Source organism: Peribacillus butanolivorans (assembly GCF_001273755.1).
GTDB lineage: Bacteria > Bacillota > Bacilli > Bacillales > DSM-1321 > Peribacillus > Peribacillus butanolivorans.
Genome location: NZ_LGYA01000001.1, coordinates 2,658,299 through 2,715,969 on the forward strand (window position 1 = coordinate 2,658,299; position 57,671 = coordinate 2,715,969).

General features: G+C 36.4%; 54 protein-coding genes and 3 pseudogenes (1 of these 57 cut by a window edge). 11 read left to right on the forward strand and 46 right to left on the reverse strand.

What is annotated here, in order from left to right:
- Window positions 1-199 precede the first annotated feature (199 nt).
- On the reverse strand, window positions 200-2,278 hold the full coding sequence (locus tag AKG34_RS12115) for a helix-turn-helix domain-containing protein (RefSeq protein WP_053346294.1): 2,079 nt from the start codon (window positions 2,276-2,278) through the stop codon (window positions 200-202).
- Between the two features lie 557 nt (window positions 2,279-2,835).
- Between AKG34_RS12115 and rocF the strand changes: the two genes are divergently transcribed.
- The 3 genes from rocF to AKG34_RS12125 all read left to right on the forward strand — a co-directional run bounded on the left by rocF (window position 2,836) and on the right by AKG34_RS12125 (window position 5,622).
- Window positions 2,836-3,789 (forward strand): arginase, encoded by a 954-nt coding sequence (rocF, locus tag AKG34_RS12120; protein WP_053346295.1) that lies wholly within the window; start codon window positions 2,836-2,838, stop codon window positions 3,787-3,789.
- Between the two features lie 137 nt (window positions 3,790-3,926).
- Window positions 3,927-4,079: a hypothetical protein gene (locus tag AKG34_RS27970; protein WP_161804929.1), complete on the forward strand. Its 153-nt coding sequence runs from the start codon at window positions 3,927-3,929 to the stop codon at window positions 4,077-4,079.
- Window positions 4,080-4,185: 106 nt separating this feature from the next.
- A complete protein-coding gene (locus AKG34_RS12125) occupies window positions 4,186-5,622 on the forward strand; it encodes an amino acid permease (RefSeq protein ID WP_053346296.1) in 1,437 nt (478 codons plus the stop codon).
- 482 nt (window positions 5,623-6,104) lie between these two features.
- Here AKG34_RS12125 and AKG34_RS27975 read toward each other — a convergent pair whose 3' ends face one another.
- Window positions 6,105-6,248, reverse strand: a complete 144-nt coding sequence (locus tag AKG34_RS27975) for a hypothetical protein (protein WP_161804930.1) — start codon at window positions 6,246-6,248, stop codon at window positions 6,105-6,107.
- A gap of 333 nt (window positions 6,249-6,581) precedes the next feature.
- On the opposite strand from AKG34_RS27975, the gene AKG34_RS12130 reads away from it, so the two are divergent.
- The gene (locus AKG34_RS12130; protein WP_083450773.1) at window positions 6,582-7,943 is read left to right on the forward strand and encodes a C40 family peptidase; all 1,362 of its coding nucleotides are present in this window, start codon (window positions 6,582-6,584) and stop codon (window positions 7,941-7,943) included.
- 385 nt (window positions 7,944-8,328) lie between these two features.
- Here AKG34_RS12130 and AKG34_RS12135 read toward each other — a convergent pair whose 3' ends face one another.
- Complete coding sequence (locus AKG34_RS12135; protein WP_053346297.1) at window positions 8,329-8,595, reverse strand: hypothetical protein; 267 nt, start codon at window positions 8,593-8,595, stop codon at window positions 8,329-8,331.
- 292 nt (window positions 8,596-8,887) lie between these two features.
- Here AKG34_RS12135 and AKG34_RS12140 point away from each other — a divergent pair.
- From AKG34_RS12140 to AKG34_RS12150, 3 genes and pseudogenes are all read left to right on the forward strand, one after another.
- Window positions 8,888-9,269, forward strand: a pseudogene (locus tag AKG34_RS12140) (GNAT family N-acetyltransferase).
- Between the two features lie 481 nt (window positions 9,270-9,750).
- On the forward strand, window positions 9,751-11,082 hold the full coding sequence (locus AKG34_RS12145; protein ID WP_053346298.1) for an oligosaccharide flippase family protein: 1,332 nt from the start codon (window positions 9,751-9,753) through the stop codon (window positions 11,080-11,082).
- 542 nt (window positions 11,083-11,624) lie between these two features.
- Window positions 11,625-11,816, forward strand: a complete 192-nt coding sequence (locus AKG34_RS12150) for a DUF3934 family protein (protein WP_053346299.1) — start codon at window positions 11,625-11,627, stop codon at window positions 11,814-11,816.
- Window positions 11,817-12,296: 480 nt separating this feature from the next.
- Here AKG34_RS12150 and AKG34_RS12155 read toward each other — a convergent pair whose 3' ends face one another.
- The 4 genes from AKG34_RS12155 to AKG34_RS12175 form a co-directional block, all read right to left on the reverse strand.
- The gene (locus AKG34_RS12155) at window positions 12,297-13,220 is read right to left on the reverse strand and encodes a Gfo/Idh/MocA family protein (protein WP_053346300.1); all 924 of its coding nucleotides are present in this window, start codon (window positions 13,218-13,220) and stop codon (window positions 12,297-12,299) included.
- A 343-nt stretch (window positions 13,221-13,563) separates the two neighbouring features.
- Window positions 13,564-14,190 carry a metal-dependent hydrolase gene (locus AKG34_RS12160; RefSeq protein ID WP_053346301.1) on the reverse strand — a complete coding sequence of 209 codons (627 nt, stop codon included), beginning with the start codon at window positions 14,188-14,190 and terminating at the stop codon, window positions 13,564-13,566.
- 840 nt (window positions 14,191-15,030) lie between these two features.
- Window positions 15,031-15,948 (reverse strand): hypothetical protein, encoded by a 918-nt coding sequence (locus tag AKG34_RS12170; RefSeq protein ID WP_053346303.1) that lies wholly within the window; start codon window positions 15,946-15,948, stop codon window positions 15,031-15,033.
- A 465-nt stretch (window positions 15,949-16,413) separates the two neighbouring features.
- On the reverse strand, window positions 16,414-17,307 hold the full coding sequence (locus tag AKG34_RS12175; protein WP_053346304.1) for a selenium metabolism-associated LysR family transcriptional regulator: 894 nt from the start codon (window positions 17,305-17,307) through the stop codon (window positions 16,414-16,416).
- Between the two features lie 126 nt (window positions 17,308-17,433).
- On the opposite strand from AKG34_RS12175, the gene AKG34_RS12180 reads away from it, so the two are divergent.
- Window positions 17,434-18,459, forward strand: a complete 1,026-nt coding sequence (locus tag AKG34_RS12180; protein ID WP_053346305.1) for a YeiH family protein — start codon at window positions 17,434-17,436, stop codon at window positions 18,457-18,459.
- Between the two features lie 22 nt (window positions 18,460-18,481).
- On the opposite strand, the gene speD is transcribed toward AKG34_RS12180, so the two are convergent.
- From speD to AKG34_RS12215, 7 genes are all read right to left on the reverse strand, one after another.
- Window positions 18,482-19,318, reverse strand: a complete 837-nt coding sequence (gene speD / locus AKG34_RS12185) for an adenosylmethionine decarboxylase (protein WP_053346306.1) — start codon at window positions 19,316-19,318, stop codon at window positions 18,482-18,484.
- Between the two features lie 140 nt (window positions 19,319-19,458).
- The gene (locus AKG34_RS12190) at window positions 19,459-20,130 is read right to left on the reverse strand and encodes an ABC transporter permease (RefSeq protein WP_053346307.1); all 672 of its coding nucleotides are present in this window, start codon (window positions 20,128-20,130) and stop codon (window positions 19,459-19,461) included.
- A 17-nt stretch (window positions 20,131-20,147) separates the two neighbouring features.
- The gene (locus AKG34_RS12195) at window positions 20,148-21,065 is read right to left on the reverse strand and encodes an osmoprotectant ABC transporter substrate-binding protein (protein WP_053346308.1); all 918 of its coding nucleotides are present in this window, start codon (window positions 21,063-21,065) and stop codon (window positions 20,148-20,150) included.
- 11 nt (window positions 21,066-21,076) lie between these two features.
- On the reverse strand, window positions 21,077-21,730 hold the full coding sequence (locus AKG34_RS12200) for an ABC transporter permease (protein ID WP_053346309.1): 654 nt from the start codon (window positions 21,728-21,730) through the stop codon (window positions 21,077-21,079).
- 12 nt (window positions 21,731-21,742) lie between these two features.
- Complete coding sequence (locus tag AKG34_RS12205; RefSeq protein ID WP_053346310.1) at window positions 21,743-22,897, reverse strand: betaine/proline/choline family ABC transporter ATP-binding protein; 1,155 nt, start codon at window positions 22,895-22,897, stop codon at window positions 21,743-21,745.
- Between the two features lie 209 nt (window positions 22,898-23,106).
- Window positions 23,107-24,282 (reverse strand): acyl-CoA dehydrogenase family protein, encoded by a 1,176-nt coding sequence (locus AKG34_RS12210; RefSeq protein ID WP_053346311.1) that lies wholly within the window; start codon window positions 24,280-24,282, stop codon window positions 23,107-23,109.
- 1,208 nt (window positions 24,283-25,490) lie between these two features.
- A complete protein-coding gene (locus AKG34_RS12215) occupies window positions 25,491-25,916 on the reverse strand; it encodes a VOC family protein (protein WP_053346312.1) in 426 nt (141 codons plus the stop codon).
- 173 nt (window positions 25,917-26,089) lie between these two features.
- On the opposite strand from AKG34_RS12215, the pseudogene AKG34_RS26985 reads away from it, so the two are divergent.
- Window positions 26,090-26,209, forward strand: a pseudogene (locus AKG34_RS26985) (IS3 family transposase); the annotation flags it as partial.
- 124 nt (window positions 26,210-26,333) lie between these two features.
- Here AKG34_RS26985 and AKG34_RS12220 read toward each other — a convergent pair.
- From AKG34_RS12220 to AKG34_RS12250, 7 genes are all read right to left on the reverse strand, one after another.
- Window positions 26,334-26,762, reverse strand: coding sequence for a DoxX family protein (locus AKG34_RS12220; protein WP_053346313.1), 429 nt, complete (start codon window positions 26,760-26,762; stop codon window positions 26,334-26,336).
- A 70-nt stretch (window positions 26,763-26,832) separates the two neighbouring features.
- Window positions 26,833-27,687, reverse strand: coding sequence for a M56 family metallopeptidase (locus AKG34_RS12225; protein WP_053346314.1), 855 nt, complete (start codon window positions 27,685-27,687; stop codon window positions 26,833-26,835).
- On the reverse strand, window positions 27,687-28,103 hold the full coding sequence (locus AKG34_RS12230) for a BlaI/MecI/CopY family transcriptional regulator (protein ID WP_053346315.1): 417 nt from the start codon (window positions 28,101-28,103) through the stop codon (window positions 27,687-27,689). Before AKG34_RS12230 ends, AKG34_RS12225 begins: the two co-directional genes overlap by 1 nt.
- A gap of 45 nt (window positions 28,104-28,148) precedes the next feature.
- A complete protein-coding gene (locus tag AKG34_RS27580) occupies window positions 28,149-28,571 on the reverse strand; it encodes a hypothetical protein (RefSeq protein WP_152952283.1) in 423 nt (140 codons plus the stop codon).
- Between the two features lie 87 nt (window positions 28,572-28,658).
- Window positions 28,659-29,327: an NAD-dependent epimerase/dehydratase family protein gene (locus AKG34_RS12240; RefSeq protein WP_053346317.1), complete on the reverse strand. Its 669-nt coding sequence runs from the start codon at window positions 29,325-29,327 to the stop codon at window positions 28,659-28,661.
- A 92-nt stretch (window positions 29,328-29,419) separates the two neighbouring features.
- Window positions 29,420-29,989 (reverse strand): histidine phosphatase family protein, encoded by a 570-nt coding sequence (locus tag AKG34_RS12245; protein WP_053348092.1) that lies wholly within the window; start codon window positions 29,987-29,989, stop codon window positions 29,420-29,422.
- Window positions 29,990-30,017: 28 nt separating this feature from the next.
- Complete coding sequence (locus AKG34_RS12250) at window positions 30,018-30,362, reverse strand: avidin-fold protein (RefSeq protein WP_053346318.1); 345 nt, start codon at window positions 30,360-30,362, stop codon at window positions 30,018-30,020.
- A gap of 248 nt (window positions 30,363-30,610) precedes the next feature.
- Between AKG34_RS12250 and AKG34_RS12255 the strand changes: the two genes are divergently transcribed.
- A complete protein-coding gene (locus AKG34_RS12255; RefSeq protein ID WP_053346319.1) occupies window positions 30,611-31,132 on the forward strand; it encodes a DUF2179 domain-containing protein in 522 nt (173 codons plus the stop codon).
- Between the two features lie 199 nt (window positions 31,133-31,331).
- On the opposite strand, the gene AKG34_RS12260 is transcribed toward AKG34_RS12255, so the two are convergent.
- The 13 genes from AKG34_RS12260 to AKG34_RS12320 all read right to left on the reverse strand — a co-directional run bounded on the left by AKG34_RS12260 (window position 31,332) and on the right by AKG34_RS12320 (window position 46,031).
- Complete coding sequence (locus AKG34_RS12260; protein ID WP_053346320.1) at window positions 31,332-31,733, reverse strand: hypothetical protein; 402 nt, start codon at window positions 31,731-31,733, stop codon at window positions 31,332-31,334.
- Between the two features lie 65 nt (window positions 31,734-31,798).
- The gene (locus tag AKG34_RS12265; protein WP_053346321.1) at window positions 31,799-32,554 is read right to left on the reverse strand and encodes an exodeoxyribonuclease III; all 756 of its coding nucleotides are present in this window, start codon (window positions 32,552-32,554) and stop codon (window positions 31,799-31,801) included.
- A gap of 74 nt (window positions 32,555-32,628) precedes the next feature.
- Window positions 32,629-34,134 (reverse strand): cardiolipin synthase, encoded by a 1,506-nt coding sequence (cls, locus tag AKG34_RS12270; protein WP_053346322.1) that lies wholly within the window; start codon window positions 34,132-34,134, stop codon window positions 32,629-32,631.
- Between the two features lie 115 nt (window positions 34,135-34,249).
- Complete coding sequence (gene glgA, locus AKG34_RS12275) at window positions 34,250-35,689, reverse strand: glycogen synthase GlgA (protein ID WP_053346323.1); 1,440 nt, start codon at window positions 35,687-35,689, stop codon at window positions 34,250-34,252.
- A 16-nt stretch (window positions 35,690-35,705) separates the two neighbouring features.
- Window positions 35,706-36,812, reverse strand: coding sequence for a glucose-1-phosphate adenylyltransferase subunit GlgD (gene glgD / locus AKG34_RS12280; RefSeq protein WP_053346324.1), 1,107 nt, complete (start codon window positions 36,810-36,812; stop codon window positions 35,706-35,708).
- A gap of 17 nt (window positions 36,813-36,829) precedes the next feature.
- Window positions 36,830-37,996 carry a glucose-1-phosphate adenylyltransferase gene (locus AKG34_RS12285; RefSeq protein WP_053346325.1) on the reverse strand — a complete coding sequence of 389 codons (1,167 nt, stop codon included), beginning with the start codon at window positions 37,994-37,996 and terminating at the stop codon, window positions 36,830-36,832.
- A complete protein-coding gene (gene glgB, locus AKG34_RS12290) occupies window positions 37,996-39,936 on the reverse strand; it encodes a 1,4-alpha-glucan branching protein GlgB (protein WP_053346326.1) in 1,941 nt (646 codons plus the stop codon). Before glgB ends, AKG34_RS12285 begins: the two co-directional genes overlap by 1 nt.
- 242 nt (window positions 39,937-40,178) lie before the next feature.
- On the reverse strand, window positions 40,179-41,192 hold the full coding sequence (locus tag AKG34_RS12295; RefSeq protein WP_053346327.1) for a glycoside hydrolase family 15 protein: 1,014 nt from the start codon (window positions 41,190-41,192) through the stop codon (window positions 40,179-40,181).
- Window positions 41,193-41,526: 334 nt separating this feature from the next.
- A complete protein-coding gene (locus AKG34_RS12300; protein ID WP_053346328.1) occupies window positions 41,527-41,853 on the reverse strand; it encodes an AzlD domain-containing protein in 327 nt (108 codons plus the stop codon).
- The gene (locus tag AKG34_RS12305) at window positions 41,844-42,584 is read right to left on the reverse strand and encodes an AzlC family ABC transporter permease (protein ID WP_053346329.1); all 741 of its coding nucleotides are present in this window, start codon (window positions 42,582-42,584) and stop codon (window positions 41,844-41,846) included. Before AKG34_RS12305 ends, AKG34_RS12300 begins: the two co-directional genes overlap by 10 nt.
- Before the next feature lie 32 nt (window positions 42,585-42,616).
- On the reverse strand, window positions 42,617-43,135 hold the full coding sequence (locus AKG34_RS12310) for a mismatch-specific DNA-glycosylase (RefSeq protein ID WP_053346330.1): 519 nt from the start codon (window positions 43,133-43,135) through the stop codon (window positions 42,617-42,619).
- 291 nt (window positions 43,136-43,426) lie between these two features.
- On the reverse strand, window positions 43,427-44,593 hold the full coding sequence (locus AKG34_RS12315; protein ID WP_053346331.1) for a MalY/PatB family protein: 1,167 nt from the start codon (window positions 44,591-44,593) through the stop codon (window positions 43,427-43,429).
- A gap of 763 nt (window positions 44,594-45,356) precedes the next feature.
- The gene (locus AKG34_RS12320; protein ID WP_053346332.1) at window positions 45,357-46,031 is read right to left on the reverse strand and encodes a C40 family peptidase; all 675 of its coding nucleotides are present in this window, start codon (window positions 46,029-46,031) and stop codon (window positions 45,357-45,359) included.
- Window positions 46,032-46,519: 488 nt separating this feature from the next.
- Here AKG34_RS12320 and AKG34_RS29675 point away from each other — a divergent pair, with 488 nt between their 5' ends.
- Window positions 46,520-46,678 (forward strand): helix-turn-helix domain-containing protein, encoded by a 159-nt coding sequence (locus tag AKG34_RS29675; protein WP_083450916.1) that lies wholly within the window; start codon window positions 46,520-46,522, stop codon window positions 46,676-46,678.
- A gap of 497 nt (window positions 46,679-47,175) precedes the next feature.
- Here AKG34_RS29675 and AKG34_RS29680 read toward each other — a convergent pair.
- The 12 genes and pseudogenes from AKG34_RS29680 to hpaE all read right to left on the reverse strand — a co-directional run.
- Window positions 47,176-47,283: pseudogene (locus AKG34_RS29680) on the reverse strand (DUF6526 family protein); the annotation flags it as partial.
- A 126-nt stretch (window positions 47,284-47,409) separates the two neighbouring features.
- Complete coding sequence (locus AKG34_RS12325) at window positions 47,410-47,799, reverse strand: 5-carboxymethyl-2-hydroxymuconate Delta-isomerase (protein WP_053346333.1); 390 nt, start codon at window positions 47,797-47,799, stop codon at window positions 47,410-47,412.
- Between the two features lie 13 nt (window positions 47,800-47,812).
- Window positions 47,813-48,598, reverse strand: coding sequence for a fumarylacetoacetate hydrolase family protein (locus tag AKG34_RS12330; RefSeq protein WP_053346334.1), 786 nt, complete (start codon window positions 48,596-48,598; stop codon window positions 47,813-47,815).
- A complete protein-coding gene (locus tag AKG34_RS12335; protein WP_053348093.1) occupies window positions 48,595-49,323 on the reverse strand; it encodes a fumarylacetoacetate hydrolase family protein in 729 nt (242 codons plus the stop codon). Before AKG34_RS12335 ends, AKG34_RS12330 begins: the two co-directional genes overlap by 4 nt.
- A gap of 46 nt (window positions 49,324-49,369) precedes the next feature.
- A complete protein-coding gene (locus AKG34_RS12340) occupies window positions 49,370-50,920 on the reverse strand; it encodes a solute symporter family protein (protein ID WP_053346335.1) in 1,551 nt (516 codons plus the stop codon).
- 4 nt (window positions 50,921-50,924) lie between these two features.
- A complete protein-coding gene (locus AKG34_RS12345) occupies window positions 50,925-51,263 on the reverse strand; it encodes a DUF485 domain-containing protein (RefSeq protein ID WP_053346336.1) in 339 nt (112 codons plus the stop codon).
- Window positions 51,264-51,312: 49 nt separating this feature from the next.
- The gene (locus tag AKG34_RS12350; protein ID WP_407946255.1) at window positions 51,313-52,722 is read right to left on the reverse strand and encodes an aldehyde dehydrogenase family protein; all 1,410 of its coding nucleotides are present in this window, start codon (window positions 52,720-52,722) and stop codon (window positions 51,313-51,315) included.
- 69 nt (window positions 52,723-52,791) lie between these two features.
- On the reverse strand, window positions 52,792-53,688 hold the full coding sequence (locus AKG34_RS12355; protein WP_053346338.1) for an FAD synthetase family protein: 897 nt from the start codon (window positions 53,686-53,688) through the stop codon (window positions 52,792-52,794).
- Window positions 53,689-53,713: 25 nt separating this feature from the next.
- Window positions 53,714-54,187: a flavin reductase family protein gene (locus AKG34_RS12360; RefSeq protein WP_053346339.1), complete on the reverse strand. Its 474-nt coding sequence runs from the start codon at window positions 54,185-54,187 to the stop codon at window positions 53,714-53,716.
- A gap of 41 nt (window positions 54,188-54,228) precedes the next feature.
- Entirely contained in the window at window positions 54,229-55,212 is a 984-nt protein-coding gene (hpaD, locus tag AKG34_RS12365) for a 3,4-dihydroxyphenylacetate 2,3-dioxygenase (RefSeq protein WP_053346340.1), read from the reverse strand.
- Window positions 55,213-55,228: 16 nt separating this feature from the next.
- Window positions 55,229-56,707, reverse strand: a complete 1,479-nt coding sequence (hpaB, locus tag AKG34_RS12370; protein WP_053346341.1) for a 4-hydroxyphenylacetate 3-monooxygenase, oxygenase component — start codon at window positions 56,705-56,707, stop codon at window positions 55,229-55,231.
- A gap of 26 nt (window positions 56,708-56,733) precedes the next feature.
- Window positions 56,734-57,671: the 3' portion of a 5-carboxymethyl-2-hydroxymuconate semialdehyde dehydrogenase gene (gene hpaE / locus AKG34_RS12375; RefSeq protein WP_053346342.1), read on the reverse strand. Its footprint extends 580 nt past the window's final position; 938 of the gene's 1,518 nt are visible here — the last part of the coding sequence; its start codon lies off the right edge, out of view — the gene reads right to left on this strand; the stop codon is at window positions 56,734-56,736.

The window sequence follows — 57,671 nt, forward strand, 5'->3', positions numbered from 1 at the left end:
GCGTGTCTAAGGGAGACCCCACAGGCGCAAAGGCGCCGAGGAGGCTCCCTGACCGCCCGCGGAAAGCGAGTGCCTGGAGTGGAAATCAACGTTCGAATTTTTACAACCCCTCAAAAAAACTGTAGACAAACTCGATTTTCATCGAGTTTGTCTACAGTCTGAAACCTCTTCCATATAGATGAAGAGGTTTAGTATAATGCTATGATTTATTTTTATTTTCCTGTTTTTCCAGCCATTTTATCATTTTCGTTCGAATTTTATGTGATGGCCTTTTGATTCCTCTCTCAATGTTACTCACGTAAGGAGCAGATATTTCTAGTTCTTCTGCTAATTGATATAAAGAAAGATTAAGAATTTTTCTAGTGATTCTTATTTGCTCACCAATATTTTCACTTCTCTTTTGACTACTAGAATCCTGTAGTGAATGCCGAATGTCACTTCGAACTTTTTGTTTTTTTTCAATTGAACGATATTGGTCCTTAATAATCTCCGGTGGCTCTATTAAAATCATAGAATTCAACCAAATACTAGCCCATCCTTTATAATCCGCAATAGATTCATCCCATTTTTCATAATGCCATGACGCGATGACACCATCTTCTAGTAATGTATCCATAGCTTTTTCAAACCGCTCTCTAGTACGAGAAGGTGTGCGATTATTCATTTTTTCGCCGATTGACTCCAATAGTGTACTTGTTTTATTTGGCTGTAAAAAGTCTCCTTTTCTAGCTTGGGTCCTCCAACGCCAGCTTAAATACCTTGTAAGTCTTTTCTCCCAAATTTGTCTATAAGGATTATATTGCAATGCCTTAATTGAAAGAAGAGCAACTTGCCTTGCAGAACCATTTAGATACTTAGCAAACACTTTATCAATTGTAAACGTTATCTTTTTTCTACATGTTTCTTCTGAAATACCATATTCTTCTCCCGTATAATCTTTAAAAATGAACGTCCGCCCCTGGAGTGCTGTCTGAACAGGTTTACCTTTTTCATAGATGACAGCTTTGTTAATATTAATCCATATGCTTTGAATATTTGTAAGCGATTTCAAAATTTGTTCGCGTTGTCTTGCTTCATATCCACCTCGACGCCCGTCTCCTCCAAGTTTAGGCTTTAACCCTCTAATTGATAGTAGGTCATTCAAATAGATTTCTACTATTTCTTCATTATGCCTTGCCTTGGATAAAAAAAGGCTGCAAAGTGCATCAAATACATCTACATCTACATCAGACAATAATTGTACTCGGTTCCATGCTTCTTTAACAATTGCATGCTCAATAATTGATGTGTGATTGTACTCTATAGGGATAATTTGTATAAAACCTTCTGTATTACCCTTTTGAATAGGTGTTGCAGGCCAGGGGATATCCCCATCATTTCCGAAATTTTTTTTATAGATGGCGTCTCTAACTGATTGGTACGGGGCACTATTCATCACAAGCAAATGGTCTTGAATAGTAAAGTTGAAAGAAAAATCTCTTATTGTGGATAATAATAAATCTGATGTTTGAAAAGAATCTTTTTTAAAACAAAGAAGATTTTCTATTTTTTCAATCGTACTGGTTTCTAAATTAAATTCAAAAATAATTTTATCAACCCACTCTTGGGTATACCCATTTACTATATATGTTATTTTCGAAACAAATTCTTTGTTTTCAGCAAAATTTTTAGTGAGAAAATGATAAAATAATTTATTCAATTCTTGAACATCAAGTCTTTCCATTTCATTAAAGCCAATTGATATGGCTATTTCTTCAAGGATACATTCTTTTATTTGAAGTCTAAACCAGCTATTGAATTCATCCCAAACAGGTTTTTCAGCCAAAAATGTATCCTTTTTCAAAATTTTCTCCATTTGATATATTGAATCTTCTATTAACTGTTTTTCTTTTAAAATAGCATGACTTTTAGAAGAAATTCTTTCATATTCACATAAAAGGTAAAACACAACATTTTGAGCTATTTGTGATATCGTTTCGTTTCTCGCCGTTAGCCTCAACTTGGCAAACAGTTCTTCATTTTCTTTATATGCATTCTCCCAAATAACAAAGCTTTTATTATTTAATCCATATTTAAACGTTAGAAAACCTGTCGAACCCTCCAGCTTATGTGATTTGAATACCTTATTGAAATCATGATATTGATTGTTTTGTTCATAAATGCAGAGTACCAAAAAATTATTAATTTTACTTGACCAACGATTCGATAGATACTCAATACTATCATTCGCTTCGCTACGATCCATTGTTTCACTGTGTTTATGATTACTTTTCTGCATAAATACCTCCTAGACAATACCTAAATCGATATACAAAAACACTCAATGTTTTAGATGATATATATGTAGTGAAATATGATTATTTTAACTATGTGAAATAAAAATCAGAATAATATACTATTAGAAATTTTTCTTATGCTGAAAAAAACTGTCTACCTAATATATTCAATATGAAGATATAAAATCCTTCCTTGGTTTATATTAGTAACTGCTCTAATTCCTGCTTGTATATTGATTTGCTTAAGGTATTTATAACTCCAGAAATCAATTATCTCTTCACTAGGAAGTCTAATTTGAAAGAACTACCCCCTCTCATTAATGAGGTTTGCAGCTCTTTAAGCATCGTGATTATGTACTAATTTAAAACACTGTATTTAAACATAACATATAACCTCGTTAGGAAGGTTTTGTATAATTCACGGATTGTCAATAGGCGTTTTTTACCATGCCTTTCTCTCTATTCTCAATCGTATAAATATTCAAAAAAATGTCGAGTTGAGTCATCTATCCTTTTACCCTTATACTAGGGAAGAAAAATTAAAGGGGGAGAATTATACATGAAGAAAGAAATTTCAATTATTGGTGTTCCAATGGATCTTGGTCAAACTAGAAGAGGAGTAGATATGGGTCCAAGTGCTATCAGATATGCAGGTTTGAGTGAAAGACTTGAAAACATTGGCTATACTGTCCATGATGAAGGTGATATTAAAGTAGAGATACGAGAGAGAGCACAAAGTGATACAGATACTAATTTAAAGAATTTACAGGATGTAGCAGAAGGCAATGAAAAATTAAGTCAAAAAGTTGCTGAAGTCACTCAATTAAATCGATTTCCTTTAGTTTTAGGTGGAGATCATAGTATAGCTATCGGAACATTATCAGGTTTAGCACAGCATTCTGAGAACTTAGGGGTAATTTGGTATGATGCGCATGGCGATTTAAACACAGCCGAAACTTCTCCTTCAGGAAATATACATGGTATGTCTCTAGCGGTAAGTTTGGGACTTGGCCACCCTGCACTGACTAACATTGGTGGATATACACCAAAAATCAAACCAGAGAATATTGTTATTATTGGTGCCCGTTCCTTGGACCAAGGTGAGAAAGAGTTAATTAGAGAAAAGGGTATTAAAGTATATACAATGCATGAGATTGATAGATTGGGAATGACAAGAGTAATGGATGAATCGATTGCCTATCTTAAAGAACGTACAGATCTTGTTCATTTATCCCTTGACCTTGATGGCCTTGATCCAGACGATGCACCGGGAGTAGGAACGCCTGTCATGGGAGGTATTAGTTACCGTGAGAGCCATCTTGCCATGGAAATGCTAGCTGAAGCCAATATCATTACATCCGCAGAGTTTGTAGAGATAAATCCAATATTGGACGAACATAATAAAACAGCTGAAGTTGCTGTCGCATTAATGGGCTCTTTGCTTGGAGAAAAATTACTTTATGGAGCGGACGATCACCTTATCACTCCTCATTTACTGGCTGATGTTAAATAGTCGAACTTTTTTGAGATAACTGTTATTGATAGAAATATAGAGCGATTTTATTAATCTCAAATTTTTAAAAAGATGGTCCATTGAAAAAAGCCCATATTGTCATCTGCGGGCTTCTTCCCCATTGACGGATGGCCCACATGAATCAATTTATATCCATAGCTTCCAGACGTTTGGCTTCTTTTTCTTTCTTAAGCGGCGTCATCGAAATTATTTTTGCATTGGTACCTATGTTAACTCCTGTTTCTCTACATGCAGAAGCAATCTCTTATTCGAGGGATACTATCACCTAAGATTGAAATCAAAGCATAAAACTTGTGAATGGAGAAACATTAATTCCCTAAAAACGTCCTAACATAAATGAAACCGTTTGCACCCATCAGGTAAAGGAGTTTTTCAATGAAAACAATAGAAAATCAACCAAATGAATTAAAACGGAGCATGAAAGCAAGACATTTATTTATGATTTCAATAGGGGGATGTATTGGTACAGGCTTTTTCATTGGTTCAGGCTACACCATTCATGAAGCAGGGGCCATCGGTGCTATTCTCTCTTACATAGTTGGCGGTTTTATCATGTATTTAACGATGCTTTGTCTCGGTGAACTATCGGTTGCCATGCCTGTTTCCGGTTCGTTTCAGACATATGCGACAAAATTCATTGGTCCTGGAACCGGCTTTGCCATAGGATGGCTATACTGGTTAGGTTGGGCAGTTACAGTTGCCTTAGAGTTTTTGGCAGCGGGACAACTTATGCAAAGATGGTTTCCTGAATCACCCGTTTGGATGTGGTGTGCAATCTTTGCTTTTCTCATCTTTTTACTAAACGCTTTATCAGCAAAGGCATTTGGTGAATCAGAGTTTGTGTTTTCAAGCATTAAAGTATTGGCCATTATACTGTTTATCGTAGTTGGCGGTGCTGCTATGTTTGGTATTATTGATATGAAAGGCGGACAGGAGGCACCGTTTTTCTCCAACTTTTTCAATGAAGGCCTCTTTCCGAACGGGATATCGGCCCTACTTATTACAATGATTACAGTGAACTTTTCATTCCAGGGCACAGAGTTAATCGGAATTGCAGCAGGAGAAAGTGAAAACCCAGAAAAGGTCATACCAAAATCTATCAAACAAACCGTTTGGCGAACTCTTTTCTTCTTTGTGCTTTCAGTCTCTGTACTCTCAGCATTGATTCCAAGGGAAAAAGCAGGAATCGCTGAAAGTCCATTCGTTGTTGTACTAGATAGCATAGGAGTGCCTTATGCGGCGGACATTATGAACTTTATCATTCTCACGGCTCTGCTGTCAGTTGCAAACTCCGGCCTTTATGCGGCGACACGAATGCTGTATTCTCTTTCTAGAGAAGGAATGGCAAGTCCAAAGCTCGGTATGGTAAATAAGAGAGGAATTCCACTAAATGCATTACTTATCACCCTTGCAATAGCCGGGTTGTCTTTACTTTCAAGTGTAGTAGCTGCAAAAACAGTGTTTGTTTTTCTTCTCTCCCTTGCAGGATTAGGAGCACAAATTGGCTGGATTGCCATCGCGGCCTCTCTTCTTGCTTTTAGAAGATCATATATCCGTAAGGGTGGAAAGGTAGAAAATTTAAAATTCAAAGTACCACTATATCCATTCATTCCCATTCTTGCCTTAATAGCAAACTGCATCGTCATGATTAGTCTAGCATTTGTTCATGAACAGCGGATGGCCCTTTATTGCGGCGGATCGTTCTTCCTTGGTTGTTATGCTGTTTATCACTTTAAGGTGAAGAAAAACAAGCAAGTAAATACACCTCAACAGGAAGTGGAATTAAATTCCGGTAAAAAAATGGTCATCTAATCTTTCCAGATTATCTAGAGAAGAAAGTAAAGTAATGAAAAGCAATCTTTGTTAAAAAGATTGCTTTTCATACTGGGCATTACATAAAATCAATGCGAGAGTATTTACATAAAGAAAAAATACTCTGGAGATATCTCATTTCCAGAGTATTTTTACACTAAACAACTATTAAACAGCTTCTTTTTTCCTTACCTGCTTTAAAAGCAGGGATTTTGAAAGCTACAATTTGTGGTTAAAATGTGAACCGATAATTCATACTACCTTTACTATGTTAACCCAGGTGTCTGAAAGATTGTCCTTTGCTGCAGTCATTACTGAGCGACTATAAATTCTCTTCGCCAAATTCTTTATATCCATAAACGAAATACATAACTACGGCGTATAACATGACTGTCCATGCAAAATTAAATCTGCAGATCTTTTCCTTCCTCGAATAACAAGAGACTTTCACCCCATAAGTGTCCTTCCGCAAAATAGAGTTTTTATCCCAGCTTTGCGGTTAGTGAAATCCCATCAGTTGCAGAGGCGGCTGAAAAAGTTATCCCCAGGGCCATTGTGAATACTACCAAACCAGTAAGTAATTTCTTCATTGTTCCACTTCCCTCTTTTTTGAGCATCCAAATCACCTTACTAGTTCCCCTCAGATTTTATATTCTCTATGCTCTATACCTCTTTTTAAAAAGGTATTATTATCAACTTTCTTTCTAAAACCCTTCAATAGGATCTATCTCTACCGAAAATTACTATATTATCAATAGAAGAAACCTATAGATAACTATCATTGATACACATCAATTGTCCTAAAACACGACATCTAGTAACGAAACTGTAACATTAGAGATTATTTTGTAATCTTCGAAACACTTTTTTATTCTATTTGTCATGGTTTTTATATATTTCATAGCCCTATAATATAAAGGTTAAATATTTTTTTACCACATCAGGAGGAACTTTCCTATATGAAGAATTCGAAAAACTCTTTTATTCTCGCGGGAACTATTATAGGTACCCTATTTGCCAGCACTTCTGCTTATGCTAGTTCTTATCAAGTTAAATCGGGTGACACCCTAGACGAAATTTCTAAAGCACATAATACAACTGTCCAAAAATTAAAATCTGAAAACAATTTGACTAGTAATCTTATTTTGCCAGGTCAAGTTTTAAAGATTAATGAATTCACTAAAAGTACTGTTACAACCGATAAATATGTAGTTAAACTTGGGGATTCTTTATCTACAATTGCTAAAAGATATAATCTTCCTCTTAGTGCATTAATTAAATTAAACCCTAGTATTTCTAATTCAGATCGTATTCATATTGGACAATCTATCCGTGTATCTGGTCAAGCCTCTACAACTAGTTCAACGGCTAAAAATAGTAGTTCAAGTGATACCTATACAGTCAAATCAGGTGACACCCTAGACAAAATTGCTAAAGCACATAAAACGACTGTCCAAAAATTAAAATCTAAAAACAAGTTGACTAATAATCTTATTTTGCCAGGACAAGTTTTGAAAATTAGTGAATTCAGCAAGTCTACGAATAACAGTACTAATACAACAGAAAAATATGTGGTTAAACTTGGGGATTCTTTATCTACAATTGCTAAAAGATATAATCTTTCTCTTAATGCATTAATTAAATTAAACCCTAATATTTCTAATTCAGATCGCATTCGTATTGGCCAATCCATCCGTGTATCTGGACAAGCCTCAACATCTAGTTCAACGGCTAGCAAAAGTAGTTCAAGTAAAACCTATAAAGTAAAATCAGGTGACACCCTAGACAAAATTGCTAAAGCACATAATACAACGGTAAATTCATTACTTTCTTTAAACCCAAGTATTTCAAATGCAAATACTATTCATGCTGGTCAATCTATTAAACTTTATGGAAAAGCTACATCATCTGCAGCTAAAAAAGAGTCCCTATCATCTAATCCAGCCCAAGCAAATCAAATATTAGCTGCTGGTGCGAAATATTTAGGAGCTAGGTATGTTTATGGTGCAAGCACATCACGTACAGACATATTTGATTGCTCTTCATTCACATTGAAAGCATTCCAAGCTGTAGGTATTTCCTTACCGCGAACTTCATCAGCTCAATCTCAGATTGGGAAACCTGTATCTTCGAACAGCCTGCAAAAAGGAGATTTAGTATTTTTTGATACCAATAAAGATGGAGTAATTAATCACGTAGGAATTTATGCCGGTAACGGTCAAATGCTTAACGCTTCAACTTCTAAAGGTGTATCTTATGCAAACATTAACAGTTCTTACTGGGAACCTCGCTTTGTAAAAGCAGTTCGTGTTCTTAACTAAAGTCATATATAACAAAAATAATTGTTTGCTACACTAAGTCCCCCTTTTTATTTTAAAGGGGGACTTAGTGTAAGATTCCAATTTAATTTGTAAGAGTCAATGGATGTTCGGAAACAGCTAGCCTTATCGAGTCAGTAAAGCAACAAGGCTGGTAGTATTGTCCAAAAGAAACAAACTCATAGTTTCAGATAAAAAATCTTCAAATCAGTAGCTAAAGGTTTAACTCGTTTACTAAAAGTTGAATTTCGTTTGCTTCCAGCGATTGTAGACTTTGCATTTAAACGGAATCCCTTTACCATTTCACCCCTCAAAACAACAGCAGCTTTTAATTTAGGATAACAAATATGTAATTTTTCCAAAAATAAAATCATCGATTAAGATGATTTTATTTTTTTGCATATTCTTTTAAGCGAGGCAGAATTGGTTCCAAAATTTCCTTTGCTATGTAATCTGTATCTAATCCAATAAACTGTTTGCCTTCTAATTCGACTGATCTAGCCTTTTCCGGATCATTGCAAAAAATAAACGAGATTATTCCGTTATCTTCTGTCATATCTACATATTTGAATGTAATATCATGTTGTGTTAAACAACTTTCAAACGCGATGCATAATTCATCTATGTTTGACTTATTAATAGATGTAAATTTCATTTTGATCATCTCCTCTGAATACAGAATAGCAAAATATATGCTGAATTACAAAGTGAATATATCCTCTAGTAGAAGGCCTTTACTATTTATCCGGCATTTCTAATCTAGGGGAAAATTGAAAAATCACTCAATTTTTTTAACTAAGTTCATCTGGTTTAGCCAAAACTTTTAATAATAAAACAAAGGTCACTTTAAGAGTGGCCATCATGAGAATGAATTAATCAGCAATATATTAGAAGGGAATAAAGTGGTTACTTTAAAACCTATTAACTAAGAGGATTTTAAGCAATATATTATTAATACAATTGGAGACTATGCAAAAGACAAAGTGAAGCAATGGTTCTGTCAAGAAAGAATTTACTCAACTTTTACCAAAAGGTGAAAAATCCGAGTTTAACTATATATTCTCTATCTTTCACGACCAACACATAGTCGGAACGATTTGGATTGCACAAAAATCACCTACAAATAATGACGAAGGCTTTATTTATGATCTTATTATCTTTGAGCAATATCAAGGGCTGGGATATGGTAAGAAAGCAATGAAAGAAATTGAAATTATCGCTAAAGAATTAGGAATGAAGAAAATTTCACCTCACGTTTTTGGCCATAACAAAATTGCACGTGGATTATATGAAAAGTCGGGCTATGAAATTACGAATATCACGATATAAAATCAATTTAAATAAACTATTTCATAGTACCTAAAGATAACTTCATATATAACCGAGGGTATTCGTCGTGTAACTTAAATCCTGAAAATGATCAAACTTTATTCTAAATTTTCAACTATACCTAACTGATGTCCTAGAAAAATCTATGGATTAAACAATGTGTCCCAAATAAAACAAAGATAATTATGAAGATAAAAACGAAAATTCTTAGCAAAATCCAACAGGGTTTTGTTATTTTTATTTCCGTACTTTTTTCTGAACGATTTAAGACGGAAAATAATAGCATGAAAAGTTTAATGTGAAGGTTAAACTATGCTCACTTTCCATTAAGGTAGTTCTTAAAAAACTTATATTCTTAATCTGTATTTTTTTGGTAAAACCATGATAATTCAATAAGGGTACCTCCGCTTTATATCCTTCCTTATGAATATTCCATGGCATGTCTCATATCTTATACAAACACCTTTGTTAGGAGGCCAACATGAAATCTTTCTATAAAGGAACGCTCATTTTGATTGTCGCAGCGTTTTTTGGTGAATGTATCGAATTTTTAGTGAACATGATCCTAGCCAGGGAATTACAAGAAGAAGGCATGGGGCTCTATATGTCTATATTGCCGATTTTCTTTTTGATATATGTGATTGCCAGTCTTGAATTACATATTTCCATTTCAAAATTCGTGGCAGAAAATAAACACACATTGCATTATAATCTGGTGATACATGCACTTAAAATGGCTATGGTTGTAGTGCTGGTTATGTGTGTCGTCATGCCTTTTATTCTTACCTTTTCATCCATAATGGACAGATACCACCCATATATAAAATGGCTGCTTATTACCTTAATCCCTATAGTCGCATTTTCGTCGATTGCAAGAGGATATTTTATGGGCGTTCAGCAGATGGGAAAGATTGCATTTTCCAACTTTTTAAAAGATATTATTCAATTTGGCTTGCTGTTCATCATCTTTACCTTATTTAATTTTAACCAGGAAAAGTCCCTGCTGATGGCCTTCTTTGTTTTAATAGGCAGTGAGTTCCTCGTCTTTTTATACCTGATTAGCCTATTGATTCTTCAAATGCGTATTATGAAGCGTGGTACAAACTCGCGTACCTCTGGTAGATATGCACGTCAAAAGTTGCTGGAGGTTTCACTACCTACTATGGGACTAAGAATCTTTCACGCAATAACAAATGCGATTCAACCTTTTCTGATTCATGCTGCCCTTCTCTCAGCAGGATTCGGCGCGGTAATGGCTACTGAACATTTTGGGATGCTCACAGGGGTAGCGATGACTATCGGCTTCTTCCCAGCTTTTATTGCTCATTCACTAATGATAATGCTTATCCCTAATGTATCGAATGCTTACAAGAGACAGGATGAGGAAAAATTGAGAGTTTTATTACAAAAATCGATGTCTTTTACTATCTTGTATGGGGTTCCTGCAGTGGTCTTTATTTATCTCTTTGCGGAACCTTTGACCTCACTCTTTTTTTCCTCCACTTCAGCTGCTTATTATTTAAAATTATTATGTCCTTATTTTCTTTTTCACTTTTTTGTTATTCCGATGCAAGCCTATCTTATTGGCTTAGGCTTAGTTAAAGAGGCTTTTTTCCATACTGTGTGGTCACATATCGTCGCCTTTGTGATGATGTATATTCTCGGCTCCCAAACCTCTCTTAACATGGGAGGCATCATCTTAGGTATGAATACAGGTGCTGTATTATTAACCCTTATGCATTACTTAACTATATGTAAAAAAATAGGGATAAGCATCTGGTTAACAAAATCGAGATCTATAATAATGAAGTGATATCATAAATAAAGCTAAGGCTAAGACCGGATAAAGGTACGGGCAAGAAGGGTAAAAAACCGAACGATCAACATAACATATGTAGTTAGACGTTAAACACTCGAATGATTCAAAATGTCAGCAATAATAACGGTGACAAAACTCAAAACCTTTTTAAAATATTCAAATAAAATGTGAAGAAAAAGACACTCCTCAATCAGGCTGTGTCTTTTCTATTTTTATGAGGGTGAATTAATGTAGATTTCAACTTTGGGATATTTTTTTTATCTAAGCAGGCCTTTACGTTTGATAAGTTTGATTTTCGTTGTCATTATATCCGTATAAAAGCCATTAGGCACTTTTTTAAGCGTGCTTGTTACTGAATGAATAGTGTTTGAATATAAATCAGATAAATTGTATGCCAAACAATTTATAAATAAAATTAAAAAATATTGAGCCTTTCTCTGTACTTATCTCCTTAGTTGATGTATATTTCAACATACTTGGATAATAATCAAGTAAAATGGTTTAAACTAACCATACAATATTAATGGAGTGATTTCATGAGTAAAGCTAAGGCTAAAACTGGAACAGGTAAAGGTACAGGTACGGGAACGGGTAAGAAGGGTTGGAATCGTTGGAAAACTAGTGCCAACAAGAAAAAGAGCGCAAAACCTTATGTAAGTAAAGGCGTTAAACACGCGAATGACTCAAAGACAACTACCAATAATACTGGTGATAAGTCTGAAAAATAATCATTATGTAACTTCTATGAGTTAAATTAAAGGTTACCAAATTATGTTCCATATTCTCATACAGGGTATTTAGGCACTTTAAAAATCTGTATGAGAGAATTGGGTCAAATAGATTAATAACTCTAACTTCCTTCACTCTATAGCTATTGAATTAAACAATTGCATTTATATATAATAAAGAAAAAGACACTCCCAAACTGGTAGTGTCTTTCGTGTTCATTTGAGGTTTTTTTAAATTTATACAGATACAATCACGAAATGTTCATCTCATCTGACTTTTATGTTTGTTGGGTTAACTTTTTCCGATGATAACTTTGTTGTAAAACCGTATGTAGCCCTTTTTAACAGAGCTTGTTTCTGAATGTATGGCTTCCCCACATCTTGAGCAGTTACTAGCAAAGGGTCTCTTTTTGTATCAAAGATCAAAGGGTGCTTTGTAAAAAGTTAGAAGGCACTCCAATATCATTAAATTGATATTATTTATTTGGCTACTGCTTTTAATAATTGATTGACTAATAATTGAGATTTCAGACCTTCTAGTCCATCAATCAGTGGTTTCTCATCATTTTGAATACAATTAATAAAATGTTGTACAGCATCTTCAAATCCTCTTTGCTTTAACGTTGTATCCCAAGATGGAGAAAATGAAGTTGAGTGGCTGTTATTAGAAGCAATTTCTAAAGTATTCATGTTCCTAACACTTAAAATTGCTCCATCTGTTAATAGTTCAAGCCTCTCAAGGTTAGTACCTGCTTTTCGATGCATGTCTGTAAAGAAAGGTATACCCTCCTTGGATTTATAAACATGTCCTGCATAAACAAGGTAATTCTCAATACTGATATTTACTGTTCCATGCAGCACATCTAAATCACCATTAGCTAACCATCTTGCAGTATCAACTACATGTAAATAATCATCTAACATTCTAAAATCATAAGAATAAGGTCCCATACTATCTGTTCTATGTTTTTCTATACGAACTGATGCTATGTTTTGAGCTTGTTGTTTTGCTTGTACATACATAGGAGCAAAGCGGCGATTAAATCCAACCATAAGCTTCCTTCCTGATTTTTCACTTAACTCTACTAATTTTTCAGCTTCAGCAACAGTTGCAGCTAATGGTTTATCGACATAAACATCTATTCCTTTAGTTAATAGAGAAGATACGACTTCAAAATGTGAGCTAGTGGAACTATGTACGAAAACAGCATCACACTCTGCAGCGAGTGTTTGTAAGCTATTAAAATCTTGAATACGATACTGATTGCAAATCATTTTTCGTTTATCTTTACTTGGTGAAAAAGCACCTACAAAAGACCAATCCATTTCTTTAGTAAGGATTGGTAAATATGCTTTTTGAGCTATACTTCCTAAACCTACCATGCCAATACGAGGTTTTTTCATGTTTGACATCCTTTGCATTGATATTGTTAATAACAAAATTAGTTTACACTGTTTCAGTTGTAAAGCCAAATGAACAGATTATTTTTGCATGTGGTCGTGTAATAGGAGTATCAAGTGAACATACTCAAGTCTGTCAAATCTATCTAAGCGTCTGTCCAAAAACTCTAACTGATCAAGAATCGTATCATCTGAAAATGAGGAAGATAAGTTAAATTTACCCTATAATAGTTACTATTTCCTATTATTTTATATTTAATATTTTTTTACTTTATCAAAAAATACCATATCTCATGATGAATAGTAAAAGAAACAGTGGTTCTGATAGAACCACTGTTTCTTTTACTTAAAATTCCTTTGAGAAAAATGGCAAGAATAACTTTACTCCTCGTCTATTAAAAGGTAAAAATTTCATATCCGCAATTAAATGACTTATGTAGCCTAGTATACAAGTAGTGAAAATCCCCTCTATCCCCAAAGATGATTCGAATTGATGAGCAATGACGCCAAAGAAAACGATGCCAGCAATCGAATGCGTATAACTTCTATGAGGTGTGAAAGATGCTAGAATTATATAGATACCTAACAGCCATAACCAGTTTTCCTGTAAAGATAGGCCGCCTCCTAATACCCCTAATCCTGTCAGGGTCAGCATATGCCTTTGCGTTATATATGTAGATATTATAATAATGCCAATTCCTGCTCCTACACCAACCCACTTTTCCGTTTCAGAACCCTCCAAAACGCTATAAATAATCATGAGAATCCCGATGGTTTGTGCTAACGTTCGGATGAACTTGTGTGAAAAGGTAATTCTATTGCTTAACTTTCCGTCAATATCCATGTCGGGCATTAGACCTGAAACACCCCCAACCCCAACTAAGAATAAAGTAGTGGTTGGATCGGTTTGAAGTGTGTTTGCTGTTAAAAATCCCACTGCTGCTCCTAATGCCATATGCGCTGTCCCGTTCACTGTCTCTCTCCTGTTCTTCTAAGAAGTTATCTTACATATCACAATCGAATGTTTGTTCGAACACCTTGCTTTTAACTATACAATATTTTTTACTGAATTTCTTTATTTCTTTTAAAAAAGTGGGATTATTCCTTGATTTCAAAATTAGAAGAACCTTATTCTCTCTTTGTAATGTTCTCAGAATCCTTTGATTTTTGTTCACTCACTTCTAGTCGTATCACCATTTTCAGGTTAAATAGTTATTGGGCTATCCTACTCGTGAAAATCATGAAAAACGAAGAGGCGATAAGTGCTAAAATTCAAATTAAATCATGAACAATATTAAAAAGTACACAAAGAGGAATTGAAATAAAGAATATGGAAACTCATCCTGGTGTCGCTAAGCTCGATGCAATAACGCAGATTTCTCTTTTTGAGAAAGAAACTCATAACGCTTAAGTAAATATAGCTACACAAAGCTAACCAGAAATGTTAGAGCCAAGTAGACTTCGTCTTGACTTACACTATAAAAATCTATAAAAATACTATATTGAAATTAACCTTATTAAAGGCTCGTATTTATATACAAAACCTTTAAAAATTTTTTTCTAACGAGACTTTTTTATTAGAAACTTTATCAATAATATGAATATACTAATCTATAAGGGGAGTGATCCAAATAGCCTTTCTAAACGCCTTCAATAATTTTAAAAAAGGGAAAAAGTCTAAGAAGATAAAAAACATGGATTTTAGAGAGCAACACGTAAAGAAATCTTCTGAGCTTATTGGTAATAATGTAATCGTCCAAAATATAATTAACAATCACCTTACAAAAAAAAATAACCACTTGTAGGGTGGTTTTTATTTATCGTATGAAATTTCTTCATTCTTCACCATCGTCAACGTTACATCATATATATAGTTATATTGTAGATAATAATCGTATATGACATTGTGTAGAATTTTTATTAGTGATTTATCGAAGGTATCGAATTCCGTTTGATAACTGCTTAAAACCGTGACAAATTTGCCGTCTAGGTTTTCATAATAATGCAAGAGAAAATTCTTATAATATTCACTGTCACTGTTGCTTTTATTCGTTATACATGGATCACCAGTTTGGATGGACTTATCAAGCATCGATTTGATGGATTTAGGTAGCTTAGCTTTTTTGAATTGATTTAAGTTATAAATTTCATAAGTAAAGTCAAGTCCTAATTGATTGGAATAAAACTCGATAGTACTATCCAATGTATAAATTAAGGGAGCTTTAAAATCCTTGCTATTTGCAATCTCCTCTGATATCTCCAGCTGAAATTCCTCAGATGTTAAATATGCTGCAAATTTCATTTTTGAACTGCTCACGCTAAACACCTCAAAAACAGCTGCATCTTGTTTTTCAATCTCAATTTCTATATTAAAAAACTTAAAGTGTTTTAGCCGGTAAAAAGCAATCGGTGCTAAAAGAAAAAGTAGTATCCACACTAGGTAAAGAAATAATGTGTTGAAGATTATTTGATAAAACTCAGATGTTACAATCGGTTCTATAATTAACGTTATCAATGTATGTTCAAAGCCTTCAGAAATAGCTGGATTCTGTGTATTTACGGGATTGACGACTTTATCAGGCTCCTTCCACGTTTGGATTCCTAATAGGGCCATCGCAACCAGTGTATAAACAAAAATCAAAATAGTCCCAATCACATATAGTTTTGGCATGAATCCTATAATTCTGTCGAAAACAGAAATTCGCTTATTTTTCTGCTCCTCTATAGCCAATGTGGACGCTCCTTTTACAAATTAATATAAAATAGAAAAAGTCAATAAAGGGACCGAAAAAACATCCTAGTCTTTTCCTATTTAATAATATGTTTGTAATCAAGCGAACATACGTAAATGTTGGTTGAGGGTAACTGATTTTAATCCATTCCGAAACAGTTACCTTCCCGTTTGGCTTGATACACAGCCATTTCTATGTCATCTATGAAGTTTCACTTTCTAGTTTTATCCACACCAACATTATGACGTGGGTATTATCATATGTCCTAAATGTAACAGGATCTATGTACCTAGTGTCCGACGATTGCACCCCGAAATTCGTGAACTTCCCTTATACTTGAAATTAAAGCTATTACGGGTTCTTAAAAAAAGGAATAATTCGAAAGCGCTTTCGATTAAATCAAAAATGCCAGGCTCCTCAATCGTGTAAATGAGGAGGTCAGCTTTTATACATAGAATTCCGTATCATTTTAGTTGTCCTTTTATCGCAAATTCTCTCACTTTATTTAAAAACAACTCCAAAGCTTTTGATGCTTCGAAATCTTTCTTTTTCACCACTGAAAAAGGTCTAATAAAGGCTTCATTTTTCAAATGAAAGGTCTTCAATTCACCGGTTTTCAGTTCTTTTTGCACGGTTAATCGGGATAACAGTGCAATGCCAAGACCAGCCATAACTGCTTCTTTCACTCCTTGAATACTGGTAAAAATAAAGCTTCGTTTTATGTTTAGATCTAGTTTGTTTATAAGTTTATCTGAATACGTACGAGTTCCCGACCCTTGCTCCCTAAGTACCCATGTTTGATCCTGAAGCATGGCACCATCTATGATCTCCATTTGTGAAAGTGGATGATCAGGCGGAACGACGACAATCATTTCATCGTTCATGAATGAGTTAACATCAATATCTTTATAATCCGTTTCCCCTTCAATCAGACCTATATCAATCTGATTAGAACGTACGCCTTGAATAACTTCATTAGAATTTGAAATAATAATTTGAATATCAACTAGAGGATATAGGACAGAATATTCCGCCAAAACTTTCGGAAGATAATATTCTCCTATTGTAAAACTAGCCCCAATTTTTAGAGTCCCACTTACCACGTTATTAAAATCATTAATTTCTCTTATTGCTGTCTCATAGTGATTCAGCATTTGCTTTGCATGCCTATATAAGATTTTTCCAGGCTCTGTAATTTGAACCTGTTTTGGAGAACGGTAAATCAGTTTCGTCCCCAATTCATTTTCCAGATTCCTTATATGAAGGCTAACTCCCGGCTGTGACAGATTAAGAATATCACCTGCTCTTGAGAAATTTTTCTGTTCGATTACGGTTACAAAAACCTTTAAAGGATCCATAGTTACCTCCTCTTTATAATTTATTTTACCATAAGTAAAAGTGATTATTACAATAGCAAATATATATTTCACTTATTTTTAATTTACCCTTAAAGTAAAGGAAACAATATAGATGGAGTGTTCAACTTGGGAAAAACAGCAATAGAAACAAAAAAGCTTGGCTTTATTAAAGGGATAGTTTTAACCCTACTAATTGCTATTGCAGCAAAATTCTTGGCAGAGCTCCCCTTCCTTCATATAATGGGGCAGCTCGTCATAGCGATATTAATAGGGGTGTTTTGGAAATCCATAGTCGGCTTGCCTGATTATGTGGTTGCGGGGACCAATTATTCTAGTAAGGTTCTTTTGCGATTTGGTATCATTTTGTTAGGGATGCGTTTGAACTTAAAGGATATTTTTAATGCTGGACCAAAAACTTTTGCTGTCGGAGCTATTAGTCTTGTATTTGCTATATTAGTAGTTTATGGATTGGCCCGTCTTTTTAAGGTCGAAAAAAAGCTGGCTATTTTGACAGCCTGTGGGACAGGAATTTGTGGAGCTGCGGCTGTCCTTGCGATTTCCACACAAATTAAAGCAAAAGAAAAAGATACAGCGATTGCCGTGGCAACGGTTGCTGTATTGGGAACAACCTTTACATTTGGTTACACCATTCTTTATCCATTCCTAGGTCTATCAGATCAGGGATACGGAATTTTCTCGGGAGCTACACTGCATGAAATTGCTCATGTAATTGCCGCTGCAGCACCAGGTGGAAATGAGGCAGTAGATTTGGCAGTCATGGTCAAGTTAACTAGGGTTGCCTTACTTATTCCTGTTGCAATTTTTATTGGATTCATTATGAATTTGAAAGAGAGAAAAGCTAATCCGGGGAAAAAATTTTCATGGAAATCTATCCAGATTCCTTGGTTTATTTTAGGGTTTTTAGCAACTAGTGCTCTTTATTCTACAGGAGTAGTGCCTGAAGCTATAGCTGAATCCATTGTTTCGCTTTCTTATATCCTCATGGCAATGTCTATGGCGGGACTCGGATTAAATATAGATCTTGTAATATTCAAGAAATATGGTGGGAAACCATTTGTTGCTGGTCTATTCGGTTCAATCTTATTATCAATTCTTGGTTATGTCTTAGTACGTGTATTACAATTAAATTAATATTCACAAAAACAAGCATTCCTTAATTGGAATGCTTGTTTTTCTTTAATAGATGCGGAACGTTAGCTCCATAAAAGATTTCATCCATCTCTGTTTGTAGTCTTTCTATAATTTCCTGTCGTTCCTCTGAATTTAATTTTTCTTCCGTGAAGCCGAATAAATAATTATTTATATCGAATCTTTTCAACTTACATTTCGTATGAAATATATTTTCCTGATACACATTGACATCTATCATATCATATAAACGCTTTACTTCATCAGGGATGTAATTTTGAATGGAATTTATATCATGATCAATGAATAATTTCCGTCCATTTTTATCCCGTGTAAATCCCCGGACACGGTAATCAATAGTAATTATGTCAGTATCAAAGGAATGTATAAGATAATTAAGTGCTTTTAGAGGAGAGATTTCTCCACAAGTTGATACATCGATATCAGCCCTGAATGTACTAATACCTTCATTCGGATGATATTCAGGATATGTATGAACAGTAATGTGGCTCTTATCCAGTTGCATGACAACATTATTGGGTAAAGGGCCGGGGGATTCCTCATAGGTACCAGTCGGCACTTCTACGACAGGTCCTTCGGAAACAAGCATCGTTACACTCGCACCCTGTGGAATATAATCCTGTTTCGCAGTATTCAAAACGTGTGCTCCAATTAAATCCGAAACATTATGCAAAATCTTCGAAAGCCTTTCTGCATTATACTGTTCATCGATATATTCTAGGTAGGCTTCGCGTTCTTTCTTTGTTTTTGTAAAACAAATATCATACATATTAAAACTTAATGATTTCGTAAGATTATTAAAACCATGGAGTTCAATTCGTTGTTCTGGTGTAAGTTTCATGATCGATTCCCCTTATTTTTTTTACAACTGTTCTTATAGTTACCCTTTATTAGAAATAAAAAACTAAAGGGAAGAATTTATGGCTAATAACCTTAATAAAAAAAGAGCAGTTGCAATAAATATGTAACTGCTCTTTTTCCCTATTTTGCTTCGGATTGTATTAATTTCTTTCTTTTAATCGGTGAAAGTGCACGTTCTAACCACCCTAATAAAATGTCAGCCAGAATAGCCATTAATGCTGTTGGTATAGCTCCTGCGAGAATAATTGCGGTACCATTCGAAGCATTGGTTCCCCTTACAATGATATCACCCAGCCCACCTGCGCCGACGAATGTGCCGACTGCAGTTACACCAATTGCAACGACAAGTGCCGTTCGTAGACCAGCCATGATGACAGACAGGGATAATGGCAGTTCGACCATTCCTAGTAATTGGAACTTCGTCATCCCCATAGCCTTACCCGATTCTAAATAGGCATGATCAATGTTTGTAATTCCTACATACGTATTTCTTAGGATTGGTAGTAAAGAATATAAAAACAATGACAAAATAACTGTGTTTGTCCCCAGTCCCATTACTAACATAAGGAGAGCAAGCATTGCTAAGGCTGGTGTGGTTTGTATGACATTAGTTATCGAAAACACCCAATTACTCAACTTTTTATGCTTTGCGATGAATATACCTAGCGGGATAGCAATGATTGCTGCAAATAGAACTCCGTAAGCAGACATTAAAAAGTGGCGATAAAATTCAGTAAGTACGTACATCCAATTCTGGGAGTAATACGTTCCCAGTTGTTCCAAGGTTTCCATTAGATTGCACCTCCCATTTATTCAAAATAATTATGCGCTTCAAGGAACTCCGTTGCTACAATCGATGGTTCTTTCAAGTTTCCATCAACTTCATAGTTCAGTTCCTGCATCGTTTCGGTTGTGATTTCTCCAATTAACTTAGTTAGTTGATTTTCTATTTCCGGATATCGTTCTAACGCATCTTTCGTGACAACAGGTGAACAATCATAAGGAGGGAAATATTGTTTGTCATCTTCTAAAAGCTGCAAATTATTCACCTTAATCCGTCCATCTGAAGAGTAAGCGAGGACAATGTCCATCTGACCATTTTTGACAGCGTCGTAAACTAGTCCAATTTGCATCGGATAGGTTTCTCCGAATTCTAATCCATAGGTGTCTACGAATCCCTTATAGCCGTCCCCTTTTCTTTTCAGCCAAGCACTATCGACACCTAATCTCAAATTCCCTGCATCTTTTTCCAAATCGGATATTTTTTTATAGCCTTTTTCCTCTGCCAATTCATTTGATATCGTAAATGCATAAGTATTATCAAATCCATAAGAATCGTAAAATTTGAATCCATATTGTTTTTTAAATTCCTTTTGAACAATTTCCATTGCCTTTACTGGATCTTTTTCAATATCCTGAGCTAAAACACTCGTTAAATCCGTCCCCGTATAACGAGTTGCGGCTACATCAATATCCCCACTCTCCATTGCTTGTTGCTGGACGAAATTCGAACCTAAATTCTTAATAATCTTCGTATCAAGGTCTGTATTTCGTTCAAGTAGTTGTGCTATCATGTTTGCCAAGATTTCGGATTCGGTCATACTCTGCGCACCAATTTTAACCGTTTTTTCAGAAGATGACCCCAACCCAGGCAACGAGCAGCCGCTGATGAATAATGAAAACACTATAAGGGTAGTAAAACTTATTTTTCTTATTTTTTTATACATGGTATTCCTCCTCAAGCAACTTCCTTCATACCTTTTAATCCTGTTGGTACGACTTTTCGTTCAATGATCGAGAAAACATAATCCACCAGGATAGCCATGATGATTACCGGTACAGCACCTGCGATGATATATTCTGTTTGGTATAAATTCAAACCAATAAATATGTAATCTCCAAGTCCTCCGCCTCCAATAAAGGAAGCCAATGTTGCCCAGCCAATTAAATAAACGGAAGCAGTGCGAATCCCAGCCATAATGACGGAAAGTGCAAGAGGAAATTCAACTAGACGAATTCTCTCCCAACTCGTCATCCCGATGCCTCTACCAGATTCAAGTAAATTTTTATTTACACCTTTAATGCCTGTATACGTATTCCTGAGTATAGGTAAAACAGAATAGAAAAATAACGCAATAATAGCGGGTGTCTTCCCAACACCGAGGAATGGAATGAAAAATGCTAGTACTGCCAAGCTTGGCAACGTCTGCATGATGTTTGCAATTCCAATAATTATAGATGCGCTTTTTTTCATACGGGTCAACAAAATGCCAAGCGGTACAGCAACTAGTATTCCAAGGAATACAGCAATCATAGATATATATAAATGCTCCCACGCCTTGTAAAGCAACTCAAGCCAATTCGTTTGTAAAAAATCGAGCAATGTTTCCATCTCATTCACCTCCTAAAACATTTCAGCCATTTCAGCCACTAGATTATCTTCTTCCCCCCAGATGCTGTCGTACACGATGTCAACCAGTGTAGCTCTAGTAACAATTCCGACCAAATGTTTATTTTGGTCAACGACCGGCACATATTTAAATCCGCGTTTTAAAATCTTCTGAACTGAATCACGGATTAATGAGTCTTGATTTACAGAATAGACTTCAGTTTTGATTACTTCACTAATAAATGTAGCTTTTTTACGATATTCACTAATCGTTTCAACATCAACAAATCCTTTTAATACATTCTCTTCATCTACCACGAGCAGAGAATCCACTCGTTTTTCTCTCATAATAGTGATAGCGTTAGTAAGAGACTTTTCCTCAGTAATTGAAATGGGATTACGACTCATGATTTGTTCGACCAATTGCACGTTTGGTCTTGTTTGAAGCAATCGTTCTTTACCGATAAATTCTTCAACAAATTCATTGGCTGGGTTTCTGAGAATTTCATCCGGGGTTCCCACTTGAACGATTTCTCCAGCCTTTAAAATCACAATACGATCAGCAAGTTTAATCGCTTCATCCATATCATGGGTAACAAAAACAATTGTCTTATTAAGTGTGCGCTGCAGATTTTTAAATTCCTCCTGAAGAGCATCGCGGGTGATCGGATCTAGAGCACCAAAAGGTTCATCCATTAATATGAGTGGTGGATTAGAAGCTAAAGCCCTGAGAACGCCAATTCGCTGTTGCTGCCCGCCGCTCAGTTCGTAGGGATACCGTTCTAAATATTCGGGACCCATATCAACGAGCTGCAACAATTCTAGCGCACGTTCTTTTTTCTCTTGATCACTCCATTTAAGTAGTTTTGGAACGAGGGTGATATTTTCAAGAATCGTCATATGAGGGAAAAGACCAATTTGTTGAATTACATACCCGATCTGTCTTCTAAGCTCGACCGGATCCTTTTCCATTATATTTTCTCCATTTATGAGTATCTTACCTTCGGACGGTTCAATCAGGCGATTAATCATTTTCATTGTCGTTGTTTTCCCACAGCCACTCGGACCAATGAAACAGATGAACTCCCCTTTTTTTATATCAAGTGTTATATTCTTTACAGCTTTCTTCCCTCCCTTATATACTTTCGATACATTTTCAATTTTTAACACGACAAGCACCTCCATCATTCGCATACAATTACAAATTTTACAAGTTCATTTCGCTTTTATATGCACAGTCTCTTATACCCATACGATAAAATATTAAACCTTTTATTAAAATAAACTAGTTCAATGTAATTACATTGAAAAAATGGAATGAAAAAAACTACCTCATTTTAATTAAGGTAGTTAATAGATTTTAAGTTATTAAAATTGAATTAAAACCCGATATTTTTAGCGATGAGGGTTTTCACTATTTCATCTGACCCTGTATAGAATGTTGTCACAGGAATGTCTCGATGACGCCGGGCAATTTTATAATCACCCATATTTCCGTACCCATCATGTAACTGCATGCACTTTTCAGATATTCGCTTTGACATCTCCGTAATCCAATATTTAGCCATCGATACTTCAGTTATGATATTCTCCCCATTCATATGTTTACAGATCAAACCATCAACAAACGTTCTACCCAGCTGAATATCGGTCGCTATTTCAGCAATGGTAAACTGTGCGTTATTAAATTTACTTATTTTCTTACCAAATGCTTTTCGTCCTTTTATAAAATTCATCGTTAAGTGGAGCATGTCCTTAGCTGCCATTAAAGACCCAATCGCACACATAAGTCTTTCCTGCTGCAGTTTTTGCATTATATATGAAAGGCCCTTCCCTTCCTCTCCAAGGATGTTCCCAACAGGAACTGAAGCATCATCGAAAAATAGTTCGGCTGTTTCTGAGCTATTCTGGCCTGCTTTTTCAAGCTTTCTGCCTCGTGTAAGCCCTGGCGTATCTTTATCAATGAGCAACAAACTGATTCCATCATTGGAAGGAACAGCATCAAGATCAGTTTTACATGCTACAATCAATAAGTCAGCTTTAAAGCCATTTGTGATAAACGTTTTGGCTCCATTGACAATATAATACCCATCTTTCTTGATGGCTGTGGTTTGGATATTTGCTAATTCTGAACCCATTCCTGGCTCTGTCATTGCAAAGGCAGAAATCATTTCTCCTGAAATGAACTTGGGTAAATACCTTTGTTTTTGATCTATTGTTCCGAATGAAGCAATATACGGGGCCACAACATCAGAATGAATTGAAATTCCTACTAAGGCTGATCCAACTATTTCCAATTCCTCTGCCAGAACAACTGAATACCCAAAATCTGCTCCTACACCACCGAATTCCACATCAAGCCATGGACATAAAAATCCATTATCCCCAATCTTTTTCCAAAATGAGCGAGGTACTTCCCCCTCTTTTTCCCACTGATCATAAAAGGGGATAGCTTCCTTATCGAGAAATTCACGAATTGATTGTTTAAATAATAAGTGTTCTTCTGTGAGGAAGGAACGTGAATCATTCTTATTGAACGCCATCGTGTTAACCATGGGTTAACCTCCATTCGATAATGATTTTGTTGAGATACATCAATGTGAAATATCTTGTAATCCACAACCATGATCAAGATAAATAGGTTAAATATATAGATGTAAACGGTTACAATAATAAAATCATCAAACTGTCAAAATGGCCCATAATATTCATGTTCAACAAAAGTATTGAATTCCCTTTTAAAAATCTATTTTTTATCCTTTTAAATTCATTTTTGATTATATTATTTGAAAAGCTACCCGATTTAAGAAAATGATGATTGATACTTAACTGATTAAATATGGGTTAATCTTGTATTCTGACGAGGTTATTTTTGTAATATTACTTGTCTCAATTTAAGATTTGATTGAAAAAATCAATCTAATAATGGGAAAACCGTATTGAAAGTAGAAGTAAATCCCAGATTCGTGCCACCTTACTTTTTACAAGTATTTTTTCTTTATCTCCAATTTTTTTATGATTTTTCCGAATCATCTTTTTGATCATCATTATCGCTTTGGCTATTTTGGTGTTGTGTGTTGAAGCCAATGACAAGGCAGTCTCATTAGAAAATATAACTTATGGTAGGGTTCCTAGATTATTATTCAGATTAACAACGACTCCATTCAAAAGGAAAGCCTCCAAGGACAGTGTGAATTATACGTGCCGTAAGGGGTATTTTGGGATTAAATAATAATCCTCTCTTTCCGAATGCCTACATATTGCACAAATGTGGTCTTCTCTTCCTCTGATACATGATATGATTACTTTAACTGCATAAGAAAAGGCGATCCTTCTTAATGAAGAATCGCACCTATCATTCGATAAGGAGTACCTCAAGCAAAACGCAGATTTACAACGTTAAGAATATTCCAGAATAAAAAAAATCCCAATCTCTCAGTGATATTAATGAGAAATTGGGATTTAATTATTCTTCACCAATTGTGCCTTAAGTTGGTTACCTTGGAACGATTTTAACTAATCATTTCCTTATTAGTAAAAAATTCAGTTATAATCTTTTGCCTAATCATATTCAATCATTAAATAAATTTTTTTCGCATTGATTGTTTCTTATTGATTTCATTCAAAATAACCGCTATTTCGTGCGAATTTTCAATATATGATGTTCCAATCTGGATTTATACAAGCTCAACTATTGATTTTAAGTTGGAACGGAAAAGTCACCAAATCAGCTGCTTTGGGCTATTTTTATACTAGAAAAAAATTATTGTTGACCCTCTGTGTAAATTTGAAAAGTTACACCGAATTTGTCCGATACAATCCCATAAGCAGGGCTAAAAAAAGCTTCCTGCAGGGGCATTTTCACTTGTCCATCTTGCGACAAGTATTCAAAAATTTGTTTTGATTTTTCGATATCGTTAGTTGAAATACAGATCGTAACTTGATCTCCAGTTTGACTAGTTTGACCTGGAAACATATCTGAAAACATGAGGTCCGTTTCTCCAACCTTTAACATTGCGTGTGACACAAGTTCCTTTGCTTCTTCTGGTATAGGAAATTCCGGGTTTTCTGGCATTTCTCCAAAAGTTTGATTAAAAAGGACCTTTGCACCCAATGCTTTTTCGTAAAATTGGATCGCTTCCTTCGCATTTCCGTTCATCATTAAATAGGGAGATAATCGCATTGTCATAATTAAATAGCTCCTTTGGTTCTAATTTTTTTTACAAACCTTGAGTAACTTCCAAGCTTCCTTTTGAACTTGTCAGTGATAATAACCACTATACCATTATTACCCATGATTGTATTTTATAATAAAGAACATATGTTCGTCAATATATATTACTTGAAGAATAACAATTTTTTGAGCATTTTAAACAAGAACTAGAAGATTATATCCATTACTACAATCACCAACGCATCAAGGTGAAATTAAAAGGCATGAGCCCAGTAGATTACTCGGTTCATGCCCTCAAAGCTGCCTAACTAACTAAAAAAAGTGTCTAATTTTTTGGGTTCACTTTAATTGATAAGCTCTTTTTTTGACTTTAGTCTATGTGTTTCAATTTGGTGAGCATAAAACTTAACACTTTGATATTGTATATCCTTATTAACTCGCTATTATTTCTGAATCTTGTCCTTTTTTATGGTTTGGTAACTTAGAATCTATCGATAGGAATCGGCTTCCATTTAATACTAGGTGAAGTGCAATAATCATAAGAATAAGGTCTAATTCGAATCCTGCACCTTCTCCATTCCCCATAAAGCCTGCTGGAAATTTCACATAAACAATTGCACCAGCCATAATGAATATAAGGAGAGCAGAAATTATTCTTGTTCCAAGACCTAAAATTAAAGCAATTCCTCCAACCAATTCAATTGTACCAACTACATAGGCCATAAATCCCGGAATGCCTATAGTTTGAAACCATCCAGAAATGTTATCCAATCCAGTTTGGAATTTTGACAAACCATGCATCAAAAATGTAATTCCCAACATTACTCTTAATAAAAAGGTACCGATTTCTTGTTTTTTCATGACACATCTCCTTTTATTGTATTTTACACTACAAAGTGTAGTGTAAAGGTATAAAAAAATCAAGTGAAAGTCATCCGACAATCACTATAGTCATTCCCAATAGTATAATCAAAACATAAATAGAGACAAAAATCGTGGTAATATCAGCCCTTAAAGGAATTGTACTTTTAGGATCAACTAATTCCTGAAGTCTATAGTTAACTGATTCATGCGAGAAGTGGACAAGGACAGGAGAGGATTTATCAGAGCAACAATGTTTAATTAACTTCAACAAAGCAGCGCTTATGCCTAATTCAGTCCCCATTTTATTAATCGCATATTCATCGGCTAATAATTCACTAATTATTTTGTAATTTTCATAACACCATTTTGTCAGTGGGACAAACCATAACGCCTGTGAGATCAACTGTAAAATAAAGATTACCAATGGATCATATTTTTTTTGGTGAAAGGCCTCATGCTCTACTACTGCTTCTAGCTCATCAAAGTCCAATAATTGAATTAAACCAGTACTAAACACAATGAAAGGTCGCCTGAAACCAAGCGTAAACGCAAGAGGTTGATCAGAATTCACAACTAAGATATCTTTGTTGGCCCGTTTGAATGTTTCGTTTATAGACCTTGTCTTTTCAACGTTTTTGTAGTTAAAAAGCTTTTGTTTAAACCTTCTGGAAAGGAGATATTGCTCTGCAATTTTGAATAGGGTGATCAATATACTATAGGATATTACTATAATGAGCAGTGTGATGACCACAAAGTAGTATACTGAACCTTCTTTGAATAGACTAAAGCAAAATTTAAAAAAGTTGGCTTTAATATTTACTCCAAAAAAGATGTGTACCAAAAACGCTCCCATTTGGCTCCATACTACACCGGCAATTAGAAGACTAAGGCTTATCACAAAATAAGACTTTTTCTTCCACATTATAATTTATCCTTTTTTAACGATTGAATTTTTTGTTCCAATTTTTCAATTAAAGCTTGGTCAGCGTCTTTCATGGCATCAAGCATATGGCTAATGACAGCACCACCAAATTCATCTAGCAAATTCTCAGTCAGTTTCTTTGACTGCTCTTCTAAAAACTCCGCTTTAGATTGCACAGGGCGAAATAATGAAAGCCTTCCTTCAGACCTCTTTTCAAGTATGCCTTTTTCGACTAGACGATTCATGACTGTCATTACTGTATTAAAGTTGATAGGCTTGTCAAGCTCCAATGATTGCTGCACCGCTTTAATACTCTGTTCATTTTTATCCCATAAATATTCCATGATACTAGCTTCCAAGGGACCAAAGAAACGATTCAGTCCAACTTCATCATATTTAAAATTTTTAATATTCATCATTTACCCTCCCACTACGAATTGTAGTGGAAATTCTTGTTAGAATCAAGTTTCATCAGGAAGATTAGATCTGATGTATATCCAAATTTCTTTATGGGCCGGCACAATCGAATTTGTAACCCTTCTTGGATTATTAATTGTTAAGCTTAATTGAGTCGAGTAATGCATACAAGATTGAAGTATGGTTTGAAATAGCGTGTTAATTACATGATCCCGACCATCGAAATGTTTTTCATGACCTGAAAACATTTGATTAATTGCTTTAATAGCTTTTCCAGCACCAATAGGGCCTACCAAATGATTATTTGGCCATTCATTACCTCCAACACTGGCCTGGCTTTTTCCAGTACTTCTGGATCTCCACCTGCTATTACAGTCAAAATTCCTTTCAGCTCCAAATGTTCCCCTGCTAACAGGAACATCCAAAACCCGGATCCTTTTTTCCTGATAAGCAGAATGAATCTCCATAAAAATTTGCTTTTATATTAAATCTCAGTTTTTGCTTCGAATTTTAAAGAAACGAGCCTAATAAAGGCTCGTTTCACTAATTAATGATTAACTCCTTGTTGTAAGTTTTTCTATTTCATGAGAATTATAGAAATGATACCCTTGTGTCGGCTTTTGGGCCGCAGCATACATTGCAGCAGCTACTTTGTATGCTTCTATGGCACGATATGGACGTAAAGGGCCAACAAAGAGAAATTTAGCAAAAGAACCAATCATACCAGAAATCTTTTCACCTGCCCTAAATTCCTTTCGTTCACCAAGAAGTAAGGACGGGCGAAATATATGTACAGAATTCAATTCTAGTTGTTGTAGTGTTCCTTCCACATCGCCTTTAACACGACTGTAGAAAAACTTGGATTTGGAATTGGCTCCCATGGCTGTTATGACGAGAAATTTCTCAACATTAGATGCTTTCGCCATTTTTGCCGCTTCAATAACAAGTTCATAATCAACTTTACGAAAAGCTTCTTTCGATTTGGCTTTCTTAATAGTTGTACCTAAACAAATAAAAACATCAGTGACATTGAATAAATCTGCATATCTGACTAAATTATCAAACTCCACAACATGGACTTCGCAATTAGGTTCTTTAGATTCTATTTCCCTTCTAGTTAGCAAGTGGATTTCCTTATAATTATTGCTGTTACTTAACTCTTTAACTAAATGGGTACCAACGACTCCAGTTGCACCTAAAATCAATGCAGTTTTTATTGTCATGATTTCCTTCTTTCCTTTATAAGCTACTAAATAGCAGCTATACTTTTATTTCATTTTTTCTTCCTAAAGAACTTTTTGAAAATCATAGAGTATTAGGATAGATGATTTACTTGATTAAAATCCTCAATAATCCAGGAATCCATCTCAAATCTAATCGTACTTAAACAAGCATTAAATAACCTCATTTGTTTTGATACGATTGCCTCATTTGACATCAATCGTAAAATAAAATGAATCACTGCGCCATGTGCAACAAGGATCACTTTCTTCTCAGGATACCCCTGCTGAATCTCTTGAAGTCCTTTTACCAGCCTATCACGTAAAGACTCCTGACTCTCCTGATTAGGATAGACTTTATCACTGAATGCAGACTCTCTTTCATGCGCTGTCATTCCTTCAGCAGAGCCAAAGTTCTTTTCTATGAATTCTAATTTTTCAATCACTGGCCTATCAATATAGGAGCTAATGATTTCGGCAGTTTCTTTAGCCCTTTTTAGAGGGCTTGTAATAATTACATCCCAATCTGCTTTAGACAAAAATTCACCACACTTCTGTGCTTGTATCTTTCCTTGTTCATTTAGTGGGATGTCAGTCTGTCCCTGCAGTTTTCCTAATGCATTCCAATCAGTTTGACCATGACGTACTAGACAAATAGTAGTAATTGTCCCCAAACCTCTCTATGTAAAATCTTTATTTTTTCACTTCTTCAATGATGGAATGACCTTCACTCTGCTCGAGATCTAACCATTTCCACTTTTCATGCAATCGGACTCGTCCATCAGGCAACATTTCCGGCGTGGAAAGACAGCTACCTCCTCTAATTTCACCTTTTTCATTAATATGATTGTACCTAAATTCCAGTGACCCATCCATATTAACAACACCTATTAAAGTCCCTTTAATAATCTCTCCCCCTTCATAACTTGCTGTAAGTATATTTCCTTCTTGTGAATAGTAAAAGAATGTATTTGCCGATACTTCTCCATTTTCCGAATTATCTTTTGCTATAAATGTTCTTCCGTTATAATTAAGCATAGACAATCCCCCCAGATAAATTATTTAGGATAATGATACCAAATTAAAGCAAAAAAGAGTATTATGAAATTCTCAAACACATTAAATTATAGGATTTTCTATGATTAGAAATGCTGAGAATAAATACATAATATTTCCATTGAATTCATCCATTGTCTTATGATTAGATTATGGAAGATGTTTCATATGGGAGGGCGATTCTATATGAAATATCAAAGAAATTATAAAAAAATTGGTGAGGTGCTCAATTGAAAGAAATTCTGCTCATTTTATTATTGCAACTTATTTATGTTCCAATTTATACACTACGGACTATATTTTTAGTGAAAAATATAACCGTACTGGCATCTATATTAGGCATTGCAGAAATGTTAGTATACGTTTTTGGTTTATCTCTTGTATTTGGCGGTGACCAAAGCATAATCGCCATGGTTGTATATGCAGTTGGTTTTGGTATCGGGATTATTTTTGGAACGAAAATTGAGCAAAAACTCGCCATCGGTTATATAAATGTAACCGTTAATACTCAAGCAAAAAATGAATATTTGATTGATACTTTAAGAAGCATTGGATTCGGTGTCACTCTTTATACCGGTGAAGGAAGGGACAGCAACCGTTATCGGATGGAAATTTTAACAAAACGAAACCGAGAGCAAGAATTAATTGCAACAGTTGAAAAGTTTGAACCAAAAGCCTTCATTATTTCTTATGAACCAAGGTATTTTAAAGGTGGGTTTTTACTGGATCGGTTGAAGAATAAAGCAAGCTGAATAAAAAGACTACAAAAGCCCATCTTTTTCAAGATGGGCTTTTCCTTACGTTCTATAATCTCTTGGCTATCTCACGATTTGAATACAAGACGTGAATTTGTTTATGACACGATTTATAGAGAAGAACAAGATCTTCCTAGGTGTTAATTGATAGTTGATCAAGTTCACAAGTACCTCACAACCCATAATCTAAAATCGGTTACGGTTTAACAGACTTTCCTTCTTCAACTACATGAAACATCAAGTGTGCAAGATGATGGATTGGTCCATAGTCTTCGTTGTCTTCTTCATCCTCTTCCTCCTCCATTTCATCCATGCCTTGTAAATAAAGGGCCATGAATTCATAAAAATCATTTTTGGAGAACGAGTAACAATCACTAGGATCCTGACTATCTTCTTCATATTGTAGAACAAGATTTGATAAATCTCCTTCATCATCCTCTGCATCAAAAAAGACGAAAGATCCCATATTTGTATCCAGTTCAAATAACCTGCGGATTCCACGTGATGCTGATTTTTCAAATTCTGCGGTCGTCAATTTTTGTACCTGCATGCTGTCAACATTATCTTCTTGATGGAAACTCACAATAAATGTGTTCATAACGTATTACCTCCTGTTGAGTATGGATAACCCATAGTATCCCCATTTTACCGAATTTATCCGAGTTAAAGAGCTGTTTCCAAAACAACCGGACAATGATCACTGCCCATAATATCGCAATGAATATTGGCCTCTATTAAAGAATCCACGAGACGATGGGAAACAATAAAATAATCGATTCTCCATCCGATATTCCTCTCCCTTACCTTACTCATATATGACCACCAGGTATAAGCACCTTCCTGGTCAGGATAAAAATGGCGGAACGTATCAACAAACCCTGCATCAAGTAAATCAGTCATTTTACCTCGTTCTTCTAATGTGAAACCAGAATTCCCAACATTTGGTTTAGGGTTTTTCAAGTCTATTTCCTGATGTGCTACATTTAGATCGCCACAATAGATAACTGGTTTTACTAAGTCTAGCTCTTTCAGATAATTACGAATTTCATCTTCCCATTCAAGACGATAATCAAGTCTTGATAAATCTCTTTTGGCATTTGGCGTATAAACATTAACCATATAAAATTTTTCATACTCGAGTGTTATGATTCTGCCTTCCGGTTCCTCACCGCGTTCCCCTACACCATATTTGACTGAAAGCGGTTTTTCCTTCGTGAAGATGGCTGTACCTGAATAACCTTTTTTCAAAGCATAATTCCAATATTGATGATACCCCTCTAGTTCAAGTGAAATCTGCCCTTCTTGAAGTTTCGTTTCTTGAAGACAAAAAATATCTGCGTCCACATCTTTAAAGTAATCTAAAAATCCTTTCTTAACACAAGCTCGAATTCCATTTACGTTCCAAGAAACCAATTTCATAATCTTTTACAATCTCCTTATAGCAAACTTTTCTTTTCTATCACAACTATACTATTGATTTGATTTTTTGCCCATCAGAGTACATTAGAAAATAACCGGGCAAAAGATTCTTTTGAGCGTTCCAGCAAACCTCGATTATTATAACTTAATGGATCTAGTTTTTCGCTATCCTTCATATCCTCTTGATAATGAGTGACTAGATCGTTAATGGAACTGCTACCCATAAGGAAGACATTCACCTCGAAATTAAGATGGAAACTCCTCATATCCATGTTTGCCGTTCCAATTGAAGCAATATCACCATCCACAATGATAAGTTTTTGATGCAAGAAACCCTTTTTGTACGAGTAAACTTCTACGCCAAATTGAAGAAGTTCACCGAAATAAGAACGACTCCCATATTGGGTTAAAAAACCATCATTTACCGCAGGAACCATAAGTCTGACTTGTATCCCTTTTAAGGCAGCATGCTTAATCGCTGCTTTGATCGCTTGATTCGGTACAAAGTATGGACTTGCAATCCAGATTGATTTTGTTGCACAAGTTATCAGAGAATAGTAAAAATCACTCATGATTCCCTGCTGTGTATCAGGGCCACTGGCAACAACCTGAACCGCTCCATCTCCTTTTTCAACTCTGGTATTGATCTCCGGACGTTCTTCTAAAACATCTTCTCCACTTACATATTCCCAATCTAACAGGAATACCGTATGAAGCATGTAAACGGCTTCCCCTTCAAGGACCATATGCGTATCACGCCAAAATCCAATGTTTTTATTTCTTCCTAAATACTCCTCACCAATGTTCAAACCACCCACAAAACCAATTTCCCCATCAATGATGATGATTTTTCGGTGATTCCTAAAATTAAACTTTTGATTGAAAAATCCGTGTTTTAACGGCGAAAATGGATATGCTTTAACACCTGCCTTTTTCATCCGCTTAACTTCATTATTTGAAAGACTTAAACTACCTGCAGCATCAAAAATAAATAAAACTTCTACACCTTTTTTTGCCTTTTCAATTAGAATATCTATAATTTCTGTTCCAAGTCTATCTGAACGGAAAATATAATACTCAATATGAATGAATTTTTCCGCTTTCTTTAACTGTTTAATGATTTCTGAAAACGTTTCATTTCCATTTTTCAACACTTCCGTTTTTGAAGCTGTACTTATAGTCGTCTCAGAAGCATTCTTGGCAAAAGCTGCAAAGGACTTCTGATGATTGTTCAAGAACGTAAGGTCTGGTGAAGATACATGGGTGACAAGACTTTTCCATTCTTCCCGGTCTTTTTTTCTTTTACTTTGGAACAAATACCCCTTTAAATAAAGTTGGCCAGAAAACAAGTAAAAGACATAGCCAAATACAGGGAAAAATAAAAGCACATACATCCATAGAAGAGTATCATGTGCAAATCTATTTTCTAGCATCAGTGAGTATATCGTAATAAACATAACAAAAACATATAACCCAATAAAAATTAGCTTCGTGTTGAAGCTAACCTGACTAAAAACGATCATATAAACCGATACGATTAAAATAAATAAAAATACAAATTCCATTCTTCTTCTTCTCATTTTTTCATTCTCCTACACTGCAATATTATATATATCTGTCATATACCCATATCTCATTGCAAAAGAAACAAAAACACTTACGAAGACAAATTTCGTAAGTGTTTTATCTTTTTCTTTATCTGATTTTTACAGGAATTAAGCTTTCATACAGGTCAAGGTATTTTACGGATGACGAAGCCCAACTAAAATCCAGTTTCATTGTATTTTCAACCAACTTCTTCCACCTTTTCGGCTGGAATTTATACATTCCTACTGATTGCTCAATTGTATGAAGCATATCGTGTGCATTATAATTCGTAAAACTAAAACCATTTCCCTCGTCAGTAAATTGATTGTATGGAATAACCGTATCCCGAAGCCCACCGGTCTCCCTTACTATCGGTAATGTACCATACCTCATCGCCAAGAGTTGCCCGATTCCACATGGTTCGAATTGAGAAGGCATTAAAAATAAATCAGATCCAGCATAAATCCGTCTTGCCAATCCTTCATCAAAGTATGTATTCACCGAAACTTGATTTGGATATTGATCAGCCAGATTACGGAAGACCGATTCATATTGTTCATCACCGGTACCTAGTAGAATGAATTGAATTCCTTGGTTTATCATTTCATGAAAAACATGAAGAATAAGGTCAATTCCTTTTTGATCAACCAGCCTGGTTACCATTGATATAACAGGGATGCCATCATTGACTGGGAGATTCAATGATTCCTGTAACTGACGTTTATTTTCCATCTTTCCATCATAGGTGTTAAAGGGAATCGAAAGGAATTCATCTGTGACAGGATTATATTCTTCATAATCAATCCCATTAATAATTCCTCTAAGATCGCCACTTCGTTTACTTAAGAAACCATTCAAATTCTCACCATAATATGCAGTCTGAATTTCTTCTGCATAACTTGGGCTTACAGTTGTGACAATGTTTGAGAAAGCAATACCTGCTTTCAGATAACTGACATTTCCATGGAATTCTAGTCCGTCGATATTAAAATACAATTCACTCAAATCCAATAATTCTGCTAGAACAGTTTTTGAATAAACTCCTTGGTAGCGTAAATTATGTATCGTAAATACTGTTTTAATATCTTGGTAGAAAGGATGATTGTGATAATGAGCTTTCTTCAGGACACTGACCAGGCCTGTTTGCCAATCATGACAGTGAATGATGTCCGGCTTTTCTTCTAAATAAGGTAGAGCTTCTAAAATGGCACGGGAGAAAAAGGCAAATCTCTCACCATCATCGAAAAACCCATAACTTCCATGTCTTTTGAAATAATATTCATTATCAAGAAAATAATATGTAATTCCATTTGCAACAAGCTTTTCAATTCCGCAAAATTGCTGACGCCATCCAACAGGAACTTCGATACTCGTAATATGTCTCATATCCTGTTTAAAATGGAAAGGAAGATCCTCAAATTTTGGAAGAATAACACTTACATGGACTCCCTGTTTTTTTAGCGCTTTCGGGAGCGCACCTATTACGTCTCCTAGCCCTCCCGTTTTTATAAAAGGGGCGCATTCTGAAGCAGCAAATAAAACATTCATTGCCGCACCTCCTCTATTAAATAATTTCTGCTTTTTTTATTACAGTCGGTTGTTTTATACCAATAACTGTTTTCTCACTAGTAATTTTTACTTCTTTGTCAGAAATAATATTTTCTACGATTGCACCTTCTTCTATCTCACCTTTTTGCATGATGATACTATTCCTTATGATAGCACCTTTTTTTACCTTTACCCCACGAAAAAGTATACTGTTTTCGACAGTCCCCTCAATAACACAACCGTTGGCTATTAAAGAATTAGTAACCTTAGAGGATCCTGAATATTTGGTAGGTGCTTCATGTTTAATTTTTGTATAAACATCCCATGTATCACCGAAGAAAGAGCGGATAACTGAAGGATTCAAAAAATTCATATTGCTTGAATGAAAACTTTCAATCGAGTGGATAAATGGCATATCTCCGGTGAAATTGTAACCTTTAACATTAAAACGATGAAGGTTAGCTTTTACAGCATCTTTCAAGAAGTCATTTTCCCCACTAGCGACACAGCTTTTGATCAATTTCACCAAAAGGGTTTTACTTATAATGAAGGTTTCTAGACAAACATGGTCTCCAGGTCTAGGTATCGTATAAAAGCTAATGTCCGTGATATCTTCATCTGAATCAACTGAGCAGGTGTGATAAATTGGTTTTTCTATCAATTCCCCTACATAATCTTTATAGACGACTGTGATATCTGCTTTATGCTTTTTATGATAAGCAAGTACTTCATTAAAATCTATTTTGCATACATGACTTCCAGGAGAAATGATAACTGTTTCTGCATCAGCCCTCTCAAAAAAGCTGAGATGATCATAAAACTGTTTCATATCACCTGTCACAGTTTCATCTGGATGGATAGGAGGCAAGATGAACAACCCTCCTGAACGCCGATCCAAATTCCATTCTTTCCCCGACCCAAGATGATCCATAACAGAAAGATATTTTTCCTTTGGAAAAACGGCTACCTTCGATACATCTGCATTTATGAAGTTCGACATCGTAAAGTCAATTAGACGGTAACGTCCACCAAATGGCACGGATGCTACATTACGATGAGCAGTCAACTCTTTTAAATGTTGTCTTTCATTGATTAAGTTAATAATTCCCAACACGTTATCCATAACATCGTCCCCTTTTTCTAGTTAAGAGTAATCTTTTTTTTGTTTGGATTTGTAATGGTCTGATTTTCGCCTATCAAGGTAATTTCAGAATTAACGGCTGAATTGCCTACTACAGCACCATCTTCTATAACACAATTGCTGGCAATAATACTTCTTTCTATATGAACGTTTTCACCAATCGTAACATTAGGCATAATGACTGAATCTTTAATCGTTGATCCATATCCCACCTGTACATTATAGGATAAAACGGAGTGATCAATGTTTCCATGTATCATGCAGCCCTCATTAATAAGCGATTGGCTGACCTCTGCTTCTGATGATATATATTGTGGAGGGTGATTTGCATTTCGAGCAAAAATCTTCCACTGCTGATCATCCAACTGGAAATTTGGTGTTTCCTCCAATAAATCCATATGTGCCTGCCAAAGGCTCTCAACGGTTCCAACATCCTTCCAATAATCATTAAAACGATAGGCAAAAAGTTTTTTTCGATCTTCCAGCATCTTTGGAATAATGTTGCTGCCGAAATCATTGGATGAATTCACATCTTTTTCATCGTTAATTAAGTATTTCCTTAAGGTCTTCCAATTGAAAAGGTAAACACCCATAGAAGCCAGGTTACTCTTTGGATATTTTGGTTTCTCATCGAATTGAGTAACCCTATCGGCTTCATTCGTATTCATAATGCCAAAACGGCTTGCTTCCTGCCAAGGTACTTGAATGACAGCTATTGTGGCCTCTGCATTTTTTTCGATATGATAATCAAGCATTTTGCTGTAATCCATTTTATAAATATGGTCACCTGATAGGATCAACACGTGTTCCGGATCATAGTTATCAATGTATTGGATATTTTGATAAACAGCATTGGCTGTTCCTTTATACCACTCGCCGCCTTCTTTCCCTTGATATGGAGGAAGAACAGAAACCCCTCCAACATCTAGATCTAAATCCCAAGCTTTACCGTTACCCACATAATCATTAAGTATCAAAGGCTGATATTGGGTCAGTACCCCAACAGTATCAATACCAGAATGAGTGCAGTTACTCAATGGAAAATCGATGATTCTATATTTCCCCCCGAACGGAACAGCTGGTTTGGCCAGCCCAATAGTTAATTCACCTAATCTTGAACCCTGCCCTCCTGCCAATAACATTGCAATCCACTTTTTCGCTCCCATTAATCGTTCACTCTCCCGCGTCTTTTTTTGGTTTGCTTCATGTAAATCGATACGCCTAATGGAGGTACTGTTATTTCCATACTGAATAGTTGATTATGATAAGGCTCTTTTTTTACATTTATGGGTTCTTTATTAACCTGACCTGACCCTCCGAAAGCTACAGAATCACTATTAAAGACCTCTATATATTTCCCCTGAGATGGTACACCGATTTTATAATGATTATGAGTCTGAGCAGAAAAATTACAGACTACAATACAATAATCGCCTTTGCGTTTACCTTTTCTCATAAAGGTAAGAATACTCTGACTACTATTGTTAGGATCTATCCATTCAAAACCCTCCTGATCATGATCTAGTCTCCATAGGCAGGAAGTTTCTCTATATAATTCTTGGAGGCTACGGAAGTAATGTGCTAGCTTTGTGTGTGATTCATATTCCAATAGCAGCCAATCTAATTGCTCCTCATCTTTCCACTCAATAAACTGACCAAATTCCCCACCCATAAAGAGAAGTTTCTTACCAGGATGAGTCATAAAATAACCCAAGAGTAAACGCAAATTCGCAAATTTCTGCCAATAGTCACCTGGCATCTTATTCAATAAAGACCTTTTGCCATGAACTACTTCATCATGTGAAAAGGGTAATACGAAATTCTCTGAAAAAGCATAGAAAAATGAAAAGGTCAAAAGGCTGTGATGATTTGGTCTTTCACTCGTATCAAGTTTCATATATCGAAGAATATCGTTAGTCCATCCCATATTCCACTTATAATTAAAACCTAGACCGCCTATATCGGTAGGAGAAGTTATAAGTGGCCGGTCTGTTGCTTCTTCAGCCATCATTAAGGCGTTTGGATACTTCTTAAAAACCACTTCATTAAGTTTTTGCAAAAATTGTATTGCCTCAATGTTTTCTTCACCGCCATTTTGGTTTTTTAACTTTACCGGCAAAGGGTTATCATGATTTAAATACACCATAGAAGATACCGCATCGACACGAACCCCGTCGATATGGTAAACGTCCATCCAAAACAACACATTTGATATGAGAAAACTAATTACCTCTGGTTTAGTAAAATCGAAATTGTATGTTCCCCATATTGGGCGATCAGCTCTAGTATAATCAATTGGTTCATAGAGAGGTGTTCCATCAAATCGGGCAAGACCATGCGCATCTTTACAAAAATGGGCGGGAACCCAGTCAAGAATTACACCAATGCCGTTTTGATGGCAGCGGTTTATAAAATACTTGAAATCTTCTGGTGAGCCATAACGGCTATTTACTGAATAATATCCAGTAACCTGGTATCCCCAAGATTTATCGAATGGGTGTTCCAATATGGCCATGATTTCCACGTGTGTAAAACTATTATCAATCACATAGTCAACTAATCTATCAGCCAGTTCACGGTACGAATAAAATTCCCCGTCCTCTGTCTGTTTCCATGTTCCCGGATGAACTTCATATATCGACATAGGTTTATGATAAATATTTTCTTTTTTCCTATCGGCTATCCATTTCGAATCTTGCCATTCAAAATTATCCAACCTTTTAATGACAGAGGCTGTATTTGGCCTTATTTCCGAATAAAAAGCATAAGGATCGGCCTTTAGGATACGTTTATTTCCGGATGTATGTATTTCGTATTTGTATAGCTCTCCTTCTTGTAATCCTGGTACAAACAACACCCAGATACCTGAACGCTCAATCCGCTCCATAGCATGATCATTTCCATCCCAATTATTAAAATTACCGACTACTGAAACTTGCTTGGCATGGGGTGCCCAAACGGCAAATCTGACTCCTGTTTTACCTGATGATGTAACAAAGTGTGCCCCAAGCATTTTATAACTTTCATAAAGTGTGCCTTCATGAAATAAATACAAATCAAAATCGCTTGGATAAATCTCTTGTAGCTGGTCGATAATTGTATTCAAATTTTACCCCTCCATCAACATGAACTCGATAACATTTTTCCCTTCCTTCCCCAGATATTATATATATTCGATGGAAATTATATTAATCCTTCAAATGGAGGTGAAGTTATTGTAATTAATGTCCTTTTTTTAAATTTTAAAACATTTTTCGTAAAATATAACCATTTTATGTAAAATAAAGCACAAAATTAAAGCCCTTCCCATATTTTAGGAAGAGCTCTAAGTAGCCATGTACGAAAACTTCATGTTACTTGTTCAGTACGTATCATTTTAGTTTTTGTTAAGAATAAATAAGATAAAGAAACGGACCATGCCAGAGGAGTATTTCCGTTAGGTATATTACTGCCTCCGATATATAATTCAGGAACTTCCCAGTTCTCTGGTATTATATTTTTTGTTTTCTCTATATATTCCTTTGCCTTGTTCATCATACCTAGTTCATGATAGCATAATCCCAGCCACGGAAGTCCGAAACACCACTCTGCTTCTTGACCTTCATTATAATAAAGGTCCCTTTCATACCGTATACAGCCGTTTGTTCTTTCAAGACGTTCTGAAACATTCTGCAATATTTTAAGGGCTGTATCTCGATCGACAAGCCGGTAAGGATAAATTAAAGATAGAAGGGCTAAGTCCGTCTCTTTCGTATAGCTTTCTCTTGGAAGCAAAAAACGAAGTGTTTCCTCACCCCTTTTAATTAATTCCTCTTTTACGTTGACCAGCATTTTAACGGAATTCAAACCAGCTACACAGGCACCGATACTGGAAGCGTGAATTTCTATATTTTCTTCCCAAATGCCATTATCTTCTGACTGCCAATATTGTAGGCATTCCAAGTAGTTAACTAACTTTTGAACAATCCGTAAATCATGCTCATCTCTTAACACCTTTTTACCATACCGGTACCCTTCACCAACTCCCCATAAAAAGGCACCAATCGCATCATTTTGAGCATGCCCCCACTCTTCCGGAAGTTCTTTAAGATCAGTAGAATATCTAGAATGGATATGTTCAAAAAGATACTGGGGTTTCTGTTCAGTATGAATATCTATTTTCCATTCGTAAGTTCGAAATAACTCAAATAACGCATGGTACGCTTTCTCATAACGATCGGATGTATCATTTAAAAAAGGCAATACTGTATATACGACATCCCGGATCCAGACATAATTATAATCATTGGAAACACTCGCTGTATACGCTCCATTGGAAAGACGCATACGATCAAGAACCTCTAGTGCACCGTTTACATTCATTAGTTATACACCTCCGAAGCTATTTGCTTATTCTCATTGTTGACAGCCTTCCATTTTCTAAACGTTTTGCCATTTATTTTAAATTATAAGCGCTTTCAATTCTGTTATCAGAAACTACATTCTAGAAGTTCATTTAGATTAGTTTATGTACTAAAGGTCTCTTTTGATAATCAAGCTTTCAATGTTCTCTAAAAAGCGTTATATGCCTATTTGATAAGAAAAAAACTTTATATTTTTTGCTATTTATATATGAGCACAAAAAAACCAGTAATGATTACTCACTACTAGTAATATTGTCCTATCGCCATAATGTTTAGTCTTTATTTTGCCTATTTTAAAAGAAAAATCTCATTACCATCAAAGATAGTACTCCTATTAGAACAGTTACTAATAAACTTCTAGTAAAAATGGCAACTATAAACGTCGGTATAGCCGCAGCTAAATTCAGTGCATTTTCCTTAATTGAAAAGACCTGCTCTGATAAAAGAAGCTCTTGTGCAAGCAAAGCAGCCATGACGGCTACTGGTACATGCTTTAACCAATTGATTCCCCACTCAGGAATCTCCATTTTGCTAAGCAGCATTAATGGAACGACTCTGGGGATGGAGGTTACAATTGAAGTACCTAAGATAACAAGAAAGATATATCCTGTTATTTCCATCTTTCAATCACCATCCCTATCGCTGAAGCTAATATTGTTGCAACTATAACGCCTGTACTTCCAGGGAAGATAAAACTTATAGCAACCACAATTAAAATGGCACTTAAAGCGACTACAAGATCTATGAAAAACTTTTTTTTACTTAGAATCTGTAAAACTAATAGACCAATAAACATAGCAGGCAGGGCAAAGTCCAACCCGTATTTTTCTGGATTCGGAATCCACTGGCCAAAAAAACCCCCTGCCATGTTTGCAACAAACCAGTTTAAATAGGCTGCTAGATTCAGGCCTAACATCCATTTAAAATCAAGTTTTTTCTTTTTCTGCGCTTGGGTGACAGCCACTCCAAACGTTTCATCAGTTAATAAGGCTCCTGTTATCAGGTTTTGCCTCGAGGTTTGATGTCGGAAATAAGGTGCCAATGCTGCACTTAGTAAAAGATGACGACTGTTAACAAAAAATATCGTGAAAATAATGGCCGATACCGGATGGCTTGCAGCAATCATACCTGCCGCTATAAATTGGCCGGATCCTGCATATAGTAAAAGAGACATAAGTGCCACTTCAATCATGCTTAATCCTGACGTTTTTTCGACTACCCCTGCTGCAAACCCAATGCTTAAGTATCCCAATAATGTCGGTATACAATCCCTAACTCCCTGCCAAAAGCCTTCACCTTCTTTAACTTCGGAAAAAGTACTACTTTTCCATTCCGCACTATCCTGACTCACATAAAACTCCACCCTTGTTTTAATATGTAACATTAACTATATTTTAAATTGTCGATAAGTACTGGCAACTCACTATATATTTCAATAATTTCTTCAATTCTCATTCTTACTAAACCGCTTGATGATGGAGCAACAAATTCCTTCGTCACGATATCGTCTGAATTTTTTTGGAGTCCCCATGCATTTTTTCGTATTTGCCGATATTCCTGATAGACACCCTTACCAACGAAACAGACTAGTAAGGGTTTGTATTTTTCAATTTTTTTCTTTAATTGTTTCCTTCCTTCTACATACTCTTCTTTTGTGATTTCATCAGCACCTCTTGTAGGCCTAGAAACGATATTTGTAAAACCATAGCCTAAATCTAGTAACGAAGAATCTTCAGTTGGATGATATTTTCTAGGGGTCAGACCAGATTCGAAGAGAATTTTCCAAAAGCGATTGTTGGGATTCGCATAATGATGACCTGTCTGCCCTGAACGGATACTTGGATTAAAGCCAACAAACAAAATATCTAGGTTTTCCTTCAAATGATCGGATATGCCCTCCATTGTATAACCCCTTTTCCATTCTCTTAGATATTATTGTACAAAACTGAAAAATATTTTCCTACCTTTTCCGACATTATTTTGCTGAAAATGTAATAGGTAACTAGGAGTGTTGGCGCCACCCATATAGTCCAAGGTTTTCGGGCCATATAATGCCGAATCGACACGCACCAGACTTTACAGAAGGGTCTTTTCCTTTCTGTAAAGTCTGTAGTAACACCATGCCTAACACAATGGAAAGGTAGTAGATTTATTCATGAGTAAAATAAAGAAGAAACCTGCTAGCTAAAATCGTTAGCAGGATTCTTCTTTTCCTTTTACTGCCGCTTTCATTCTAAGTAAAGCTTCAGTTAGAACCTCACGCGGACATGCAATATTTATACGTTCAAAACCATAGCCACCGCTACCAAACTTCATACCTTCATCGAGCCGAACTCTTACATTTTCTAAGAAGAACGAATGCAATTTGTCATGTGGAATTCCTAGATCTCGACAATCTAACCAAATCAAATGGGTTGCTTCTGGTTTCACAATTTTAATTGAAGGAATATATTCTTTTAGAAAGGAACAAACATATTGAAGATTCTCTTCCAAATACCCCTTTACTTCTTGGAGCCAAGGTAAACCATTATAGTAGGCAGCAATCGTTCCTTCCACGGCAAAGGCATTTGGACGCATTAATCCATATCCTGTTAAAAGCGCCTCATACTTTTCTTTAACATCTTTATTCGGAATAATAAAAATAGAGCTTTGCATTCCCGCAATGTTAAATGTTTTACTTGGTGCGGCACATGTAATAGAAAATTTTAAATGGTTTGGATGAACCGTTGCAAATGGTATGTGTTTATAACCTGAGTAAGTTAAATCTCCATGCATTTCATCCGAAATAACAAAGACACCATGTTTATCACAAATTTCTCCTATTTTTCTCAATTCTTCAAAAGTCCACACTCTACCTACTGGATTGTGAGGGCTACACAAAATAAATACTTTCGTATTTGGCTGTGATGCTTTTTCCTCAAAATCTTCAAAATTCATTTCATAGGCACCATTCGAATAAATGAGGGAATTGTTTAAAATGGTACAACCTTGTGTTTCAATCGTAGAAAAGAACGGATAATATACGGGGTCTTGTACGATAACCCCATCACCCGGTTGTGTTAATGCTTTTAACAATAAATTAATTCCAGGAATGATTCCCGGGCTAAAAGAAATCCATTCTCGTTTTAACTCCCAATCATATTGTGTTATCCACCAATACTGAACAGCATCATAATAACGCTCACAAAACGTACTATAGCCGTAAATTCCGTGCAGTGCCTTTTGACTTATGGCATTTACTATTTCTTCTGAAACTTGAAAATCCATATCGGCAATACATAATGGAATAATATCTTGATCTTCTATATACCATTTAACCGAATGTGTTTTTCTTCGATCAATTAATTTTTCTAGTTGCATGACTTTCTCTCCTAACTTTCATTCCCTATTGATAATCAATCCATATTATATAGGAAATTGAAGCACATAGTAGGTGTGACTTTGGCTTTTCTTAAATAAAGTCAGTTAATAACTTAGCAGCCTCGTCCATAAATCTCCAACAAATAATAATTTATCAAAAAATGCAGTAACTTTAAGAATAAAACTAAAAAAACAGGCATGCCCGTTAAGTAAGCGTTAATAACAAAGCCAGGCGTTTGTAATGCCCAAAACATCCATATCTACTTTATTTTTCTCGAAAAATATATAACGCCTTAGATTAAACAACATAAATGATGATACTTAAAAACATACTACAGATCATAAACAAAATCCCTATTTTTTTGATGTCCCCATTTCAGAGCCCCTTCGAATTATTATTTGCTTCAAATAACTGCATTAATAATTTTCACATCATACTTACTTTTTACTCTTTCTGACTTCCCACACCCTTTATCTTCCAAACACTAATCATTATGCTTCTAAACGGTCAATTCAGACTGGCGACGACTTTTGACTACCAGTAGACCTCATTTTCACAAGTTACGATGGTGTTTACGAAAAAAGAGGAGCCGGCACGAACCTAAAAATAAAAAAAGCAGAAAAAGAAGTTCATGAATTTTTCAATAAACCTAATGAAGTGGTCTATATAATAACCCTATTGTACTAAAAAAAGCAAAAGCCAGTCCTTTTTTAACAGAACTGGCCTTAAACTCTATATTTATATGTCAGAAAAGTAACCCTATCATTTATATGTTTTTGCTCCTATATATCTATCCGACCAATAACTATTATTCATCGAAGTAATTGATACACCTTTTGAGGAGGAGCTATGAATGAATTGGTTTCCACCGATATATATCCCCATATGAGAGGCACCTGATTTATAGGTTTCAAAAAACACAAGATCCCCGGCTTTTGGGGAAGAAACCTTTTTCCCCTTCTTGTATACTTCTCCAACAGTTCGTGGCATAGTCACATTGGAACTTTCTTTAAAAACATATTTTACAAACCCACTGCAATCAAAACCTTTTGGCGAACTCCCTCCCCATACATAAGGGACATTCAAATGTTTTTTAGCGTTACTTACCAGCTTAGCAGATGAATAACTGTTTGCTTGTTGGGCGTTTTTTTTGGTTATCCCCAAAGCTTTATAGGTATTCGCACCGACAATACCATCTGCTTTTAGGCCTTTTCTTTTTTGAAATTTCACTACTGAACTTTTCGTAACCGTCCCAAAATATGTAGTCGTGTTTTTACTAGTGAAGTATCCTTTTTTCTTCAGAACCCCTTGTAATTGTTTAACTTCGGTATGCGTCATTCCACTTTTCAACGTACGATCACCTAATGCAGCATTACTAACTAAAGGATTGGATAGCAACAAACCGGTCACAACACATGTAGCTATAATTTTTTTCATATTAAATATTTTCCCCCAGAGAATCACTTTTTTTAATTCTATCACTCATTCACGACACTTTTTTTTACAGTTTCATTACAAAATCATGCATATTTTGAGCTTAAATGACATAAACTATAAAATCTGGTAATATATTAGTAAATTATACTTACTGTCGAGAACGCCATCAGATTTTGAACAAACTATTTGGCTTTTTACCTTCTCTAACAACAATACCAAAATTCTAAAAGCCTCTCGCTGGCCCGTAAATAGCCTTTGCTTCCTTGAGCAAACGTTTCTTTTTACCATATAATTCAAATTAAAATAAACCTTACAAATATGATAATTTTATCTTATACATTTTTAAAGTTAAGATATAAAAAGATACGTTAAGTAATTAATAATGGTAGGACATAAGTAGGGCAGATCCTAAAAAAATTGAAAAAACAATTTGAATTAAGATCAGTTGACAGGGGTGAAATACTTTGCGTTTCAAGTAATTCTTATAAATAGCAAAAACTGGCTCAATTGCGTATACGGCTGAACGACTTTATGTATCTTCTTCAGGTATAAGTCTTGCGATAAGTAGTTTAGAGGAAGAACTGTATGTAAAGATATTTGAACGCACTAGAACTAGATTAGAGTCAACCGAAATCGGAAAAACCTAATCATAAAAGCACAGGAAAATTATAAGGATATATACAAATATCCAATTCATGCCAACTTAAATGATGATGATAGAAAAAATTTTCACACTCAATCATTTGGGAAATTTAGCAAACTTAACATTCTGATTCAATCACAAAATTCTGAAACAAAAAAATATTTTATTTCACAGTGATTTGCAATCGGATTTGAATCGGACTTAACTATCAAATCCGATTGATTTTATCAACGTGAAGATATTATAGTTAAGCCTGAATTAGGTATAGAATCGAAAGTGTCCTATTCGATTAAAAAGCCATTTTTTTCTGTTGCAGTGTTTAGAAAGAACTTCATGTTCAAGCTAATAATTTCAAAGAATAATATAAGACCAAAGATATATAGTTACATAAAAACTTTCAGGAGGTATTATCTAAACAAAAGAAGGGATTTCACTTCAAAGTGAATCCCTTCTTTTGTTTAATTATCCTTTATACTCGATGATGATCCGCTTATTCACTGCTCATTTAAGTTCTTTTAATGATAATCCCTCATTTTCCGCTCTTTCACACAAAGCTTCTAATTCTTGGTCTCTTGCAAATCGTAATGGAATAAATTGCTGCATTGTTAGTTTTGAATTTTTTACCTTTGTTTCCTTTTACAACTTATCTGAACTTGCGGTCTGTCTCCTCGATAGGAACGTTATTTCCAAAAAGAGGTTTAATATTTAAATATCCGAGTAATTTTTGGATTTGCCCTAACTATTTCTAAAACGCTTATGGATATTGTTGTGCTTATAAGTGCCGGCCTCACTGAACTCAATCAACTCCATGGACAACGCTAGATAACGTCGAGCAAACAGGTTGGCAAAATGCCCCTTGATTGCCTCGAATAGTTCATCACAGATCTTCTTCTTATCCACATCCGACCGGCCCGATCCGATTTTCAAAACAGTATGAACAAATGCATCATTTTCTGCACCGTCTGCTACTCGATAATCCTGAAGTTCAATAGCTCTTGAACGAATCCCTCCAGTCGGAAAAATATCGCTACGGCTGATTAAAACACTATTTACTTTTTTGAGTAAATTCGGAATGTCTGCTTCTTTCTTTATATTATCGGTATATTCAACAATAACATGTGGCATGTTCTCATCCCTTTCACCGATCAATAACGGCTTTCTCGTTATCCGTTCTTAAAAAAATGTTATCACCAGCAATCGTATTAACAAGCCGTCCGATTCCTTCAATTTCTGTCACAACTTCATCGCCAATGGCAGTATCAACAAGCCCTTCCGGTGTGCCGGTTAAAATAATGTCTCCTTCATTTAACGTCATAAAGCTGCTTAAATATTCAATAAGTGCTGGGATATCAAAAATCATGTCGCGAGTTGTACCTTCCTGTGTCAGCTTGCCGTTTACATACGTGCGTAGCTTCAAGTTCATTGGATCTTCAATGTCCTCTGTATCGACAAGCCATGGTCCAATTGGAGTACATGTATCTCGATTTTTCACTTTCAAATTAGGGCGGTAATAATTCTCCAAATAGTCACGGATGGCATAATCATTGGCGATCGTATAGCCTGAAACATATTCATAGGCGTTTTCTCTCGCTACATTGCGAGCTGGACGGCCGATTACGACAGCCAGTTCACATTCATAGTGCATGTATTCGGCATCAGACGGGCGGCGTGTTTCTGCACGGTGACCGATAAATGTGTTCGGTCCCTTTAAAAAGACAAGTGGTTCTTCCGGTGCATTAAACGCCAATTCTTTTGCATGATCCGCATAATTTAAACCGAGTGCGAATACCGTACGCGGCTCCACAGGCGAGAGCCAGACAACATCCTGCTCCTGCACAAGACGTCCATCATGGAGTTGAAGCATGCCTTCTTTTTCAACAGCATCATAAATTGCACCACTATAGGCTACTCTTGCTTTTTTCATGCACGGCCACCCCAATTCCAGTCTTTTTCATGAACGAGTATATTTTCAAGAAAACCAATTCTATCAATCTCAATTCGAACAACGTCTCCTACTTTTGCCAACGGTGCATTTTCAGGTACCCCCGTCAGAAGAATGTCTCCCTGGCGGAGTGTCATAAAATCTGTTACATCGGAAATTAATCGAGCAACAGAACGGATTAGATGATGTGTGTTATTTTCCTGTTTTAATTGACCATTTATAAATACCTTCACTTGTAAAGAATCCGGATTGTTAATCGCTTCTTTCGGCATAACCCACGGACCGACCGGACAAAAACCATCACGTGCTTTTTGTTTAATAGCAGGTCTGTATATACTATCGTGCGGGACGCTTACATCATTAACAATCGTATAGCCAGAAACATAAGACAGCGCTTCTTCTTCCTTCACACGTGTTGCTGTTTTACCAATAACTACACCAAGCGTCGCACCCATTTCTAGTTCTACTGAATCATCTGGAACAGGAATAGCCATCCTATGGCCTATTAAAGTATTTGCTGGCTTAATGTATAAGACAGGCGCTTTTGGCGCTCCTTGATAAGGCGCTTTATGAACCGCATCTCCAAGTACTTCAAGAGCCCCTTTAAAATTTAAAAGGGCTCCATATATAGTTCCTGTTACGGGGGGATCTAAAGGTGTTGTGATCACTTCCCCTTCTTGGATAGACACTTCATATTGCCGCTGCATTGTGCGAATTCTTACATTTACCAATGTAAGTCACTCCCTTTTTCGATTAATGATGATTGACGCCTTTTACGTCACTTCCTGTATTAGACTTCACCAATATTTCCTGGAAATTTCCTGTATGCTCCTTTTTAGAGGATAAAATGGTACCTAAGTATGCGCCTAGAAAACCGAGCGGAATGGACAAAATCCCCGGTGACGTTAATGGAAATAACGGCTCACCCACAAATAAAGCTGCACCGGGTACTGGATTCCAAATATTCGGACTCACGGCTACAAGCGCCATTGTTCCAATTAAGCCTACGAGTATACCAGTAATCGCACCCGTGATATTAAAGCGTTTCCAATAGACCGTAAATAAAATGACCGGCAAATTGGAGCTGGCTGCTACAGTTAGCGCCAATGAAGCTAGAAAAGCTACGTTCATATTTTGAACAAACAGTGCTATGAAAATCGAAATGATTGTAATTCCGATCGATGCAATTCTAGCCATACGTACTTGTTGCGCTTCTGAAGCCTTACCATCTTTTAATATCTCATTGTAAAAATCATGTGAAAAGGCGGTCGCTCCTGTCACAACAATACCTGCTACAACAGCTAAAATTGTCGCAAATGCAACAGCTGAAATAATTGCAAATAATGTGTCGCCACCTAGCATTTCGGCCAGTAAAGGGGCTGCCATATTCCCGGCCGGATTTGCTGCCATAATTGTATCTGCTCCGACAAACCGGGCTGCTGCAAAACCGAGAAAAATCACCATGACATAAAATAAACCGATAATCCAGATCGAATATACAACTGATTTTCTTGCGACTTTTGCATCTGGAACAGTTAAAAAGCGGCTTAACACATGTGGTAAGCCTGCTGTACCAAGAATCAATCCAAGTGTCAATGAAATCGCATCAAGTCCATTTGTATATTTTGCACCCGGATCGAGATACGCACCGCTCAATGGAGTTGCTGTTTTCATTTCTTCAAAAATGCGAATAAAATTGAAGTCGAACTTAGACATGACCAAAATAAAAATAAAAAAGGTCCCACCGAGGAGCAAAAATGCTTTTGTAATCTGTACCCAGCTTGTTGCCGTCATCCCGCCAAAAATAACAAATGTCAGCATCACTAGTCCGACTAGAATAACCGATACTTCATAGTTAATATCAAGCAGTAATTTAAAAAGAGCACCTGCTGCAACTAATTGAGCAAGCATATAAAAAACAGAGATGGTTAACGCATTAAATGCAGTCACTCCGCGAATTTTTTTCGAATTAAAACGTTCTGCGATCATATCAGCGAGGGTGTATTTCCCTAAATTACGAAGCGGTTCGGCGACGAGAAGCAAGACGACAAGATACGAGATGAGCGCACCGTACATGAGAAAAAATCCGTCATAACCAACGAGTGCTATCGCACCGATCAACCCCAAAAAAGACGAAGCCGACATAAAGTCTCCCGCGATAGCAAACCCATTTTGCCATCCTTTCAAACCACCGCCGGCAGTATAAAACGAACTGGCATTATTCGTTTTTCTGGATGCATAAAAAGTGATCAGAAGAGTAATAAGTACCACTAAGAGAAACATTGATACTACTTTAATATCCATTTATTCAACTTCTCCCTTCTCTTGCTTGACTCAACACCTGTGCTGCCATCTCATCAAACACTGCAGCCTTTTTTACATAAAGCCCACATATGATCCATGTCATCACAAATTGAGCAAAGGCAAAAAGCCATGCCCAAGAAATGGAACCGTAGAACGGTTTTGTCAGCCAATTCGAGTAGAAAGCGAAAACAGGAAGCAACAAGGCGAACCCGAGAAAGAAAACTGTTGTAAAAATGATGAATTTCTTTTTTGCTGCCAGTAGTTCCTGAAACTCGGAGGAGGCGCAAATTTTTTCATAATCCAATGAATGATATTTAGCCGTCGTTTTTTCATGTAGTTCCATTATTTGCTTTGCACCTCTTCTTTTCACTAGAATTAGGAAAACTTATTCTTTAATTTCGATTAAAAACAACTAGTTTCAGTTCTGTCATTTCTTCTATGGCGTATTTAATTCCTTCTCTTCCAACACCACTCTCTTTTACCCCTCCATAAGGCATGTTATCTACACGGAATGATGGAATATCGTTAATCATCACACCTCCAACATGAAGTTTTTCAGCTGCATGCAGGGCCGTATGAATATTATTGGTATAAATCCCTGCCTGGAGTCCAAATTTAGAGTCATTTACTTCTTCAATGGCTTCCTCTACTGATTGAACTTTATTGATTACAACAATTGGGGCAAATACTTCCTGACATGAGACTTTCAGAGAAGACTCTACATTTAATAAAACAGTTGGCAGTAGAATATTCCCTTCTACTGTTCCCCCTGTTGCTACTTCGGCTCCTTGTTGTTTCGCCTCGTGAATCCAATTTAGAGTCCGTTGAACATCTCCTTTTGAAATAAGCGCTGAAACGTCCGTTTTTGAATCTAATGAATCACCAACTTGGATTTGTCTTGTGGCTTTAACAAAATTCTGGACAAATGGTTCATATAAGCTTTCGTGAATATATATGCGCTTGTTAGAAATACAAACTTGACCTTGGAACGCGAAGGCTCCCTTAATGCAACGGTCAATTATTTTATTGAGATCGATGCCTTTGTCAATAATTAATGCAGCATTAGAACCAAGTTCTAGTGTTACACGCTTTAACCCCGCTTTGTTTCGAATGCCGATTCCCACAGCCGGACTTCCTGTAAAGGTAATCGCTGCAATTCGGTCATCTGTCACCAACTTGTCCCCTACTTTTTTGCCGCTCCCCGTAATTACATTTAAAGCACCAGCAGGCAATCCTGCTTCTTGAAGTAATTCCGCTAAAAAGTAAGAAGATAGTGGAGTTTGAGAAGCCGGTTTTAAAACGATCGTATTTCCCGACGCAATGGCTGGTCCAACTTTGTGGGCATCTAAATTCATCGGAAAGTTAAACGGTGTGATGGCTCCGATTACACCAATCGGTTCTCGCACAGTGTACGCCACTCTGTTTTCACCGCCAGGTGCTGCATCCAGCGGAAGAGTCTCTCCATGAATACGTTTCGCTTCTTCCGCTGCAAATTTATACGTTTGAATAGTCCGGTTCAATTCATCCCGCGCAGTAGTAATCGGTTTTGCTGCTTCCAAAGCAATAATTTTCGCCGCTTCTTCTGCATTTTGCTCTAATAAAGCTGCTAATCGTTCAAGAATAGCAGCACGTTCATGGGCAGGCATCTTTTCCATAACTTTTCTAGCGCGAATCGCTGCTTCAATGGCTTCATTAACTTCTTTGTCATTAGCTGAAGGAATCTGTGCGATTACCTCTACAGAAAAAGGTGACGTTAAATCTGTATATACCGATGCTTCTTTCCAGGTTCCATCAATGTACAAATCTTTTTTAATTTTCGTACTTATAGTAGTACTCCATCCCCTTTCTACTCAAAGCGCCATTATGGGAAATTAAATGACGTGTTCATCTTTTTGGGTGTATTCATTTACGCCGAATGCTTCATTTTGTTTTCCGTATATATAGTCAATCCATTTAACTTTGACCCGTTTCATTGAGGTATCTACGAAACAATCATTCAATTGAAGCAATATTGAGGATCGTTGATCATGTATTGAAATTTGGTGACAAGTTCCTTCATATATATGACCATCCAATTCAACCTGAATATGATATACACCAAGTTTAGGTACTCGATATTCTTTATCTATCGACACTTTAATAAATTGATGATTTTTATAGAAAAGAGAGTTTTGTTTTACATCCCCATGAACTTCATAAAACTCACCTAGATAATCGGGAACTACTTTTACATGGCCACCTGCCAGCAACTCTCTAATTGCCGTAGAACTAATTTTTTCACTCGCATGCTCAATTTTATGCACAGTTGTAACATCAAACTTTCCTAATCTATGATTTGATAGCGTTTCCATATTTCCCAATCCCTTAGAGCCATAGTGGTAATCAAAACCGGCCACCACATGTTTACATCGAAGTCCTGTAATATATTGTTCAACAAAATCTTCAGGTGAAAGACGGGCAAAGTCTGGATTAAATTCAACGATAAATAACTTTTCAACGCCCAACTTTTCAAACCGTTCTTCTTTTACAGGCAGCGGTGTTAAATAAGTCATTGGCTCCCGGTCGGGAAACAGAATATCTTTTGGATGCGGATAAAACGTCATGACCCCAAATGTACATTGTTTTTGCTTGGCCATTTTTTTTGCAGTTTCAAGAATTCCTCGGTGACCAATATGAACTCCATCGAAAAATCCAAGGGCCAGAACACAAGATTCCATTTCAGTGGCGATTGATTCCGCGATCGGGTGCTGAATATAAATCGTTTCCATCGTTTGCCCTCTCCTTTCTCTGAATTTAAGTTACTTGACGTTCGACGATCTTTCCGTATTTCCCTTCAAAAAAGGTTAATGGAGTACCTTCACGGAGAATAATGTCTTCCACTTCACCAATAAAAAGTGTATGGTCACCGGCCACCTGTTTTCCATAAACACGGCAGACGATATTCGCCAGTGCGTCTTTTACGACTGATACTTCATTAAGTCGATCAAATTCCGCTTCCCGTTCTTCTTTAATTTGTCCCGCGAACAACATGGATACTTCCTGCTGTTCCTCCGACAAAATATTAACGGCAAACTTCCCGGATTCATTAATTTTGTCCAGCATTTTTGTTTTTTCCCCAATTGAGATTAAAACCAGTCGTGGGTTCAGCGATACTGACATAAAGGCATTCGCTGTCATCCCGTGTGCTTCGCCATCCAGATCAGTTGTAATTACCGTAACACCTGTCGCGAATTTACCCATGGCATTTCGAAATGTACGATCATCCATACGTACCCCTCCATTCTTTTCATAATTTTTTAAAAAACTTTTTAAATAATGAATTCAGGCTTGAGCTGTTCCAGCGTCGGTGCCGTTGCCTGGACTTCTTCTCCAGTTTCAATGTCCAAAAACGGTGATGTTTCATTAAACCAGCAATCCGGAGCTTTTGCTCCCCAGAACGTTTGGCGTCTTGGATCATTCAAATCCCAACGTACCGGTTCAAAATCAGAATCACTCGTTAAGTAGTCTCCATTATATAGCTCAATGCGGTATCCATCGGGATCTCTCAAGTACAGGAAGAACGCGTTCGACAATCCGTGACGAGCTGGACCTCTTTCAATGCTTTCCGCATACCCAAGAGAAGCAAGGACATCACAGCAGTGAATGAGTGCTAATGGATCCGGAAGCCAGTAGGCAAAGTGATGAAGGCGAGGACCCTCTCCGTTCATAAACGCCTGGTCATGAACGGTTTGTTTACGATGCAGCCAGGCTGCCCAAATACGGTCATCTTCTGTTGCCGTGTATTCAGAGCAGGCAAAACCTAATTCTTTAATAAAGAAGTCATACGCCTTTTCTACATCCGGTACCGCGCAGTTCACATGGTCAATGCGCTGAATTCTGGCCCCTTTATATAAGTCGTAACGCTGGATCAAGCGCTCGGCTTTGTCCATTTTGCAAAAAAACTCAAGTGGCATCCCCGATGTATCATGAACATGAAGAGCGCGGCCAAGAGCATGTTGTGTTCCTTCTTCCAGCCATTTCGTCTTCAATCCTTTTGATTGGAATAATTCCGCTATGCGATCTAGGTCTTCCTCTTTTTCTACTTTGTATCCAAGGGCGTGAACGCCCAGCTTCTCTGATTTTTTCAATACCAAACTGTGATGTGTATGCTCTTCAAGCCCTCTTAAATAGATATACTCATCATTGCTTTCCGTTTCAATGAGCCCCAATGCATTGACATAAAAATCTCTTGAGCGATCCAAGTCCTTTACATTAATAACTGTTCTAGCAATTCGGATAATGTTAAAATCCATTACTGTTCATCCTCCTTTAATTATTAGTTATTTTAACGAGCTCTTCCGAACGGCTTAAAAATTCTTTGACGCGATCCACATATACTTGTTTGTCATAACCGTTGTAAAGCATGCTGGCCATGCGTACCGGATCCCCGAAGAAGAAACGCTCATACAGTGTTTGTCGCGAACCAAATGAACTCATGCATACATCCCAGGCAAGGCGGTACAATTTAACACGGTCGTAAGCATTACCCGTAGCGGATTGTAAATACTTATCCAGATCCGGACGAATTTCAGAGTGAAAATCAGCTTCATTCGGAATCGCCATCAAGCCACTTGCACCCATCAACTGCATAATTTCAGTGAAGCGCGGGTAAAGTTTCGGGAAGTAGTGGCGCGCAACGTTTAGCGGCGCGAAGTCAGGCGTCATCGTCCCCCATTTATCTAACTTTGCATTAGCCTCTGATGCCGTGACATAGGCTTTCATTGTTTCAAGCCCTATAATGACTTCCGAGATTTTTTCCTGGATATGCTGGTATTGCCCGATATTGATTGTTTCTGCCATCAACTGAAGAATACCGAGTATAAATTCTGTTTTTGCTACGTTTTTCGATACAACTTGATGCGTCATATGAACAACGGCGTTACTTGCGTTGTATGCTTCGTTACAGACAGCGACGTCACCAAGTGAGAAAACACGATCCCATGGAACCACGACGTCATCAAAGACAACAATTGTATCCATTTCTTCATACCTAGAACCGAGTGGATGGTCGAAATTAGACTTTCCGTAATCAAATGATTCTCGGCAAATAAACTTTAAGCCTGGTGTGTTATTCGGAATGGAAAATGCGTACGCATATGGGTTTTCTTCCTCTGACTGTTTCAATAATGTAGAAGGGAATACCATAATTTCATCAGTGATGCCGCCCTGTGTAGCTAATAGACGTGCCCCTTTAATGACGACTCCTTCCGACGTCTTTTCCTTAATCCGTGCAGCAATATACGGATCTGGAAGCTGAGCGGAATTGACCCCTCTGTTTACTTGTGGCTGAATTAACGTGTGTGTTAATGACAAATCATTTTCACGGCAATATTCCAGGTAATTTTCCATATTCTTGGCGTACATCGGATCTTGTTTCCCGAACATTTCAGCAGCCGCACCGTACGCCATCATACCGACGTTAATATAATCCGGAGATCGTCCCATCATGCCGTTATTGTATTTAGCCCACTCCTGCATCATTTTGCGGCGCATGACCAGTTCTTCCTTTGTTTTTGGTTGGATAAAGGATGTACCAATCCGGTTACCTGTTGTCGGCGATACATATGTCATGTAATCCTTTTTCATTGGATCATGCTGCATATCATATAACTCAGCCTGAGTCTTCATAACTCCTTTAAAAGCTGGATGCTCGGAAACTTTCCCTTTTACCTGTTCGCCGTTGATCCACACATTTGCCTGTGCCTGATCGACTCTCTCAATATATTGTTTCCCCGTTTTTGCTGGCATTCTTTTTCTCTCCTTTTCAGAAAGTTTTATTTTCCAAACTGTGGAATATGATGATCGCCAATAGCCACATGGATTACTTTCGGTTCTGTATAAAATTCGAAAATTGCGTAATGACCACCTTCTCTGCCTATGCCACTGTCTTTCGTTCCGCCAAATGGAATCCGAAGGTCGCGAACGTTTTGTGCATTGATCCAAAGCATCCCTGCCTCAACGGCCTTTGCAACACGATGGGCCCGCTTCAAATCACTTGTCCATACAAATCCGGCCAGCCCATAACGGACATCGTTTGCCATTTGAATCACTTCTTCATCCGTTTCAAATTCGATGACAGCCATAACCGGTCCGAAGATTTCCTCCTGGCATACCCTCATGTCATTTTTCGCGTTTAACAAGAGCGTCGGTGGAACAAAGTTGCCTGCTTTCAGTTCCTCTGGAACAACTCCCTGAACGATTTCGCATCCTTCTTGTTGCGCGATTTCAATATATTTCTTCACTTTGTTGAAGTGTTCTGTTTCAATTAAAGGCCCAAGTTCGGTCGATGAATCCATTGGGTCGCCTATTTTAATATTGGCCACGCGTTTTTTCAACTTCTCAATAAATTGATCTTTTATGTTTTTATGCAAAAAGACTCGAGAGTTAGATGTGCAGCGTTCTCCGTTAAAAGAAAAGATTCCCCATATAGCTGCATCAAGTGCACGATCAAGGTCTGCGTCATCAAATACAATTAAAGGTGACTTACCCCCAAGCTCCATGGACGTTTTCTTTAAAGTATCGGCAGAGTTTTTGATGATTATTGTCCCTGTTGTCGTTTCACCTGTAAAAGAAATCGCTTTCACATCAGGGTGAGCAACAAGGGTACCTCCAGCAGTTTCACCGAATCCATGGACAACGTTGAACACACCAGCTGGAACTCCGGCTTTATGGACTATTTCAGCCAGTTTATTAGCTGTTAACGGTGAAAGTT

Bases quoted from the DNA above. Each gene is read 5' to 3' on its own strand.
- AKG34_RS12115 (WP_053346294.1), bottom strand. From the start codon at position 2,278: ATGCAGAAAAGTAATCATAAACACAGTGAAACAATGGATCGTAGCGAA.
- rocF (WP_053346295.1), top strand. From the start codon at position 2,836: ATGAAGAAAGAAATTTCAATTATTGGTGTTCCAATGGATCTTGGTCAA.
- AKG34_RS27970 (WP_161804929.1), top strand. From the start codon at position 3,927: ATGAATCAATTTATATCCATAGCTTCCAGACGTTTGGCTTCTTTTTCT.
- AKG34_RS12125 (WP_053346296.1), top strand. From the start codon at position 4,186: ATGAAAACAATAGAAAATCAACCAAATGAATTAAAACGGAGCATGAAA.
- AKG34_RS12130 (WP_083450773.1), top strand. From the start codon at position 6,582: ATGAAGAATTCGAAAAACTCTTTTATTCTCGCGGGAACTATTATAGGT.
- AKG34_RS12135 (WP_053346297.1), bottom strand. From the start codon at position 8,595: ATGAAATTTACATCTATTAATAAGTCAAACATAGATGAATTATGCATC.
- AKG34_RS12145 (WP_053346298.1), top strand. From the start codon at position 9,751: ATGAAATCTTTCTATAAAGGAACGCTCATTTTGATTGTCGCAGCGTTT.
- AKG34_RS12150 (WP_053346299.1), top strand. From the start codon at position 11,625: ATGAGTAAAGCTAAGGCTAAAACTGGAACAGGTAAAGGTACAGGTACG.
- AKG34_RS12155 (WP_053346300.1), bottom strand. From the start codon at position 13,220: ATGAAAAAACCTCGTATTGGCATGGTAGGTTTAGGAAGTATAGCTCAA.
- AKG34_RS12175 (WP_053346304.1), bottom strand. From the start codon at position 17,307: ATGGATCCTTTAAAGGTTTTTGTAACCGTAATCGAACAGAAAAATTTC.
- speD (WP_053346306.1), bottom strand. From the start codon at position 19,318: ATGAAACTTACACCAGAACAACGAATTGAACTCCATGGTTTTAATAAT.
- AKG34_RS12190 (WP_053346307.1), bottom strand. From the start codon at position 20,130: ATGGAAACCTTGGAACAACTGGGAACGTATTACTCCCAGAATTGGATG.
- AKG34_RS12195 (WP_053346308.1), bottom strand. From the start codon at position 21,065: ATGTATAAAAAAATAAGAAAAATAAGTTTTACTACCCTTATAGTGTTT.
- AKG34_RS12200 (WP_053346309.1), bottom strand. From the start codon at position 21,730: ATGGAAACATTGCTCGATTTTTTACAAACGAATTGGCTTGAGTTGCTT.
- AKG34_RS12210 (WP_053346311.1), bottom strand. From the start codon at position 24,282: ATGGTTAACACGATGGCGTTCAATAAGAATGATTCACGTTCCTTCCTC.
- AKG34_RS12215 (WP_053346312.1), bottom strand. From the start codon at position 25,916: ATGACAATGCGATTATCTCCCTATTTAATGATGAACGGAAATGCGAAG.
- AKG34_RS12220 (WP_053346313.1), bottom strand. From the start codon at position 26,762: ATGAAAAAACAAGAAATCGGTACCTTTTTATTAAGAGTAATGTTGGGA.
- AKG34_RS12225 (WP_053346314.1), bottom strand. From the start codon at position 27,687: ATGTGGAAGAAAAAGTCTTATTTTGTGATAAGCCTTAGTCTTCTAATT.
- AKG34_RS12230 (WP_053346315.1), bottom strand. From the start codon at position 28,103: ATGAATATTAAAAATTTTAAATATGATGAAGTTGGACTGAATCGTTTC.
- AKG34_RS27580 (WP_152952283.1), bottom strand. From the start codon at position 28,571: ATGGAGATTCATTCTGCTTATCAGGAAAAAAGGATCCGGGTTTTGGAT.
- AKG34_RS12240 (WP_053346317.1), bottom strand. From the start codon at position 29,327: ATGACAATAAAAACTGCATTGATTTTAGGTGCAACTGGAGTCGTTGGT.
- AKG34_RS12250 (WP_053346318.1), bottom strand. From the start codon at position 30,362: ATGCTTAATTATAACGGAAGAACATTTATAGCAAAAGATAATTCGGAA.
- AKG34_RS12260 (WP_053346320.1), bottom strand. From the start codon at position 31,733: ATGAACACATTTATTGTGAGTTTCCATCAAGAAGATAATGTTGACAGC.
- AKG34_RS12265 (WP_053346321.1), bottom strand. From the start codon at position 32,554: ATGAAATTGGTTTCTTGGAACGTAAATGGAATTCGAGCTTGTGTTAAG.
- cls (WP_053346322.1), bottom strand. From the start codon at position 34,134: ATGAGAAGAAGAAGAATGGAATTTGTATTTTTATTTATTTTAATCGTA.
- glgA (WP_053346323.1), bottom strand. From the start codon at position 35,689: ATGAATGTTTTATTTGCTGCTTCAGAATGCGCCCCTTTTATAAAAACG.
- glgD (WP_053346324.1), bottom strand. From the start codon at position 36,812: ATGGATAACGTGTTGGGAATTATTAACTTAATCAATGAAAGACAACAT.
- AKG34_RS12285 (WP_053346325.1), bottom strand. From the start codon at position 37,996: ATGGGAGCGAAAAAGTGGATTGCAATGTTATTGGCAGGAGGGCAGGGT.
- AKG34_RS12295 (WP_053346327.1), bottom strand. From the start codon at position 41,192: ATGAATGTAAACGGTGCACTAGAGGTTCTTGATCGTATGCGTCTTTCC.
- AKG34_RS12300 (WP_053346328.1), bottom strand. From the start codon at position 41,853: ATGGAAATAACAGGATATATCTTTCTTGTTATCTTAGGTACTTCAATT.
- AKG34_RS12310 (WP_053346330.1), bottom strand. From the start codon at position 43,135: ATGGAGGGCATATCCGATCATTTGAAGGAAAACCTAGATATTTTGTTT.
- AKG34_RS12315 (WP_053346331.1), bottom strand. From the start codon at position 44,593: ATGCAACTAGAAAAATTAATTGATCGAAGAAAAACACATTCGGTTAAA.
- AKG34_RS12320 (WP_053346332.1), bottom strand. From the start codon at position 46,031: ATGAAAAAAATTATAGCTACATGTGTTGTGACCGGTTTGTTGCTATCC.
- AKG34_RS12325 (WP_053346333.1), bottom strand. From the start codon at position 47,799: ATGCCACATGTTATTGTTGAATATACCGATAATATAAAGAAAGAAGCA.
- AKG34_RS12330 (WP_053346334.1), bottom strand. From the start codon at position 48,598: ATGAAAAAAGCAAGAGTAGCCTATAGTGGTGCAATTTATGATGCTGTT.
- AKG34_RS12335 (WP_053348093.1), bottom strand. From the start codon at position 49,323: ATGCAGCGGCAATATGAAGTGTCTATCCAAGAAGGGGAAGTGATCACA.
- AKG34_RS12340 (WP_053346335.1), bottom strand. From the start codon at position 50,920: ATGGATATTAAAGTAGTATCAATGTTTCTCTTAGTGGTACTTATTACT.
- AKG34_RS12345 (WP_053346336.1), bottom strand. From the start codon at position 51,263: ATGGAACTACATGAAAAAACGACGGCTAAATATCATTCATTGGATTAT.
- AKG34_RS12355 (WP_053346338.1), bottom strand. From the start codon at position 53,688: ATGGAAACGATTTATATTCAGCACCCGATCGCGGAATCAATCGCCACT.
- AKG34_RS12360 (WP_053346339.1), bottom strand. From the start codon at position 54,187: ATGGATGATCGTACATTTCGAAATGCCATGGGTAAATTCGCGACAGGT.
- hpaD (WP_053346340.1), bottom strand. From the start codon at position 55,212: ATGGATTTTAACATTATCCGAATTGCTAGAACAGTTATTAATGTAAAG.
- hpaB (WP_053346341.1), bottom strand. From the start codon at position 56,707: ATGCCAGCAAAAACGGGGAAACAATATATTGAGAGAGTCGATCAGGCA.